The organism is Streptomyces sp. bgisy159 (assembly GCF_057707805.1).
In genome coordinates, this window is sequence record NZ_JBYIQX010000001.1 from 54636 (window position 1) to 111111 (window position 56476).

48 protein-coding genes, 1 tRNA gene and 2 pseudogenes (2 of these 51 only partly in view) are annotated in these 56476 nt (G+C 72.3%); 26 read left to right on the forward strand and 25 right to left on the reverse strand.

The features are described from left to right. On the forward strand, positions 1–1927 hold the 3' portion of the coding sequence (locus AC3ET3_RS00285; protein ID WP_435611407.1) for an FUSC family protein. Its footprint begins 62 nt before the window's first position; 1927 of the gene's 1989 nt are visible here — the last part of the coding sequence; the start codon falls outside the window, past its left edge; its stop codon occupies positions 1925–1927. A gap of 51 nt (positions 1928–1978) precedes the next feature. Here the strand turns inward: AC3ET3_RS00285 and AC3ET3_RS00290 are convergent, their stop codons facing one another. Next, positions 1979–2365, reverse strand: coding sequence for a winged helix-turn-helix transcriptional regulator (locus AC3ET3_RS00290; protein ID WP_435611408.1), 387 nt, complete (start codon positions 2363–2365; stop codon positions 1979–1981). 111 nt (positions 2366–2476) lie between these two features. Between AC3ET3_RS00290 and AC3ET3_RS00295 the strand changes: the two genes are divergently transcribed. Continuing rightward, the gene (locus AC3ET3_RS00295) at positions 2477–2884 is read left to right on the forward strand and encodes a RidA family protein (protein WP_432133630.1); all 408 of its coding nucleotides are present in this window, start codon (positions 2477–2479) and stop codon (positions 2882–2884) included. Between the two features lie 21 nt (positions 2885–2905). Here the strand turns inward: AC3ET3_RS00295 and AC3ET3_RS00300 are convergent, their stop codons facing one another. Further along, positions 2906–3598: a GntR family transcriptional regulator gene (locus AC3ET3_RS00300; RefSeq protein ID WP_432133629.1), complete on the reverse strand. Its 693-nt coding sequence runs from the start codon at positions 3596–3598 to the stop codon at positions 2906–2908. Between the two features lie 153 nt (positions 3599–3751). On the opposite strand from AC3ET3_RS00300, the gene AC3ET3_RS00305 reads away from it, so the two are divergent. Together AC3ET3_RS00305 and AC3ET3_RS00310 are read left to right on the forward strand one after the other, a co-directional pair. Beyond that, complete coding sequence (locus AC3ET3_RS00305) at positions 3752–4309, forward strand: YbhB/YbcL family Raf kinase inhibitor-like protein (RefSeq protein WP_435611409.1); 558 nt, start codon at positions 3752–3754, stop codon at positions 4307–4309. Positions 4310–4317: 8 nt separating this feature from the next. Next, positions 4318–4572, forward strand: a pseudogene (locus AC3ET3_RS00310) (helix-turn-helix domain-containing protein); the annotation flags it as partial. A gap of 71 nt (positions 4573–4643) precedes the next feature. Here AC3ET3_RS00310 and AC3ET3_RS00315 read toward each other — a convergent pair. Further along, a complete protein-coding gene (locus tag AC3ET3_RS00315; protein WP_435611410.1) occupies positions 4644–6722 on the reverse strand; it encodes a PhoX family protein in 2079 nt (692 codons plus the stop codon). Between the two features lie 253 nt (positions 6723–6975). On the opposite strand from AC3ET3_RS00315, the gene AC3ET3_RS00320 reads away from it, so the two are divergent. Next, on the forward strand, positions 6976–8598 hold the full coding sequence (locus tag AC3ET3_RS00320) for a VWA domain-containing protein (RefSeq protein WP_435611411.1): 1623 nt from the start codon (positions 6976–6978) through the stop codon (positions 8596–8598). A gap of 163 nt (positions 8599–8761) precedes the next feature. Beyond that, positions 8762–10477 carry a methionine--tRNA ligase gene (metG, locus tag AC3ET3_RS00325; protein WP_435611412.1) on the forward strand — a complete coding sequence of 572 codons (1716 nt, stop codon included), beginning with the start codon at positions 8762–8764 and terminating at the stop codon, positions 10475–10477. A gap of 15 nt (positions 10478–10492) precedes the next feature. Here metG and AC3ET3_RS00330 read toward each other — a convergent pair whose 3' ends face one another. Together AC3ET3_RS00330 and AC3ET3_RS00335 are read right to left on the reverse strand one after the other, a co-directional pair. Beyond that, on the reverse strand, positions 10493–10705 hold the full coding sequence (locus tag AC3ET3_RS00330) for a DUF397 domain-containing protein (RefSeq protein ID WP_432133730.1): 213 nt from the start codon (positions 10703–10705) through the stop codon (positions 10493–10495). Next, a complete protein-coding gene (locus tag AC3ET3_RS00335) occupies positions 10702–11577 on the reverse strand; it encodes a helix-turn-helix domain-containing protein (RefSeq protein WP_432157185.1) in 876 nt (291 codons plus the stop codon). Before AC3ET3_RS00335 ends, AC3ET3_RS00330 begins: the two co-directional genes overlap by 4 nt. 156 nt (positions 11578–11733) lie before the next feature. Here AC3ET3_RS00335 and AC3ET3_RS00340 point away from each other — a divergent pair, with 156 nt between their 5' ends. The 3 genes from AC3ET3_RS00340 (at position 11734) to AC3ET3_RS00350 (ending at position 13987) form a co-directional block, all read left to right on the forward strand. Continuing rightward, entirely contained in the window at positions 11734–12279 is a 546-nt protein-coding gene (locus AC3ET3_RS00340) for an ATP-binding protein (RefSeq protein ID WP_432157186.1), read from the forward strand. A 158-nt stretch (positions 12280–12437) separates the two neighbouring features. Next, positions 12438–13316, forward strand: coding sequence for a helix-turn-helix domain-containing protein (locus tag AC3ET3_RS00345; RefSeq protein WP_435611413.1), 879 nt, complete (start codon positions 12438–12440; stop codon positions 13314–13316). A 47-nt stretch (positions 13317–13363) separates the two neighbouring features. Beyond that, positions 13364–13987: a Uma2 family endonuclease gene (locus tag AC3ET3_RS00350; protein ID WP_435611414.1), complete on the forward strand. Its 624-nt coding sequence runs from the start codon at positions 13364–13366 to the stop codon at positions 13985–13987. Positions 13988–14050: 63 nt separating this feature from the next. Here AC3ET3_RS00350 and AC3ET3_RS00355 read toward each other — a convergent pair whose 3' ends face one another. Next, positions 14051–15019 (reverse strand): intradiol ring-cleavage dioxygenase, encoded by a 969-nt coding sequence (locus AC3ET3_RS00355; protein WP_435611415.1) that lies wholly within the window; start codon positions 15017–15019, stop codon positions 14051–14053. A gap of 149 nt (positions 15020–15168) precedes the next feature. Further along, a complete protein-coding gene (gene aspS / locus AC3ET3_RS00360) occupies positions 15169–16932 on the reverse strand; it encodes an aspartate--tRNA ligase (RefSeq protein ID WP_432133620.1) in 1764 nt (587 codons plus the stop codon). Between the two features lie 226 nt (positions 16933–17158). Here aspS and AC3ET3_RS00365 point away from each other — a divergent pair, with 226 nt between their 5' ends. Further along, positions 17159–19348, forward strand: a complete 2190-nt coding sequence (locus AC3ET3_RS00365) for an ATP-binding SpoIIE family protein phosphatase (protein WP_432133619.1) — start codon at positions 17159–17161, stop codon at positions 19346–19348. A 213-nt stretch (positions 19349–19561) separates the two neighbouring features. On the opposite strand, the gene AC3ET3_RS00370 is transcribed toward AC3ET3_RS00365, so the two are convergent. The 4 genes from AC3ET3_RS00370 to AC3ET3_RS00385 all read right to left on the reverse strand — a co-directional run bounded on the left by AC3ET3_RS00370 (position 19562) and on the right by AC3ET3_RS00385 (position 23633). Continuing rightward, positions 19562–21076, reverse strand: coding sequence for a sensor histidine kinase (locus tag AC3ET3_RS00370; RefSeq protein WP_435611416.1), 1515 nt, complete (start codon positions 21074–21076; stop codon positions 19562–19564). Then, positions 21064–21759, reverse strand: a complete 696-nt coding sequence (locus AC3ET3_RS00375) for a response regulator transcription factor (RefSeq protein WP_432133617.1) — start codon at positions 21757–21759, stop codon at positions 21064–21066. The genes AC3ET3_RS00370 and AC3ET3_RS00375 overlap by 13 nt, the downstream gene beginning before the upstream one ends. Before the next feature lie 248 nt (positions 21760–22007). Then, positions 22008–22985, reverse strand: a complete 978-nt coding sequence (locus AC3ET3_RS00380; protein ID WP_435611417.1) for a pirin family protein — start codon at positions 22983–22985, stop codon at positions 22008–22010. Between the two features lie 183 nt (positions 22986–23168). Further along, entirely contained in the window at positions 23169–23633 is a 465-nt protein-coding gene (locus AC3ET3_RS00385) for an SseB family protein (protein ID WP_432133615.1), read from the reverse strand. 121 nt (positions 23634–23754) lie between these two features. On the opposite strand from AC3ET3_RS00385, the gene AC3ET3_RS00390 reads away from it, so the two are divergent. The 4 genes from AC3ET3_RS00390 to AC3ET3_RS00405 all read left to right on the forward strand — a co-directional run bounded on the left by AC3ET3_RS00390 (position 23755) and on the right by AC3ET3_RS00405 (position 28268). Next, the gene (locus AC3ET3_RS00390) at positions 23755–24525 is read left to right on the forward strand and encodes an alpha/beta fold hydrolase (RefSeq protein WP_435611418.1); all 771 of its coding nucleotides are present in this window, start codon (positions 23755–23757) and stop codon (positions 24523–24525) included. Positions 24526–24663: 138 nt separating this feature from the next. After that, positions 24664–26490 (forward strand): acyl-CoA dehydrogenase, encoded by a 1827-nt coding sequence (locus AC3ET3_RS00395; RefSeq protein WP_432133613.1) that lies wholly within the window; start codon positions 24664–24666, stop codon positions 26488–26490. 165 nt (positions 26491–26655) lie between these two features. After that, the gene (locus AC3ET3_RS00400; protein WP_432133612.1) at positions 26656–27954 is read left to right on the forward strand and encodes a M18 family aminopeptidase; all 1299 of its coding nucleotides are present in this window, start codon (positions 26656–26658) and stop codon (positions 27952–27954) included. A gap of 65 nt (positions 27955–28019) precedes the next feature. Beyond that, positions 28020–28268: a DUF6458 family protein gene (locus AC3ET3_RS00405; protein WP_432133611.1), complete on the forward strand. Its 249-nt coding sequence runs from the start codon at positions 28020–28022 to the stop codon at positions 28266–28268. Between the two features lie 178 nt (positions 28269–28446). On the opposite strand, the gene AC3ET3_RS00410 is transcribed toward AC3ET3_RS00405, so the two are convergent. Both AC3ET3_RS00410 and AC3ET3_RS00415 read right to left on the reverse strand, forming a co-directional pair. After that, the gene (locus AC3ET3_RS00410) at positions 28447–28587 is read right to left on the reverse strand and encodes a hypothetical protein (RefSeq protein ID WP_432133610.1); all 141 of its coding nucleotides are present in this window, start codon (positions 28585–28587) and stop codon (positions 28447–28449) included. Positions 28588–28771: 184 nt separating this feature from the next. Beyond that, on the reverse strand, positions 28772–29164 hold the full coding sequence (locus AC3ET3_RS00415) for a cupin domain-containing protein (protein WP_435611419.1): 393 nt from the start codon (positions 29162–29164) through the stop codon (positions 28772–28774). 52 nt (positions 29165–29216) lie between these two features. Here AC3ET3_RS00415 and AC3ET3_RS00420 point away from each other — a divergent pair, with 52 nt between their 5' ends. Both AC3ET3_RS00420 and AC3ET3_RS00425 read left to right on the forward strand, forming a co-directional pair. Next, complete coding sequence (locus AC3ET3_RS00420) at positions 29217–30221, forward strand: helix-turn-helix domain-containing protein (RefSeq protein WP_435611420.1); 1005 nt, start codon at positions 29217–29219, stop codon at positions 30219–30221. Continuing rightward, a complete protein-coding gene (locus AC3ET3_RS00425; protein WP_432133607.1) occupies positions 30218–30712 on the forward strand; it encodes an LURP-one-related/scramblase family protein in 495 nt (164 codons plus the stop codon). Before AC3ET3_RS00420 ends, AC3ET3_RS00425 begins: the two co-directional genes overlap by 4 nt. Positions 30713–30834: 122 nt before the next feature. On the opposite strand, the gene AC3ET3_RS00430 is transcribed toward AC3ET3_RS00425, so the two are convergent. After that, complete coding sequence (locus tag AC3ET3_RS00430; RefSeq protein WP_432133606.1) at positions 30835–31632, reverse strand: carbon-nitrogen family hydrolase; 798 nt, start codon at positions 31630–31632, stop codon at positions 30835–30837. Positions 31633–31851: 219 nt separating this feature from the next. Between AC3ET3_RS00430 and AC3ET3_RS00435 the strand changes: the two genes are divergently transcribed. Further along, a complete protein-coding gene (locus tag AC3ET3_RS00435) occupies positions 31852–32676 on the forward strand; it encodes a maleylpyruvate isomerase family mycothiol-dependent enzyme (protein WP_432133605.1) in 825 nt (274 codons plus the stop codon). Positions 32677–33140: 464 nt separating this feature from the next. On the opposite strand, the gene AC3ET3_RS00440 is transcribed toward AC3ET3_RS00435, so the two are convergent. Next, the gene (locus tag AC3ET3_RS00440) at positions 33141–34445 is read right to left on the reverse strand and encodes an MFS transporter (RefSeq protein ID WP_432133604.1); all 1305 of its coding nucleotides are present in this window, start codon (positions 34443–34445) and stop codon (positions 33141–33143) included. Next, positions 34442–35092 carry a GntR family transcriptional regulator gene (locus AC3ET3_RS00445; RefSeq protein WP_432133603.1) on the reverse strand — a complete coding sequence of 217 codons (651 nt, stop codon included), beginning with the start codon at positions 35090–35092 and terminating at the stop codon, positions 34442–34444. Before AC3ET3_RS00445 ends, AC3ET3_RS00440 begins: the two co-directional genes overlap by 4 nt. A 282-nt stretch (positions 35093–35374) precedes the next feature. On the opposite strand from AC3ET3_RS00445, the gene AC3ET3_RS00450 reads away from it, so the two are divergent. The 3 genes from AC3ET3_RS00450 to AC3ET3_RS00460 all read left to right on the forward strand — a co-directional run bounded on the left by AC3ET3_RS00450 (position 35375) and on the right by AC3ET3_RS00460 (position 38798). Further along, complete coding sequence (locus AC3ET3_RS00450; protein WP_435611421.1) at positions 35375–36319, forward strand: D-alanyl-D-alanine carboxypeptidase family protein; 945 nt, start codon at positions 35375–35377, stop codon at positions 36317–36319. Between the two features lie 50 nt (positions 36320–36369). Next, positions 36370–36441, forward strand: a tRNA-Ser gene (locus AC3ET3_RS00455). A 2-nt stretch (positions 36442–36443) separates the two neighbouring features. Beyond that, positions 36444–38798, forward strand: a complete 2355-nt coding sequence (locus AC3ET3_RS00460; RefSeq protein WP_432133601.1) for a hypothetical protein — start codon at positions 36444–36446, stop codon at positions 38796–38798. On the opposite strand, the gene AC3ET3_RS00465 is transcribed toward AC3ET3_RS00460, so the two are convergent. From AC3ET3_RS00465 to pdhA, 3 genes are read right to left on the reverse strand one after another with little or no spacing between them, the layout of a single operon-like run. Next, positions 38785–40263 (reverse strand): dihydrolipoamide acetyltransferase family protein, encoded by a 1479-nt coding sequence (locus AC3ET3_RS00465; RefSeq protein WP_432133600.1) that lies wholly within the window; start codon positions 40261–40263, stop codon positions 38785–38787. The two genes, AC3ET3_RS00460 and AC3ET3_RS00465, sit on opposite strands and share 14 nt — an antisense overlap. A 10-nt stretch (positions 40264–40273) precedes the next feature. Continuing rightward, positions 40274–41251, reverse strand: coding sequence for an alpha-ketoacid dehydrogenase subunit beta (locus AC3ET3_RS00470; protein WP_432133599.1), 978 nt, complete (start codon positions 41249–41251; stop codon positions 40274–40276). A 1-nt stretch (position 41252) separates the two neighbouring features. Then, the gene (pdhA, locus tag AC3ET3_RS00475; protein ID WP_432133598.1) at positions 41253–42521 is read right to left on the reverse strand and encodes a pyruvate dehydrogenase (acetyl-transferring) E1 component subunit alpha; all 1269 of its coding nucleotides are present in this window, start codon (positions 42519–42521) and stop codon (positions 41253–41255) included. Positions 42522–43419: 898 nt separating this feature from the next. On the opposite strand from pdhA, the gene AC3ET3_RS00480 reads away from it, so the two are divergent. Continuing rightward, positions 43420–44811, forward strand: coding sequence for a phosphotransferase (locus tag AC3ET3_RS00480; protein WP_435611422.1), 1392 nt, complete (start codon positions 43420–43422; stop codon positions 44809–44811). 123 nt (positions 44812–44934) lie between these two features. Here AC3ET3_RS00480 and AC3ET3_RS00485 read toward each other — a convergent pair whose 3' ends face one another. Further along, positions 44935–46518, reverse strand: coding sequence for a protein kinase domain-containing protein (locus AC3ET3_RS00485; RefSeq protein ID WP_432133596.1), 1584 nt, complete (start codon positions 46516–46518; stop codon positions 44935–44937). 337 nt (positions 46519–46855) lie between these two features. Here AC3ET3_RS00485 and AC3ET3_RS00490 point away from each other — a divergent pair, with 337 nt between their 5' ends. Continuing rightward, positions 46856–48511 (forward strand): Stk1 family PASTA domain-containing Ser/Thr kinase, encoded by a 1656-nt coding sequence (locus AC3ET3_RS00490; protein WP_435611423.1) that lies wholly within the window; start codon positions 46856–46858, stop codon positions 48509–48511. A 123-nt stretch (positions 48512–48634) separates the two neighbouring features. Here the strand turns inward: AC3ET3_RS00490 and AC3ET3_RS00495 are convergent, their stop codons facing one another. Next, the gene (locus AC3ET3_RS00495; RefSeq protein WP_432133594.1) at positions 48635–49183 is read right to left on the reverse strand and encodes a bacterial proteasome activator family protein; all 549 of its coding nucleotides are present in this window, start codon (positions 49181–49183) and stop codon (positions 48635–48637) included. A gap of 138 nt (positions 49184–49321) precedes the next feature. On the opposite strand from AC3ET3_RS00495, the gene AC3ET3_RS00500 reads away from it, so the two are divergent. After that, positions 49322–49951 carry a hypothetical protein gene (locus AC3ET3_RS00500; RefSeq protein WP_432133593.1) on the forward strand — a complete coding sequence of 210 codons (630 nt, stop codon included), beginning with the start codon at positions 49322–49324 and terminating at the stop codon, positions 49949–49951. Positions 49952–49971: 20 nt separating this feature from the next. On the opposite strand, the gene AC3ET3_RS00505 is transcribed toward AC3ET3_RS00500, so the two are convergent. After that, on the reverse strand, positions 49972–50952 hold the full coding sequence (locus AC3ET3_RS00505) for an NAD(P)H-quinone oxidoreductase (protein ID WP_432157202.1): 981 nt from the start codon (positions 50950–50952) through the stop codon (positions 49972–49974). A 112-nt stretch (positions 50953–51064) separates the two neighbouring features. Between AC3ET3_RS00505 and AC3ET3_RS00510 the strand changes: the two genes are divergently transcribed. Together AC3ET3_RS00510 and AC3ET3_RS00515 are read left to right on the forward strand one after the other, a co-directional pair. Beyond that, entirely contained in the window at positions 51065–52153 is a 1089-nt protein-coding gene (locus tag AC3ET3_RS00510) for an ATP-binding cassette domain-containing protein (RefSeq protein WP_432133591.1), read from the forward strand. After that, complete coding sequence (locus AC3ET3_RS00515) at positions 52150–52998, forward strand: ABC transporter permease (RefSeq protein ID WP_432133590.1); 849 nt, start codon at positions 52150–52152, stop codon at positions 52996–52998. Before AC3ET3_RS00510 ends, AC3ET3_RS00515 begins: the two co-directional genes overlap by 4 nt. 3 nt (positions 52999–53001) lie before the next feature. On the opposite strand, the pseudogene AC3ET3_RS00520 reads toward AC3ET3_RS00515, so the two are convergent. Further along, positions 53002–53667, reverse strand: a pseudogene (locus AC3ET3_RS00520) (potassium channel family protein); the annotation flags it as partial. Between the two features lie 111 nt (positions 53668–53778). On the opposite strand from AC3ET3_RS00520, the gene AC3ET3_RS00525 reads away from it, so the two are divergent. Next, on the forward strand, positions 53779–54891 hold the full coding sequence (locus tag AC3ET3_RS00525) for a potassium channel family protein (RefSeq protein ID WP_432133589.1): 1113 nt from the start codon (positions 53779–53781) through the stop codon (positions 54889–54891). 96 nt (positions 54892–54987) lie between these two features. Here the strand turns inward: AC3ET3_RS00525 and AC3ET3_RS00530 are convergent, their stop codons facing one another. Next, on the reverse strand, positions 54988–56367 hold the full coding sequence (locus tag AC3ET3_RS00530; RefSeq protein WP_435611424.1) for a molybdopterin molybdotransferase MoeA: 1380 nt from the start codon (positions 56365–56367) through the stop codon (positions 54988–54990). After that, positions 56364–56476, reverse strand: partial view of an NTP transferase domain-containing protein gene (locus tag AC3ET3_RS00535; protein ID WP_435611425.1) — the 3' end only. Its footprint extends 829 nt past the window's final position; 113 of the gene's 942 nt are visible here — the last part of the coding sequence; its start codon lies off the right edge, out of view; its stop codon occupies positions 56364–56366. The genes AC3ET3_RS00530 and AC3ET3_RS00535 overlap by 4 nt, the downstream gene beginning before the upstream one ends.

The following is a 56476-nucleotide window of genomic DNA, read 5'->3' on the forward strand; positions in this document are numbered from 1 at the left end:
CCAGCAGGCACCCGTCAACCGGCCCGCCGTCGCCCGCGCCGCCGTCGCGATGACGCTGCCCCTGGCCGTCGGCCTCGCCGTCGGCCGTCCCGCCTACGGCGCGCTCGCCTCGATGGGCGCCCTGTCCGGAGTCATCGGCGACACCGCCGACGCCTACCGGATGCGGCTGCTGAACATCGCGGTCCCGCAGTTCTTCGGCGCCGTCGGCATCACCGTCGGCTCCGCCGTCCACGGCCACGGCTGGTGGGCGGTGGCCGCGGTCACCGGAGTCGCCCTGGTCTCCGGGATGATGTCCACGATCGGCGCGGTGGCGTCCGTCTCCGGGCTGTTGCTCCTGCTCAACTCGGTCATCGGCGCCGGCCTGCCGTTGCCCGGCCCTTGGTGGCTGGCCCCGCTGCTGATGACCGGCGGCGGCGCGCTCGTCCTCGTACTCGCCCTGCTGGCATGGCCGCTGCGCGGCGGCGTCCCCGAACGGACGGCGGTCGCCGACACCTACCGCACGGTGGCCGAACTGCTCGCCGCCTGCGGCAGCGAGATCCCCGGCGAGTACGAGGACGCCCGCCGCGCCGTCACCCAGGCGCTGAACCAGTCGTACGACGTCGTCCTCGCCCGGCGCGCCCTGCACCACGGCCGCAGCCCCGACCTGACCCGGCTGCTCGCCCAGCTGAACGCGATCACCCCGGTCGTGGAGGCGGCTCCGGCCGCGCAGCTCGCCGGCGTCCGGCTGCCGCCGGAGGTCCCGCAGGCCGTGCGCCACCTCGCGCAGGCCGTGGAGACCGGCTACACCGGTCCGATAGGGCTCGCCCTGCCGGATCCGGCCGGTGAGACCGCCCGCGCCGTCGACCACGCCCTGCGCCACGCGGCGGACGTGGTCACCTCGCCCGACATCGACCTGCGGGGCGTCGACGACCGCCTCGGCCGCCCGGCCGCCCTGCCGGTGCGCGCCGCCCGCGCGGCCCGGGACGTCACCCTGTCCGCCGGTTCCTGGCGGTACGGGCTGCGGCTGGCGCTCTGCATCGGGCTGGCGCAGGTCCTGGTGTCGATCATCCCGGTCCCGCGCTCCTACTGGGTCGCCCTCACCGTCACCTTCGTCCTCAAGCCGGACTTCGGGTCGGTGTTCTCGCGGGCGCTGCTGCGGGCGCTGGGCACCGTGGCCGGACTGGTGGTGGCCGCCGCCGTGCTCGCGGAGGTGCCGCGCGGCTGGTGGGACGTACCGGTGATGCTGCTGCTGGCGCCCCTGATCCCGGTGCTGACCCCGCGCGGCTACGGCTACCAGACCGCCGCCATCACCCCGGTGATCCTGCTCCTCTCCGACTTCCTCAACCAGCAGGGCACGGCGCTGCTGCTGCCCCGCCTGGTCGACTCGCTGATCGGCTGCCTGATCGCGCTGGTCGTCGGCTACCTGCTGTGGCCGGAGAGCTGGCACACCCGGGTCGGCGCCCGTCTGGCCGACGCGGTGGCCGAGACGGCCCGCTACGTGGAAGCCGCCTTCGGCACGGGCACCGCAGCCGCCGGTGCCGGTGCCGGTGCCGGTCCGGGCACCGCCGTCGAGCCCGCCGCCCGCGCCCGCATGCGGCGCCGCCTCTACCGCGACCTGTCGGTCATCCGCACGGAGTTCCAGCGCGCCCTGACCGAACCGCCCCCCACCGGCCGTCGCGCGGCGGCCTGGTGGCCGCTGGTGGTCGCCGTGGAACGCATCGTCGACGCCACGACGGCGGCCCGGGTCCGCGTCCGGCACGGAGCCGAGCCGCCGTCCGCGGCCGAGGTCTCCCAAGTGGCGTTCCAGCTGCGGGAGCTGGCGGAGGGTCTGCGCGACACGGAGGTCCTGCACCCGGTCCGCACCGACCTCCCGGGCCCTGCGGGCAGCGTGCTGGAGCCGCTGCGCCAGGAGGTCGCGGCGGCCCGGGCGATCACGTCGCCGCGCTGAGAGCGCCGCCGGGGTCCCGGTCGCCGGCGAGTCCCCGGCCGTGCCCCGCCGTCAGGCCGAGTCGAAGCGGTGCCGGGCCGTCTCGATGGCGCCCAGATGGCGGTGGGTCCAGTCGCACATCGCGTCGACCGTCGACCGCAGGGCCCGGCCCGGCTCCGTGAGGGTGTACTCGACGCGCGGCGGCACGGTCGGGTGCACCATGCGTTCGACCAGGCCGTTGCGCTCCAGCATGCGCAGGTTCTGCGTGAGCATCTTGTGGCTGATGCCCTCGATCTCGCCCCGCAGCTCGGTGAAGCGCAGGGTGCGGTCGCCCACCGCCTCGATGATCAGCAGCGCCCATTTGTTGGCGATGTCCGTGAAGATCTCCCGGGCGAGGGAATCCGCCCGGGTCACATCTGCCTCGTCCGGCGCCGAGCCGTTGACCTGCTTGGTCACCATGAGGTTCCCCCGTCACCGAAAAGTGCGTTCTTCCACGTCAGCGCACACTCTCCTACGGTTTCCGAGTCACTGCAAGAGAGCACACGAGACAGCGCGAGGAGTCGGAGAGCCATGGCCGTCACACTGCTGAACCCCGAAGGACTGCCCGAGATCGACGTCTACCGGCAGGTGGCGGTCGCGTCCGGTACGAGGACGGTCTTCGTCGCCGGACAGGTCGCCTGGGGCGCCGACGGCGTCACGGTCGGCGAGGGCGACCTGGCCGCCCAGGTCGAGCGGTGCTACCTCAACGTCGGCACCGCCCTGGCCGGCGCGGGCGGTTCGTTCGACGACGCGGTCCGGCTGACCGTCTACGTCGTCGACTGGACGCCCGACAAGATGCCCCTGCTGCTGGACGGCATCTCCCGGGCGGCCGCGAAGCTCGGGGGCACCCCCATGCCACCGGCCACGCTGATCGGCGTGGCGGCGCTGGACGTGCCCGAGCATCTGGTCGAGATCGAGGCCACCGCGGTCCTCGACTGAACCGGCGCCACCGCGCCGGCGTCACGGCCTCCCGGGGGCGGGGGCCGTCAGCGCGTCCGCGGTCCAGGTGAGGTGCCGGGTCAGTAGGCGGACCGCGGTGTCGGCGTCACGGGCCAGCGCCGCCTCCTCCAGCCGACGGTGCTCGCCGGCGTGGTCCCGGCCGGGGTTGCGGTGCGCCGACCAGCGGCGGGCCAGCTCGCTCGCGGTCCACATCCGGTCGAAGGTCTCCAGCAGGACCGGGTTGCCGCAGCCCTCCAGCAGGGCGCGGTGGAAGCGGCGGTGCGCCTCGGACCAGGCGGCGCTGTAGTACTCGCCCTCCCGCGGCTCGTACGCCGGGGTGCGGGCCAGCCGGTGGTGGGCGGCTCGTACGCGGGCCTCCCAGTCGACGTCGCCGCGCTCGACGGACAGGCGCAGCACGACCGGTTCGATGGTCCGGCGGGCCTCCGCGGTCTCCTGCCAGCGGCGGTCGGAGAAGGACGGCACGGCGAAGCCGCGGTTGGGCAGCCGGTCGGCGAGGCCCTCGCCGACCACCCGGACCAGCGCCTCGCGCACGACGGCCAGGCTCACGCCCTGCTCCCTGGCGAGGTCCTGCGGCTTGAGGGCGTCACCGGGGGCGTAGTCACCGCGCATGATCGCGTCCCGCAGGAGCGCGTAGACCTGCTCGGAGAGCATCTGCTTTCCCGGGGCGGACGAGGAGCGGGCCGTCTGGGTCATGCCCTGCAGCATAGACGATCCCGAAGATAATCGATTATCGGTGCTACAGTCGATTGTGCGGTCGACGAGGTCGGCGGCGACACCTCCGCGTGCGCCGCCGTCCCTCCGTCGGCCGCGCCCCCACTCCCAGCACGGCGCGAAAGGAACGACACGATGAGCACCCACGACACGGTGAGCACCGAGGACCTGTTCGCCCGCCTCCCCGAGGCGGCCTCCTTCACCGTCACCAGCACCACCGTCGCCGACGGCGCCGCCTGGCCGGCCGAGCAGTTCTCCGGCCTCTTCGGCGTGCCCGGCGGCAAGGACGTCTCCCCGCAGCTGTCCTGGACCGGCGCCCCGGAAGGCACCAGGAGCTACGCCGTCACCGTCTACGACCCCGACGCCCCCACCGGCTCCGGGTTCTGGCACTGGGCGGTCGCCGACATCCCCGCCACCACCACCGGGCTGCCCGAGGGCGCCGGCGACGACACCGGTTCCGGCCTGCCCGAGGGCGCCTTCCAACTGCCCAACGACGCGCGCATGGCCCGCTTCGTCGGCGCCGCCCCGCCGGCCGGTCACGGCCCGCACCGCTACGTCGTCGTGGTGCACGCCCTCGACGTCGAGTCCACCGGCGTCGCGGCCGACGCCACCCCGGCCGTCCTCGGCTTCACCATGGCCGGGCACGTCCTCGGCCGCGCGGTCCTGACCGCCACCGCCGAAATCCCCGCCTGACGGGCAGCATGCCCCGCCTCTTCGACACCACGGAGATGTATCCGCGCACCGTCCTGGAGCTCGGCGAGGAAGGCGTGGTCCCGCTGCGCGCCCGCGTCGCCGAGCGGCTCGGCCGGAGCGGGCCGACGGTCAGCCGGACGGTGGCGCGCAGGGAACGGGACGGTCTGCCGCGCGTCGCCGGTGACCGCCGGCTGGAGCTGACGGAGACGGGCCGGCGGATCGCGAGAGCTTCCCGCGCGCAGCGCCGCGCACGTCTTCGTGACCACCGGCCCCTGAAACCACGGGGGTGTCCGGCCGCCGTGCGGCCGGACACCCGGGCGGTGTGCGGGTGGGGTCAGGCCCCGATGTGGCAGCCGTCGGTGCGCCAGACCGCCACCACCGACGGGCGGACGATCTTGCCCGGGCCGTCGGGCCAGGTGCTGGCCGGGTGGTCGACGTCGGCGCCGTCGACCTCGCCGGGGTGCTGGACGGCGACCAGGACCCGCCGGTCCTGCACGATCGGGCCGCAGGTCTCGGCACCGGTCGGCACGGTCAGGAACTGCTTGAGCTCACCCCGGCGCGAGCCGCGCGTGGCGACGGCGAAGAGGCCGTCGTGCGAGCCGAGCCGGTTGCCGTCGGTGGAGATCCACAGGTTGCCGTACGGGTCGAACGCCACGTTGTCCGGGCAGGAGATCGGGCTGACCCGGTCCTTCGGGAAACCGGCGAAGTAGGTCGCCGGGTCGTCGGGGTCACCGGCGACCAGGAACAGCGACCAGCAGAACCGGGTGCTGTCGGCGCGGTTCCAGCGCTCGGTCAGCTCCAGCACGTGGCCGTGCTTGTTGCCGATGCGCGGGTTGGCCTCGTCGGGGCCGGCGTAACCACTGGTACCGCGCCGGGAGTTGTTGGTGAGGGCCACGTACACCTTGCCGGTGACCGGGTTGGGCTCGATGTCCTCGGGCCGGTCCATCTTCGTCGCGCCGACCTTGTCACCGGCGAGGCGGGTGAAGACGAAGACCTCCTCGGCGGTCATGCCCTCGACGTGCGAGACGGCGCCGTCGGCGGTGGCGGTCGCCAGCGGGATCCACTGCCCGCTGCCGTCGAACTCGCCGTCACTCGGCAGCGTGCCGGTGCCGTCGATCTCCATGGCCGGGGAGTCGCCGGTCAGCTTGGCGACGTAGAGGGTGCCCTCGTCGAGGAGGGAGAGGTTGTGCTCGCGGACGGCGCGGGAGTGCCCGTGCCGCATCCGCTTGCTGCCGACGAACTTGTAGAAGTAGTCGAAGCGCTCGTCGTCGCCCGTGTACACGACCGGCCGGCCGTCGTGGGTGAGCCGCACGGTCGCCGCCTCGTGCTTGAAGCGGCCCAGCGCGGTGTGCTTGCGGGGCGTGGAGTGCGGGTCGTACGGGTCGAACTCCACCACGTACCCGAAGCGGTGCACCTCGTTGGGCTCCTGGGCGACGTCGAACCGCTTGTCGAACCGTTCCCACTTGCGCTCGGTGGCGCCGGTGCCGATGCCGTACCGCTTGTCGGTGGGCCGGGAGGAGTTGGCGAAGTACTGGTTGAAGTTCTCCTCGCCGTGCAGCGTGGTGCCCCACGGGGTGGTGCCACCGGAGCAGTTGTTGAGGGTGCCGAGCACCTTGGTGCCGGTCGGGTCGGCGGACGTCCGCAGCAGCTCGGAGCCGGCGGCCGGCCCGGTGAGGCGGAACTCGGTGGTGGCGGTGACCCGGCGGTTCAGGTGGTGCCGGGTCACGGGGGTGAGCTTGCCCGTCCGACGGTCCTCGGCCACGACGACGGCGCTCAGACCGTGCGCGGCCCAGGCGATCTCGACCTGCTCGCGGGTCGGGTTCTCGGGGTCGTAGCCCCGGAACATCAGGACCTCGTCGGTGTACTCGTGGTTGGCGACGAGGAGCTGGTGGCCGCGCTCACCGGGCAGCGGCAGCAGCGACAGGAAGTCGTTGTTGTAGCCGAACTGGCCGGCCTGCGCGGCGGCGCTCTGGTTCTCCGGGTCGAAGGCGGGGGCGCCGCGCAGGATGGGCTCACCCCAGCGGATGACGACGTTCTGGCCGTATCCCTCGGGGATCGTGACGGCGTCGGCGGTGTTGGGCGCGACCGGGCTGAACCGCAGGCCGCGCGCACCGTCGTGGGCCGGCCTGCCCCCGCCGTGCGTGTGCGCCTGCGGGGCGGCGGCGGCCGGTCGGGCGCCCGCGACTCCGGCAGCCGTGCCGGAGGCGGCCGCGACGGTCACCACGGCGGCGGCGCGCACCATGGAGCGGCGGCTGAGCGCACCGGCGATGACGTCACCGGCGTACTCGTTGTCGCTGGTGTTGGGCACCTCGTGGAAGCAGGCGTCACCACACCGGAAACGACAGGTCAGGGCGGACCGGCCGCCCGGGTGGGCCGCGGACGGCGTTCCGATGATCGGCAGCAGTTTGCGCACCTTGCTCTCCCCTTGTGTGCCCTTGGTGTCAGCGTGACGGTAGGGCGACGTCCGTGCGGATGCGCTGCGCCACGGTGAACGAGGGGTGAATCCGAGACAGCGGGGGGGGCGCGCGGCCGACCGGAGGCGCCCTTGACACAGCGGGGCTCCCGCCCCTCACCCCTCCCCAAGATCGCCCCGCGGGGCGGCTAACCTTACGTGTCCGTCCTGGCCAGGGATTGACGGGCATCAACTCACGCGAAGGGTTGCGCGCATGGGCATTCTCACTCTCCTGCGGAACGCGTTCGGCAGGTCTCGCAAGTCGCGGGCCGACTTGGCAGAGGGTGCGGACCAGATTCCTTCGCAGCAGACGGAGTCCTCCACACCCACCCCGACCTCCGACACCGCACCGGCCTCCACCACGGCCCCGGCCACCTCGTCGGACCCGACGGACTCCACGTCGGCGACCGACCCGGCACCGGCGGCAGCCGCCACGCCTACGGCAGCCTCCACGCCGACGGCAGACCTCGGCTCGACGAAGCCGGTCCCCAAGCCCCGCCACTCCACCGACCCGGCCCACGACCTGGTGGCAGCCGCCTTCGACAAGGTCACGAGCCCTGAGCCGAAGCCGACGGCTGAGGAGGAGCGGAGCGCTTCGGCCGATCGGGTGAATTCGGCCGAGCCGAAGCCCGAACCCGAGCCGAAGCCCGAACCCGAGCCGAAGGCCGAGCCCGCGCCGGAGGCCGAGCCCGCGCCGGAGGCCGAGTCGAAGCCGGGGGCCGAGTCAAAGCCCGAGCCGGAGGCCGAGCCCGAGCCGAAGCCCGCGCCGGAGGCCGAGTCGAAGCCGGAGGCCGAGTCAAAGCCCGAGCCCGAGCCCGAGCCGGAGGCCGAAACCGAGCCCGAGTCTGAGCCCGAGCCGGCGCCGGTGGCGGTGACCGAGCCTGAGGCCGACACCGAGCCGAAGCCCGAGCCGGTAGCGGAGACCGAACCGGACCCCGCTCCCGAACCCGAGCCTGCCGCGGAGCCCGAGCCGAAGCCCGAACCCGTGGCGGAGGACACCCCGGCAGCCGAAACCGAGCCCGAGCCCGAGGCGGAAGCCGCCGAGGAGGCACCGGAGCCCGCGCCCGCCCCGACCGCCCCGGCGGCCGCCGACGGCGAAGACGCCCCACTGGCGGCCCCCGCAGACGACGACGCATCCCGCACGGGTGGTGCGGGTGGGAACACGACGGACGAAGGCGAAGCCGAGTCCATCCCCGCACCGCCGGAGGCCCCCGTCGCGAACGCCCTCCTCAAGGCCGGCCTCACCGGCACCCACGCCCCCGTCTACCTGGTCCTCGACCGCTCCGCCTCCATGCGCCCGTACTACAAGGACGGCTCCGCACAGGCCCTCGCCGACCAGACCCTCGCCCTCGCCACCGAGCTCACTCCGCCGGGCACCGAGCCGAGCGTCCACGTCGTGTTCTTCTCCACGGAGGTGGACGGCACCGCCGACCTCACCCCCTCCGACCCCGACACCACCATCGACTCCCTGCACGCGGGCCTCGGCCGCATGGGCCGTACCAGCTACCACGCCGCCGTGGAAGCGGTCCTCGCCCACTACACGAAGCACCACAAGAAGCAGAGCAAGAAGTCGGCCCCTCCCGCCCTGGTGGTGTTCCAGACGGACGGCGCCCCGGACGCGAAGACCCCGGCGACGCAGTCCCTCACCGAGGCCGCGGAGAAGCACCCGTCGGTCTTCTTCTCCTTCGTCGCCTTCGGTGAGCACGACAACAAGGCCTTCGACTACCTCCGCAAGCTGAAGACCCCGAACACCGGCTTCTTCCACGCGGGCCCCACCCCGAAGGAGCTCACGGACGAGGAGCTCTACGCCGGCGTACTGGCCGACTGGCGCCCGTAACACCGCGTAACCCCCGTAACCGCACAACCCGCGTAATTCGCGGAACCGCAGCACCCGGCCCGGCCGCCCCTTCCCACCCCATAAAACGGGAAGCGGGCGGCCGCCCCCTGTCGGCTACGATTTCAAGACTCATCAAAACGACCGACTCGGGAGCAGCCACACCATGGCTCGACACCTCATCACCAGCGCCCTTCCCTACATCAACGGGATCAAGCACCTGGGCAACATGGTGGGGTCCATGCTCCCGGCGGACGTGTACGCCCGCTACCTCCGCCAGCGCGGCCACGACGTCCTCTACATCTGCGCGACGGACGAGCACGGCACCCCGGCCGAACTGGCCGCCAAGGAGCGCGGGCTCCCGGTCGACGAGTTCTGCGCCCAGGCGCACGACGCACAGAAGGCCGTCTACGACGGTTTCGCGCTGGCCTTCGACTACTTCGGCCGCAGCTCCAGCGCCCAGAACGTCGAGATCACCCAGCACTTCGCCCGCAAGCTCCACGAGAACGGCTTCATCGAAGAGCGCGCCATCCGCCAGGTCTACAGCCCGGCCGACGGCCGCTTCCTCCCGGACCGCTACGTCGAGGGCACCTGTCCGCACTGCGGCTACGACAAGGCGCGCGGCGACCAGTGCGAGAACTGCACGCGGGTCCTCGACCCCACCGACCTGATCGACCCGCGCTCGGCGATCTCCGGCTCCACCGACCTGGAGGTCCGCGAGACCAAGCACCTGTTCCTCCTCCAGTCGAAGCTGGAGAACCAGGTCCGCGAGTGGGTGGCCCGCCATGACGACGACTGGCCGCAGCTCGCCTCCTCCATCGCCCACAAGTGGCTGACGGAGGGCCTGCACGACCGCGCGATCACCCGCGACCTGGACTGGGGCGTCCCGGTCCCGGCGGACACCTGGCCGGAGCTGGCCGCCGAGGGCAAGGTGTTCTACGTCTGGTTCGACGCCCCGATCGAGTACATCGGCGCGACGAAGGAGTGGGCGGACGCCACCGGCGGCGACTGGCGCTCCTGGTGGTACGGCCCGGACGGCGCCGACGACGTCCGCTACACCGAGTTCATGGCGAAGGACAACGTCCCGTTCCACACGGTGATGTTCCCGGCCACCGAGCTGGGCGTGCGCGAGCCGTGGAAGATGGTCGACTACGTCAAGGCGTTCAACTGGCTGACGTACTACGGCGGCAAGTTCTCCACGTCCCAGAAGCGCGGCGTCTTCACCGACCAGGCGCTGGACATCCTCCCCGCCGACTACTGGCGCTACTTCCTGATCGCCAACGCCCCCGAGTCGGACGACGCGTCCTTCACCTGGGAGCACTTCACCGCCACGGTCAACAAGGACCTGGCCGACACCCTCGGCAACTTCGTCAACCGCGTCCTGTCCTTCTCCCGCAAGCGGTTCGGGGACGACGTGCCCGCGGGCGGCGAGCCCGGCGAGGCGGAGACGCGGCTCGGCGAGGAGATCGCGCGGCTGCTCACCGAGTACGAGCAGCACATGGAGTCCCTCCAGTTCCGCAAGGCCGCGGCCGCGCTGCGCGCGCTGTGGTCGGCAGGCAACTCCTACCTGGAGGAGAAGGCCCCGTGGCTCCAGATCAAGACGGACAAGGACGCCGCGGCCCTGACCCTGCGCACGGCCATGAACCTGATCCACCTGTACGCGGTCGTCTCCGAGCCGTTCATCCCGGCGTCCTCGAAGACCATGCGTGAGGCGTTCGCCCTGACCGACGACACCGCGACCTGGGTCACCGAGGCCGAGGCGAAGGCCCTGACCTCGGTACCGGCCGGCACCGCCTTCACGGTCCCGCCGGTCCTGTTCGCCAAGCTCACGGACGACGACCTGGCCACCTACAAGGAGCGCTTCGGCGGCCAGGAGGCATAGGCCCCGGACCGCGCATCAGCCCCCTGCCGCATACGCCACGAACTCGGCCCACGCCCGAGTCGGCAGCGCGAGCAGGGGGCTGTCGTCGCGGTACTTGGAGTCGCGGACGTGGATGGTGGCGGGGGTGGCGGCGACCTCGACGCAGGAGTCGCCCTCGGGGCCATCGCTGTAGCTGCTCTTGAACCACGCCAGTTCTGAGGCGTCCCCGGCGAAGGCCTTGCGGATCATGTTTCTCCCAGCAGTCGCTCGATGAAGGCCGATGACTCCCGTGGAGTAAGAGCCTGGGCCCGGATGGTGCTGTACCTCAGCTCAAGGATGCGGAGCTGTTTCGGGTCAGAGGTCGGGCGGCCGTTGTACGCGCCGTCGGAGCGCCCCATGGCCGTGCCGTCCTCGAACTTCAGCACCTCGATCTTGCCACTCAGCCCAGGGTGGGCCCCAGAGTCCGTCGGCATCACCTGAAGAGTGACGTTGCGCAACTGCGCGACTTCGAGCAGGTGCTCGAGCTGCTGACGCCACACCATTGTGCCTCCCACCTGTCGGCGCAGCGTCACCTCTTCTTGGACAAAGCTGAGAGCTGGGCGCGGAGACCGGTCGAAGATCGACTTACGCCCCATGCGCGCGGCCACCAGCCTTTCCAACTCCGCTTCCGTGTAAGCGGACTGGGACACCTCGAACAGAGCTCGCGCGTGCTCCGGCGTCTGCAACAGGCCATGGAGACTGAGCCCGACGTACACGCCCATCTCCACCGCCTTGGCCTCCATCTCCGCCAAGGCACGCACCTTCTTCGGGTATCGGACCTTGTTGACGTCCTCCTTCATCGCCGAGAGCAACCCACCCGCCCCCAACACCTCGTCCGCCCTGTCCAGGAACTCCGGCCGAGGAATCCGCTTCCCGCCCTCGATCTTGTAGACGAGGTCCTCGCCGTACCCCACCGCTTTGCCGAACTCGCCGGCCCGCATCCCCACCGCCTCCCGCCGCAGCTTCAACTGCCGCCCCACGGTGGCGACGACGGCCACACCCCACTCGTCGTCCGGGTCCACCTCCCACCCCGGCTCGTCAGCCTCGGTCCTGAGCTGCCGAACCTCGCCGTCCACCGACATGCGCGCCCCTCCGTCGTACCGCCTCGTGCCAGCCACGCCTTACCCGTGCGCACCGCCCTGACAAGCCCGGACACCACCGGACAAGCGACGGACAGTCACCGTACGCAACGATGGCGTCACTCCCCACGGTAGGCACATCCGGCCACGCTGAGTGACGTGAATCCGAAACTCCCCCAACCCGGCGGTCCCGTCCGTAACTTCAGCGTCCTGCTGTCCCCCACCCCCCGGGGCGCCCGGCTCGCCCGCCTGCTCGCCGTGGAACAACTCGGCACCTGGGGCATCCCGTTGGATCCGGCGCAGCTCCTGGTCGCCGAACTCGCGAACAACGCCGCAGCCCACGGCCGGGTCCCCGGCCGGAACTTCCAGCTCCTGCTCTACGTGGTCGGCCGGACCCTCCGTATCGAGGTGACGGACACGCGCGGTGACCGGCTCCCACAGCGCCACCCCGCCGACCCGGCCGCCGGTTCCGGCCGCGGCCTGACCCTCGTGGCCGCCCTGGCCGACCGCTGGGGAGTCACTCACGGCCTGCCACCCCGTAAGACGGTATGGGCCGAACTCATGCTCCCGTCAGGCGAGTCACCGGCACCCGACGGCCCACACCACGGTCCGCCCTGCGCTCCCTATGCACTACCCACCGGGGACAAAGAACCCCACCAAGCCCCACCCCTCCCTCCCGCCGGGCAAACTCACTCCCGCGAGTGAATATGCCCGACTGAGCTGGATTCGGGCCCGGTTGCCTGCCTTACGCTCAGCGGCAGCAGCACGCGAACAACCCCGAACCACCCCAGACATGCGACGGCCCTCGCCGGGACTGGCATCCCAGTGCGAGGGCCTGACCACCGAGGAAGTAGGGCTTCCCGATGGACACCGAAAACCCTAGCGCGCCCTCGCGCGCCCGGTCCCGTATCGCGGGCAAAAACCACCCCGACGGGCGCCGGACCGCCGGCGTCGTCCACGACCACGTCCGCCACACCGAGAACTTCACGGTGATCGGCAACGACCTGACGCAGCACCCGGAGCTGTCCCTGCTCGCCATCGGACTGGCCTGCCACATCCAGTCGGTCCGACCGGGCACCGCCGTGGACATCAAGACCCTCGCCGCCCGCTTCCCCGAGGGCCCCACCCGCATCGCCGCCGCCCTGCGGGAGCTGGAGAGCCACGGCTACCTGCGCCGCAGCCGCGAGCGCACCTCCACCGGCCGGATCATCACCCGCACGGTGTCCTGCAACCGGCCCGGCCACGGCGCCGCCCGCGAGACGGCCGCCCCCAGGTCCGCCACCCGGCGCACGACCCCCGACCGGCCCGCGCCGCGCAAGCGGCTCCCCGCCGTACCCCAGCCCGCGTTCCCCGCCCCCGCCCTCCTCCAGACCGCCTTGGACGTCCTCTCCGGCCTCCGCCGTCACGACCCCCGCCTCCTCCTCTCCGCCACCGACGCCGAACACCTCGCCCCGGGCGTCGCCGCCTGGCTGGAACGCGACCTGGCCCCCACCGCCGTACGCCACGCCCTGACCGACGGCCTGCCGGACGAACCCCTGATCCGCCCGGCCGCCTTCCTCGCCCACCGCCTGGCCGCCCAGCTACCGCCCCCGCCGCCGTTCCGGCCCCCGGCCCCACCGGCCCCCGAACCCCGCCACCCCCTCCAGAACTGCGACGGCTGCGACCACGCCTTCCGCGCGCCTCGACCGGGCAGGTGCCGGAACTGCCGGTCCGGCTCCTCGGGGGAGCGCCGCCTAGCATGAGAGCGACGATCCTTGCCCCTGGGCACGGCAGACGAGGAGCGAGCGCCATGACCATCGCACCGGACAGCGCGCGACAGGGTGCCTCTCACCGCTATCAGGCCATGCGGGACTTCGTTCAGTCCGCGGACGACACCCTTCCCGGCAAGTTCGAGATCACCAAGGAAGGGATCGTCCACGACATGATGTCGCCCGTCGGCCCGCACGAGCTGACCACTGTGCATCTGCGGAGGCGACTCGAGAAGGTGATGCCGGAGGAGATCGTGGCTCACACGGGCGAGCCGGACGTCGAGGACAAGGCCGAGGGGCTCCTGCGCCGCCCCGACGTCATGGTGATCACCATGGAGGACATGGACGTCCCGGACTCCTTCGATCCCCGCAGTCTCATCGCCGCCGTCGAGGTCGTCTCCCGCTCCAACCCGGACAACGACTGGGTCACGAAGATGCGCGATTACCCCCTGATGGGCATTCCCGTCTACGCCGTCTTCGACCCCCGCACCGGCACCGGCGCCATCCTCACCGACATCCACCCCACGCCCGACGGGCCGCGCTACGCCACCCGCAAGGACTTCGTCTACGGCGAGGACGTCACCATCGGCGACTGGACGATCTCGACGGAGAACCTGCCGCGCTACCGGAGCAAGGACGACGAACCGGACCGAAGCGCTACTTGAGGACGCCCGCTGCCGACCCGGCGGTTCTTCCGCCGGACCGGCGGCGTCGGCCCACCGGCCCGGTCAGCCGGTGCCGTCGTGGGTCTCGTCCGGGTCGACGCCCATGGTGATCAAGGCGACGACCCCCTTGGAGATCTTGTTCTTGTTGTACTTCAGCTTGAGCAGCCCGCCCGTGGTGCCGCTCTGGTCGTAGATGGTGTCCTCGGTGAGCTTGGTGCGTGTGGTGGTGCTGGTGGAGTAGGGGGCCACGTCCTCGGTGAGCAGCACGGCCTCCTCGGCGAAGAAGAACTGCCCGGTGTGGCAGGTGTGGCCGCCCTCGTACCCGGTGTCGGTCCACTCGCCGCCCACGTGGACCTTGGTGTGGATGTGGACGCAGCGGCCCTGGTACCAGCCCGGGAAGACGGTCGTGAAGGTGACCCGGCCCTGTTTGTCGGTCTTCCAGGTGCCGCGCAGGTAGCGGGTGTCGCTGGTGGGCTCCTCGTGCCCCCCGCCGCCCCCGCCCCCGCCCCCGGTCGGCGGCTCGCCGGTGGGAGGCGCGCCGGACGGCAGGTCGGTGGGGGTGCCGGTGGGGGCACCCGTGGGCGGGGTGCCACCGCCGCCGGCTCCTCCGCCGCCCTGCGAGAGGCTCTCGTAGCCCGAGTAGTCGCCCAGCGCGTCGCAGTGCCAGACGTCGACGGCCGCGTTCGCGACCGGTTCGCAGGTCTCCGCGTCGACGACCTTGAGCTGGAGGGTGAGGGGTATGCCCTCCTTGCCCTCCGTGATGTCCTGGCGGATCTTGTCCGCGTCGATGTAGTAGGGGCCCTCGGTGGTCTCCGAGGTGAGCCGGTAACAGGCCTCGGCACCCGTACCGGCCGCTGCCGCCGAGCCGGTGCCGGTCGACGACCCGGTGCCCGTCGCCGTGTCCGCCGTCTCGTCGGCCGACGCGCTCATCGCCAGCGCGCCGCCCACGCCCACCGCGGCCACGGCCGCGCCGCCCGCCACTACGACCTTGCGTCGCGTGACGCTCTTCTTGTGTGCAGGAGTTCCCGTCATGGACGAGGACGCTAGGCAGCCCCGCTGTCACGGCGATGGGCGCGAGCTGTGCTTTCCCGAGCACCGCGAAGGGGGCCGGAAACCGACGTCGGTTTCCGGCCCCCTTCGGCAGGTCCTGTTCAGTGCACCACCGCGGTGGACGTGGACTACTACTTCGGCTGCGGCTTGCGCACCGACAGGTGCAGCTCCTTCAGCCGCGCCTCGTCCAGCTCGGTCGGGGCGCCCATCATCAGGTCCTGGGCGTTGCCGTTGAGCGGGAAGGCGATGGTCTCGCGGATGTTGGGCTCGTCGGCCAGCAGCATGACGATGCGGTCGACACCGGGGGCGATGCCGCCGTGCGGCGGAGCGCCGAAGCGGAACGCGCGCAGCATGCCCGCGAACTTGTCCTCGACGGTCTCCCGGTCGTAGCCCGCGATCTCGAAGGCCTTCAGCATGATCTCGGGCTCGTGGTTCCGGATCGCTCCGGAGGACAGCTCGACGCCGTTGCAGACGATGTCGTACTGCCAGCCCAGGATGTCCAGCGGGTCCTGGGTCTCCAGGGCCTCCAGGCCGCCCTGCGGCATGGAGAAGGGGTTGTGCGAGAAGTCGATGGCGCCGGTGTCCTCGTCCTTCTCGTACATCGGGAAGTCGACGATCCAGCAGAAGCGGAAGACGTCCTCCTCGAAGTGGCCGGCCCGCTTGGCGGCCTCGACGCGGACCGCGCCCATGATCTTGGAGACCTCGTCGAACTCGCCCGCGCCGAAGAACACCGCGTGGCCGGCGGCCAGGGAGAGGCGCTTGGTCAGTTCGGCGACGTTCTCCTCGGTGAGGAACTTGGCGATCGGGCCGGTGAGCGAGCCGTCCTCGGCCACCCGCACCCAGGCCAGGCCCTTCGCGCCGAGCGAGATCGCGAACTCGCCGAGCTGGTCGAAGAACTTGCGCGGCTGGTCCTGGACGGCCGGTACGGGCAGCGCCCGGACGTGCTTGCCGGCGAACGCCTTGAACTCCGAGCCCTCGAAGACATCGGTGATGTCCACCAGCTCCAGCTGGGCGCGCAGGTCCGGCTTGTCGGAGCCGTACTTCAGCATCGCCTCGCGGAACGGGATCCGCGGGAAGGGGGACGTCACGTGACGGCCGCGCCCGAACTCCTCGAACAGCTCGGTCATCAGCTTCTCGACCGGCTGGAAGACGTCCTCCTGCTCGACGAAGGACATCTCGATGTCGAGCTGGTAGAACTCGCCCGGCGAGCGGTCCGCGCGGGCGTCCTCGTCGCGGAAGCAGGGGGCGATCTGGAAGTAACGGTCGAAGCCGGAGATCATCAGCAGCTGCTTGAACTGCTGCGGCGCCTGCGGGAGGGCGTAGAACTTGCCCGGGTTCAGACGGGACGGGACGACGAAGTCACGGGCGCCCTCGGGGGAGGTCGCGGACAGGATCGGCGTCGCCATTTCGTTGAAGCCGAGCGCGGTCATCTTGTGGCGGATGGCCGAGATGACGGCCGTACGCAGCATGATGTTCTTGTGCATGCGCTCGCGGCGCAGGTCCAGGAAGCGGTACTCCAGGCGCCGCTCCTCGTTGACCCCGTCCTCGGCGTTGATCGTGAACGGCAGCGGGGCGGCCGCGCCGAGCAGCTCGACCTCGCCCACCTCGACCTCGATCTCGCCGGTGGGCAGCTCGGGGTTGACGTTCTCGGCGCCTCGGGAGACGACCTTGCCGTCGACCCGGACGGTGGACTCCTTGGAGACCTTGTCCAGTGCCTCGTAGGCCGGCGTGCCGGGACGGGCGACGAGCTGCGTGATGCCGTAGTGGTCGCGCAGATCGATGAAGAGGATGCCGCCCAGGTCGCGCCGATTGTGCAGCCAGCCACTCAGCCGGACGTCGGTACCGACGTCAGAGGCGCGGAGCTCGCCGCAGGTGTGGGACCTGTACCGATGCATCGTCGTTCATCCAGCCTTCGCGGATCGGGGGCACGTTTCACGTGAAACAACCCCCAGCGTACCGGGCGGCCGGAGACCGCCTCCCCCCATTACCCGCCGACGATCGACGGCGGGTACGGCGGTGGCTTCGGTGGGTGCTTCGGTGGCGGCTCGGCGGTGGCTCCGGCGGTGGCCCCGGCGATGGCTTCGGTGGCGGCTTTCGAACGGGTCTTCTTAAAGTGGGGCAATGCGCACTGGTGAGCCCCTGCCCGCGGCGGGAAACCCCCTGCCCGCCGTGGGAGAGGTCCTCGCCTCCCTCGCGACCGGACTGTGGCACTGGTCCACGGCCACCGGCCTGGTCACCGTCGACGCCGAGGCGGCCCGCCTGCTCGGGCTGCCCGCCGAGGAGACCGTCCTGACCGAGGCACAGACCCGGGCCCGGCTGCACCCGGTCGACTGGAACGAGATCACCGGGGTGGTCCAGCTCGCCGTCGCCGAGGGCACGCTCGCCGAAGTGCGGATCCGGGTCATGGACGACCGAGGACGGGTGGTCCGGGTGGTCCGCAGCCGGTCCAAGCCGTCCTTCGACCCGGTGAAGAAGGCGTACGAGCTGATCGGGACCATCCAGGAGGTCACCGAACCCTCGCCGGGCACCCCGGCCGCCCGCAGCGCGGTCACCGGCGACTGGCGGCGCTCCCGGGAGGCGTTCCTGCTGGACGCGGGCCGGGCGCTGGCCGAGGCACGCTCCACCGAGGAGGTGCTGCGGGTCGCGGCCGGACTGTCGATGCCGGGGTTCTCGCCGGACGGGCTGGCGGTCTTCGGCGTGGAGGGCGACCGGCTGACGATCATCGGTCACCACGGGCAGCGGCCCGGCGACGACGGCCCGTTCTCCTACATGTCCCTGGACACGGACTATCCCGCGGCCGAGGTGGTGCGCTCGGGACGGGCGGTCTACCTGTCCTCCCCCGAGCAGTACCGCGAGCGCTACCCGCTGACCTGGCCGCTGGCCCAGCAGTTCGGCCGGCGCTCCTGGGCGTTCCTGCCGCTGACGGTGGCCGGGCGCACCATGGGCGCCTGGATGGCGGCCTTCACGTACCCGGTGGCGTTCACCCCGGACGAGCGCTCGGTGCTGACCACGGTCGCCCGGATGCTCGCACAGGCGCTGACCCGGGCGGGCGTGGCCGAGACCCAGCGCGAGCTGACGGACGGACTGCAGCGCTCGATGCTGCCGACGCTCGGCCCGGAGATACCGGGCATGACCCTGACCGCCCGCTACATACCCACCGGCGGCGGCTTGCAGGTGGGCGGCGACTGGTACGACATGATCCCGCTGCCCAGGGGGCGGTTCGCGCTGGTCATCGGGGACGTGCAGGGGCATGACGTGCGGGCGGCGGGTCTGATGGGGCAACTGCGGATCGCGCTGCGGGCGTACGCCTCGGAGGGCCACCGCCCCGACGCGGTCCTCTCCCGCGCCTCCCGCTTCTTCCACGACATCACCCATTCGGACGACGAACTGTCCGATCTGCGCTTCGCGACCTGTCTGTACATCGAGGTCGATCCGGCGACGGGGGTGCTGGAGGCCGCCCGGGCCGGGCACATGGACCCGACGATCCGCATGGTGGACGGCACGGTCATGGTGCGGGCCACCGCGGGCGGACTGCCCCTGGGGATCGACCCCGACTCCGACTACCCGACCACCCGGCTGCTGCTGGACACGGGCGAGGCCCTGATGCTGTGCACGGACGGGTTGCTGGAGACGGGCGGGCACGACCTGGACAGCGGCTGGCGGCGGATCCGGAAGATCATGGAGGAGCACCAGGGGGACCTGGAGGGTCTGGCCGACGCCCTCGTCCAGGGGGTGCACGGGCCCTCCTCGCACCACACGACCGGCAAGCTCACCGACCGCCGCGAGGACGACATCGCCGTCCTGCTGCTGTGCCGGCCGGGGCCGGGCGGCGGGCTGGACGCCGTGCCCGCGCGGCCGGCGACACGGCGGACGATGCTCACGATCGCGCAGGCGGAACCGGAGCGGATCGCCGAGGCCCGCCAGCATCTGCGCGAGCTGCTGCACGACTGGACGTCCGAGGACCAGCGCGACTCGGCGGTCCTGCTGGTCTCGGAGATGCTGACCAACGTCCTGGTGCACACGGACGCCGACGCGCTGCTGGTCGCCGAGGTGGGGAACGGGTCCGGCGGGCGCCGGCTGCGGGTGGAGGTCACCGACACCAGCGACGACCTGCCCCACAAACGGCGCCCCGGAGAGATGGCGTCGTCGGGCCGCGGCCTCGTCCTGATCGAACTGCTGGCGGACGCGTGGGGGGTCGCGCCGCGCGGCGAGGGCAAGAGCATCTGGTTCGAGATCCGCGAGGCCGTCCACGAGTCCGTCCGGGAGCCCGTGCGCGAACCCGTCCGCGAATCCGTCCGCGAATCCGGGTAGGCCGCTCACGAGGGCCCGCGCGCCGTCGGCGTCGGTCCATGAGACCGCCACGCAGGCCCCGCGGGTCCGGGTCAGCCGTCCTCACGGGTCCGAGCCAGCCTGCCGTCCCGTCCCCGCGGGTCCGCGCGTCTCAGCAGCGGTCGCCGCTGTTCACCGCGGGGTCGCGGGCCACGATCTGACCCTTCGGCGTGCGGGCTCCTGCGAGCCATGTGGTCAGGAAGCCGCCGGAAGACGGATGCGGAACCAGGCGCCACGGCCGTGCGGCTGCGGCTGGAGCGTCGCCGTGCCCCCGTGCGCGGCGGCGACGGCCCTGACGACACCGAGCCCCAGCCCGCTGCCGGCGACCGTGGTCCCCTCGCCCCGGACGAAGCGGTCGAAGATGCGCTCCCGTAGTTCCGCCGGCACGCCGGGGCCGTCGTCCACGACCTCGATGACCCGGTTTCCGTCCTCCGTGCCCAGCCCGAGCGTGGTGGTCGTACCGGGCGGGGTGTGCAGACGGGCGTTGGCCAGGAGATTCGCGACGGCCTGGCGCAGCCGCTCCGGATCGCCGTGGACGGTGTGCTCACCCGGGCCGATGAGCAGCCGAATCGGCTGCTCCGGGTGGCAGTCGCGCTCCGCGCCGCACACGTCCCGGCACAGCCGGGCCAGATCGATCCGCTGCCATTGCAGGGGCTGCCCCAGGTCGAGCCGGGACAGCAGGACCAGTTCGTCGATGAGGGAGGTCATCCGCCGGATCTCGGTCCCGGCCCGTCGCAGCGCACCGTCCCGCACCGGGAGCCGCCGCGTCCGTCCCCCCGCCCGGACCGGACCTCCGGCACCGTCGGCCTCGCCCACGGCCTCCGCTCCGGCACCGGCACCGGCCTGTGCTCCGGTTTCGGCCTGTGCTCCGGCCCCGGCCCGTGTTCCAGCCCCGCCCAGGGTCGCCGCTCCGGCCGCAGGTGCCCCGACTTCCACTCCGGCCCCACCTGCCCCCGCGCCCACTGCGGCCCCGGCTCCGGCTCCGGCCTGTGCGTCCTCTTCCGCTTCCTTCTCGCCCCCGGCTTCGGTGCCGCCCGCGGCGATCTGGGTGTATCCCGCGATGGTCGTGAGCTGGTTGCGCAGTTCGTGCCCGGCCGTGGCCAGGAACTCGCGCAGTTGCCGCTCGCGCTCCCGCCGGTCCCTCACCTCCCACCGGTGCACCCCCCAGGCCCCGGCCATGACCGCCGTGAGCAGGACGCCGCCGACCGCCAGCTGAAGGCGGACCAGCCGGTTCACGGTCCGCCGGGTGTCAGCCGTGGCGCGGGCGATGATGCGGTAGCCGCCCTGCCCGGGGTCGCGCACCACCAGCGCCCGGTACTCGCCCGACGACCCGACGGTCACCGGATGGACGCGGCCGGCGTAGGCGTCGAGCCGGTCGGCCGTGAGCCGGGGAAAGGGCGGCAGGTCCGGGGAGCCGGTGCGGCGCTGCACGACCCGGCCCCGCCGGTCGACGACCAGTGCCGTCCACGCCGGGTCCAGGGGCACGGCGCTCGCGTACGGCGCGGCGGTCAGCGGCACTCCGCGCAGCCGCTCGATCTCCCGGTCGGCCCGTGCGGCGACGGACCGGCCGAGCAGACCGGCGGATACCGTCAGGAGACCGCTCAGCCCGAGCAGCGTGGCGACCACGCAGTACACGACGACCCGGGAGGCACGCCGGTCCCGCCCGCCCGGCGTCCCGCCGGGTGCCCTGGCCTCCGTCAGTCCACGCACAGCAGGTAACCCACCCCCCGCACGGTACGGATCAGCGACTGGTCCTGGTCGCCCAGTTTGCGGCGCAGATAGTAGATGTACGTGTCGACGCTGCCCGAGCAGTCCGCCGCGTGGTTCCAGACCCGCTCCTGGATCTGCGCGCGCGTCACTACCCGCCCCGCGTTCTCCATCAGGTACCGCAGCAGTGTGAACTCGGTGCTGGTCAGATGCACCGGCGTCTCGGACGCCCACACCTGGTGGCTGTCGGCGTCCAGCCGGATGTCCCCGGCGACGAGCCGGCGCCCGGACGCGTTCCGTTCGCTGCCGTGGTAGCGCCGCAGGAACGCCCGGACGCGCGCCACGATCTCCTTCAGCTCGAACGGCTTGGTGATGAAGTCGTCGCCGCCCAGATCGAGTCCGCGCACCCGGTCGTCGAGCCCCGAGCGGGCGGTCAGGAACAGCACCGGCATGGTCATGCCCCGCTCCCGCAGCAGCCGGCAGACCTCGAACCCGTCCATGTCAGGGAGCCCGACGTCGAGGATCAGCAGGTCGGGGACGCGCCGGGAGACGGACTGCAGCGCCTGCCGCCCCGTGGCCGCGCTCTTCACCTCGAACTCCAGGAGGTCCAGCGCCATGGTCAGCATCGAGCGCACACCCACGTCGTCGTCCACGACGAGCAGGTACGGGGAGACAGGGGTGGTCAATGTCCTGTTCCTTACGAACACGTACGCTTCCTCACGGATCCGTACGAACGGTCTGCTGGTCCGGAACGGTCTGCGCCTCAGTCCGCCGCCTGTCCGGGCATCCTGGCATGTACCGGCGAGTACGTCCGGGTTACTGCAAACTTCAATCAATCAGCGCGGTCCGGAAGACCGAAAACGCCCGCTCCACCCAACCGAAAACCCCCGCTCCCAAGGGAGCGGGGGTTCACCGGAGCCGACGGCGCGGGGGCTCAGACCTCCGGACCCGCCTCGGTCATCCCGTGCACGGCCGGGATGGTCCCCAGACGCCCCTTCTGGAAGTCCTCGAACGCCTGCATGAGCTCGTCCTTGGTGTTCATGACGAACGGGCCGTAGTGGACCATGGGCTCCCGGATCGGCTGTCCGCCGAGGAGGACGACCTCCAGGTCCGGCGTGTGGGAGTCCTGCTTCTCGTCCGCGCGGACGGTCAGCGAGGACCCGGCGCCGAACACGGCGGTCTGGCCCAGGTGGATCGGACGGCGCTCGGCGCCGACACTTCCCCGGCCCGCGAGGACGTACGCGAGGGCGTTGAAGTCCTCCCGCCAGGGCAGGGTGATCTCCGCGCCCGGCGCCAGCGTCGCGTGGATCATGCTGATCGGGGTGTGCGTGATGCCGGGGCCGGCGTGCCCGTCCAGCTCACCCGCGATGACGCGCATCAGCGCGCCGCCGTCGGGGGAGGTGAGCAGCTGGACCTGACCGCCGCGGATGTCCTGGTACCGGGGGGCCATCATCTTGTCCCTGGCCGGGAGGTTCACCCACAGCTGCAGGCCGTGGAAGAGGCCGCCGGACATGACCAGGTGCTCCGGGGGCGCCTCGATGTGCAGCAGGCCCGAGCCCGCCGTCATCCACTGGGTGTCGCCGTTGGTGATGGTTCCGCCGCCACCGTTGGAGTCCTGGTGGTCGAAGATCCCGTCGATGATGTAGGTGACGGTCTCGAAGCCGCGGTGGGGGTGCCAGGGGGTGCCCTTCGGCTCGCCCGGCGCGTAGTCCACCTCTCCCATCTGGTCCATCATGATGAACGGGTCGAGGTGGCGGTAGTGGATCCCCGCGAACGCCCGGCGCACCGGGAAGCCCTCGCCCTCGAATCCGCTCGGCGCGGTGGTGACGCCGAGCACGGGACGGGCCGCCGCGTCGGCGGGAGCGGTCACACGGGGCAGCGTCAACGGGTTCTCGACGGTCACTGCAGGCATGTCGGTTCCTCCTTGTACGCCCACTTTAGTTGAGCGTTGAACTTCCTGTCACCCCCAACGACAGAAGCCCGGAGGGCATTCCCTCCGGGCTCCGCACCACCGAGCGGCCCGCCACGCCGAGCGGCCGGCCGCCTCGCCGTACATGCGGCCGGGCGCACATCCGATTACCAGGCGTACATCCGGCTAGCCGTACATGCGCCGCATCGCGAAGTCCACCATCTGCTCGACCGCCTTGGCGTCGAAGACCATCCGGTGCTCGCCCTCCATGTCGAGGACGAAGCCGTAGCCGGTGGGCAGGAGGTCGATCACCTCGGCACCGGTGATGACGAAGTACTTGGACTCCTTGCCCGCGTACCGTCGCAGTTCCTTCAGCGAGGTGAACATGGGGATCACCGGCTGCTGGGTGTTGTGCAGCGCCAGGAAGCCGGGGGTGTCACCGCGCGGGCAGTAGACCTTCGAGGTGGCGAAGATCTGCTGGAAGTCCTCGGCGGGCATCTGCCCGGTGGTGAACGCCCGCACCGCGTCGGCGAGCGACGGAGGCGACGGCTCGGGGTACAGCGGCGGCTGCTGCCCGTACCCGCCGCCCATCGGCTGCTGGGGCTGGGCGTACTGCTGCTGGGCCCCCACGTTCTGGTCATAGCCGTACATGAGGCCGAAGCCTACCGAGGCGAGGGCCGCCGCAGGGGCGTCGCCGATTTATGTAGCGGTCGATAGAGAAAGCGGGTAGTTTTTATCGAGCGATCGATACAGATATCTCGGGAGGTTGCGCATGTCCGACGCGAACGGCGGCCTGGTGCTGGCCCACGGCGCGGGAGGGTCCGTGGCGGCCAACTACGGGCCGGTGATGGACACGCTGACGGCCGACCGCACGGTCGTCGGCGCCGACTACCCGGGCACCGGCGGAACGCCGCGCAGCGACCGCCCGCTCGAACTGGACGCGCTGGCCGACGGACTCGTGGCCGCCGCCGACGCGGCGGGGCTGGACCGGTTCGCGGTGTCGGGGTACTCACTGGGCGCACCGGTGGCGGTCCGGCTGGCCACCCGCCACCCGGACCGGGTGACCGCCCTGGTACTGACCGCCCCCTTCGCCCACGCCGACGCGGAACTGCGGCTGAACGCGCGCGTGTGGCAGGCACTGTGCGGCACCGGCGACCCGGACACCCTCGGCCGGTTCCTGCTGGCGCGCTGCCTGAGCCCGGCCGCGCTGGACGCGATGACCCCGCACGAGCTGGAGGCCGCCGCGAAGGAGACGGGGGCGACGGCCCCGGAGGGCGCCGCCGACCACGTGGACCTGGTGATCCGCGCGGACGTACGGGCCGACCTGGACCGCATCGACGTACCGGCGCTGGTGGTCTCCCCGGTGGACGACGGCCTGGTACCGCCACGGCTGCACCGGGCGGTGGCGGCGGGCATCCCGGGCGCGCGGCTGGTGGAGGTGCCCGGCGGGCACCTGCCCTTCGTCGAGTGCCCCGCCGAATGGGGGGCACTGATCAGCGAGTTCTCGACGACGGCTCGGGTTGCTCGGCCCGGCGCCGAATAGACCCTCCTCACACTTGGCCGAGTAGGGGTTGCGACTTATTACCGACGGGTAGCATCATCGGAGCTACTTGTTGGTACGTGAACTAGCGCGAGGATCCAGTGCCTCGCCGATCTCTCTACGGAGCCGGGAGCCGTCGCCATGGGGCACTACAAGTCGAATCTCCGCGACATCGAGTTCAACCTCTTCGAAGTACTCGGCCGCGACAAGCTGTACGGCAGCGGCCCGTTCGAGGAGATGGACACGGAGACCGCCAAGAGCATCCTGGAGGAGCTGACCCGCCTCTCGGAGAACGAGCTGGCCGAGTCCTTCGTCGACGCCGACCGCAACCCGCCGGTCTTCGACCCCGAGACCAACACCGCGCCCGTCCCGGCGTCCTTCAAGAAGAGCTACCAGGCCTTCATGGACTCCGAGTACTGGCGCCTGGGCCTGCCCGAGGAGATCGGCGGCACCACCGCTCCCCCGTCGCTGATCTGGGCGTACGCGGAGCTGATCCTGGGCGCCAACCCGGCCGTGTGGATGTACTCCTCCGGCCCGGCCTTCGCCGGCATCCTCTTCGACGAGGGCAACGACGTCCAGAAGAAGATCGCCAAGATCGCCGTCGACAAGCAGTGGGGCTCCACCATGGTCCTCACCGAGCCGGACGCCGGCTCGGACGTCGGCGCCGGCCGCACCAAGGCGGTCCAGCAGGAGGACGGCTCCTGGCACATCGAGGGCGTGAAGCGGTTCATCACCTCCGGTGAGCACGACATGTCGGAGAACATCCTCCACTACGTGCTGGCCCGCCCCGAGGGCGCCGGCCCCGGCACCAAGGGCCTGTCCCTCTTCATGGTCCCGAAGTACCTCTTCGACTTCGAGACCGGCGAGCTGGGCGAGCGCAACGGCGTCTACGCCACCAACGTCGAGCACAAGATGGGGCTGAAGGCCTCCAACACCTGCGAGATGACCTTCGGCGACCAGAACCCCGCCAAGGGCTGGCTGATCGGCGACAGGCACGACGGCATCCGCCAGATGTTCCGCATCATCGAGTTCGCCCGCATGATGGTCGGCACGAAGGCGATCTCCACCCTCTCCACGGGCTACCTCAACGCCCTGGAGTACGCCAAGGAGCGCGTCCAGGGCCCCGACCTGGCGAACTTCATGGACAAGACCGCGCCCAAGGTCACCATCACCCACCACCCCGACGTGCGCCGCTCGCTGATGACGCAGAAGGCGTACGCGGAGGGCATGCGCGCCCTCGTCCTCTACACCGCCTCCGTCCAGGACGCGATCGCGCTCAAGGAGGCCGCCGGCGAGGACGCCAAGTCCGAGCACGCCCTGAACGACCTGCTCCTGCCGATCGTCAAGGGCTACGGCTCCGAGAAGGGCTACGAGCAGCTCGCCCAGTCGCTGCAGACCTTCGGCGGCTCCGGCTTCCTGCAGGAGTACCCGATCGAGCAGTACATCCGGGACTCCAAGATCGACACCCTCTACGAGGGCACCACCGCCATCCAGGGCCAGGACTTCTTCTTCCGGAAGATCGTCCGCAACCAGGGCGCGGCGCTGAACTCGCTGGCCGAGGACATCAAGAAGTTCCTCGCCCTCGGCACCGGCGGCGAGGAGCTGGCCGGCGCCCGCGAGCACCTCGCCAAGGCGGCCGTCGAGCTGGAGGCCATCGTCGGTCTGATGCTCACCGACCTCGCGGCCACCGAGCAGGACGTCAAGAACATCTACAAGGTGGGCCTGAACACCACCCGCCTGCTGATGGCCTCCGGTGACGTGATCGTCGGCTACCTGCTGCTCAAGGGTGCCGCCATCGCCGCCGAGAAGCTGGAGACGGCGTCCGGCAAGGACAAGGCCTTCTACACCGGCAAGATCGCCGCGGCCAAGTTCTTCGCGGGCAGCGTGCTGCCCGGCGTCACGCTGGCCCGCAAGGTCGCGCAGGGCGTCGAGCTGGACCTCATGGAGCTGGACGAGGCCGCGTTCTAGTCGGCCCGTGCCCGCTCGCCGAGGGCCCGCTCCTGATGAGGGGAGCGGGCCCTCGCCGCGCACGAGCCCCGGCCTGCCCCGGCCTGCCCCGGTGAGCGCCGGAGACAGGCGTCGGTGGCCTTCGGGCGTCGGCGCGGTGAACCCGCCCGTCGTTAAGGTGAACCCATGAGCGCACCCTCCCGATTCGACCGCGGCCACACAGACGACCTGATGTCCTTCCTGGCGGCCGGCCCGTCGCCGTACCACGCCGTGGCCACCGCGGCCGAACGGCTGGAGAAGGCCGGCTTCCGGCAGGTCGCCGAGACCGACGCCTGGGACGGGACGAGCGGCGGCCGGTACGTGCTCCGCGGGGGCGCGATCGTGGCCTGGTACGTCCCCGAAGGCGCCGCCCCCCACACGCCGTTCCGCATCGTCGGCGCCCACACCGACTCCCCGAACCTGCGCGTCAAGCCGCTGCCCGACACCGGAGCGCACGGCTGGCGCCAGATCGCCGTGGAGATCTACGGCGGGCCCCTGCTGAACTCCTGGCTCGACCGCGACCTGGGCCTGGCCGGCCGGCTGACCCTGCGCGACGGCTCGACCCGGCTGGTCAACGTCGACCGCCCCCTGCTGCGCGTCCCCCAACTCGCCATCCACCTGGACCGTTCGGTGTCCGCGGAGGGTCTCAAGCTCGACAAGCAGCGGCACCTGCAGCCGGTGTGGGGACTCGGCGACAGCGTGCGCGACGGAGACCTGATCGCCTTCCTGGAGCAGGAGGCCGGGCTGCCGGCCGGCGAGGTCGCCGGCTGGGACCTGATGACCCACTCCGTGGAACCGCCCGCCTACCTGGGCCGCGACCGGGAACTGCTGGCCGGGCCGCGCATGGACAACCTGCTGTCCGTGCACTCCGCCACCGCCGCCCTGGCCGCCGTGGCCGGCGCCGACGGCGACCTGCCGTTCATCCCGGTGCTCGCCGCCTTCGACCACGAGGAGAACGGATCCCAGTCGGACACCGGTGCCGACGGCCCGCTGCTCGGCACGGTCCTGGAGCGCTCGGTGTTCGCGCGCGGCGGCTCCTTCGAAGACCGGGCACGCGCCTTCGCGGGCACCGTCTGCCTGTCGTCGGACACCGGCCACGCCGTCCACCCCAACTACGCGGAACGGCACGACCCGACGCACCACCCGCGCGTCAACGGCGGGCCGATCCTCAAGGTCAACGTCAACAACCGCTACGCCACCGACGGTTCGGGCCGCGCGGTGTTCGCCGCCGCGTGCGAGAAGGCCGGGGTGCCCTTCCAGTCCTTCGTCTCCAACAACGCGATGCCCTGCGGCACCACCATCGGGCCCATCACCGCCGCCCGCCACGGCATCCGCACCGTCGACATCGGCGTCGCCATCCTCTCCATGCACAGCGCCCGCGAACTCTGCGGCGCGGACGACCCGTTCCTGCTGGCCAACGCGCTCATGGCCTTCCTGCAGGGGTAGTTCGCGCGGCCCGGGGTACCCGTCCGCGACCGGAACCACCGGACCGGACAGGGAGGCGAACACCCATGGGCCTCGGCGGATGCATCATCCTCATCGCCGGAGGAGCCATCCTCACCTTCGCGACCGACTGGCACGTGGAGGCGGTCAACCTCCAGCTGGTCGGCGTCATTCTGATGATCGTCGGCCTGATCGGCACCGCGACGTTCAGCAGCATCTACCGGCGCAGGCGGGTGGTGATGCCGCCGACGACCCCGGTCGTGACCGAGGAACCGCACCACCACCACGACGGATACCGCGACGGGTACGGGCTGTGACCGACCGTCGGCTACACCGTCCTGCGGACCTGCGGCGACCCGTGGGCCGTACCTGCGGCGGCGGACCTGTCGGCGGGGCTACAGCGGCGGGACCACGGCGGACCCGTCGGGGCGGCCGGGCCTGCGGTGGACCCCTTGGCCGGATTCCACAGCGGACCCGTCGGCGGGCCGGGTCGGCTCAGCCGTCCGTGCCCGCCGGCACCGGTGACAGCCGGTCCGCGCCGCCCTCGGTGACGCCGACCGGTACGCCCCGGCCCTGCTGCTGCACAGGGCAGGCGGGGTAGGCGGCGGCGGGGCCGTCGTCGCGGGACGCGGCCATCACCGACACGGGCGGGCCCCCCGGGCGCCACTGGGGCCGGCCGCGGCGTGCGGAAGCGCGGGAGAGCGCGGTGTCCGCGCCCTCGCCCGACAGAGGCAGCCCTCGCCCGCCGGGAGCCGCTCGGGCCGGCAGCAACCGCCCGGGCCCGACGCGAGCAGCTTGAGGTGCCGTCCGGCGCCGCCAGTCAGGTCAGCGCATGGCCCGTCGTCGCGTCCACGTGCGCCGGGACCTCTTCGTGGCGGTCGCCGACCGTGGAGGTGCCGGTGGGTTCGAGGAGCAGGATCTCGGTCGGCACGGGCGCGTACGGCTTGTGCTCGGTGCCTCGGGGGACGGTGAAGACGGAACCCTTCGGGAGGACGACCGTGCGCTCTCCCGCGGCCTCCCGCAGGGCGATGTGCAGCTCGCCGTCGAGGACGAGGAAGAACTCGTCGGTGTCGTCGTGGACGTGCCACAGGTGCTCGCCCTCGGCCTTGGCGACGCGCACGTCGTAGTCGTTGACGGTGGTGACGATGCGAGGGCTCCAGCGCTGGGCGAAGGAGGCCAGGGCGGCGGGCAGGGAGACGGGTTCGTGGCTCATGCCGGTCATCCTGCGGGTTGGCGGACCGCCCGGCGAGTGCTAGGAATCGCATATGCCGCAAGGATCCTCTCAGCACCGCCCGCACAGGGTCGCCGTGATCGTCGACGAGGGCATCAACCCGTTCGAGGTCGGCGTCGCCACCGAACTGTTCGGCCTGCCCCGGCCCGAGCTGGGGACCCCGGGGCCGCTGTACGAAGTGGCGCTGTGCACGCCCACGCGCGCGGTGCGCATGAACCACGGCTTCTTCACGATGACCGGCACCGCCGGACTGGACGCCGTGGACACCGCCGACACCCTCGTGGTGCCGGGCCGGCCGGACAACGTCGTACCGCGCGGCACCGACGTCCTGGACGCCATCCGCCGCACCCACGCGCGCGGGGCACGCCTGCTGAGCTTCTGCACGGGCACCTTCGCCCTCGCCGAGGCCGGGCTGCTGGACGGGCGCCGGGCCACCACGCACTGGATGTGGGCCGACGCCTTCCGCGCACTGCACCCCGAGGTGCGGCTCGAACCGGACGTGCTGTTCGTCGACGCGGGCGACGGCATCCTCACCGCGGCGGGCAGCGCCGCCGCGCTCGACCTCGGGCTGCACGTCATCCGGCAGGACCACGGCGCCGAGGTCGCCAACGCCGTGTCCCGCCGCCTCGTCTTCGCCGCGCACCGCGACGGCGGACAGCGCCAGTTCGTGGAACGGCCGGTGCCCGAGATCCGCGACGAGTCGCTCGCGCCCCTGCTCGCCTGGGCGCAGGAGCGGCTGGGCGAGCCGCTCACGGTGGCCGGCCTGGCGGCCCGCGCGGCGGTCTCACCGGCCACCCTCCACCGGCGGTTCCGCTCCCAGCTGGGAACCACGCCGCTCGCCTGGCTGACCGGCGAACGGGTGGCGCTCGCCTGCCGGCTGATCGAGCGCGGGGAGGAACGGCTGGACGTGGTGGCCGCCAGGAGCGGCCTGGGCACGGCCGCCAACCTGCGCACACTCGTGCGGCGCGAGACCGGGCTCAGCCCGTCGGCCTACCGGCGGCGTTTCGGAGGCGGCGACGGGGAACCGGTCACCGCATGAGATTCCTCGTACGCGACCGGATCCTGGGCTTCGGCGACGACTACTGGATCGAGGACGACCGCGGCGACAAGGTCTTCCTCGTCGACGGCAAGGCGATGCGGCTGCGGGACACCTTCGAGCTGAAGGACGCCCGTGGGCGGGTCCTGATCGAGATCCGCCAGAAGATGTTCGCCCTGCGCGACACGATGCTCATCGAGCGCGAGGAGGAGCCCCTCGCCCGCATCCGCCGCAAACGCCTCTCCCTGCTGCGCAACCACTACCGGGTGACCCTGGTCGACGGCACCGAACTCGACGTCAGCGGCAAGATCGCCGACCGCGAGTTCGCCGTCGAGTACGACGGGGAACTGCTCGCCGTGATCTCCCGCCGCTGGCTCCACATCCGCGACACCTACGGCGTCGACGTGGTCCGCGACGACACGGATCCCGCCCTGCTGATCGCGGTGGCGGTATGCGTGATCCACCTCGCGGAGAAGGAACGCGAGGACGACTGAGGCGGGGCGCCGGACGGGGGTCCCTCGGTGGGCCGCCCCAGCCGCCGTACGAGCCACCGCCCGAACCGCCGTGCCGGCCGCCCCCGAACCACCGCCCCGAACCGCCGTGCGGGACCGGAACGTCAGTGGCGTGGTGGCTGCAGGCCCAGGACCCGGTCCTTCAGGGCCGGGAACTGCTCCCGGGTGGCCCGGACCTTCGCCGGGTCGAAGTCCACGGTGAGGACCTCTTCGTCCGGCCCCGCCTGCGCCAGCACCTCGCCCCACGGATCCACCACGATCGAGTGACCGGCCTGTGGAACTCCCGCGTGTGTGCCGGCCGTTCCACAGGCGAGCACGAACGCCTGGTTCTCCACCGCCCGCGCCTGAGCCAGCAGCGTCCAGTGCGCCCGGCGGCGCTCCGGCCAGCCCGCCGGAATCACCAGGGTCTCGGCGCCGGCGTCGACGAGACCGCGGAAGAGTTCGGGGAAGCGGAGGTCGTAGCACGTGGCCACACCAAGGGTCGTCCAGGGCAGACGGGCCGTCACCAGATCACGCCCGGCTCCCATCAACACCGCCTCACCCTGATCGAAACCGAAGCGGTGGATCTTGCGGTAGGCGGCGGCCAGATCACCCGAGGGGGAGAGGACCAGAGACGTGTTGTAGAGGGAACCCCCGGGGTCGCGCTCGGGGATCGACCCGGCGTGCAGCCACACGCCCGCGTCGCTCGCCGCCTTGGCCATCAGTTCGTACGTCGGGCCGTCGAGCGGCTCGGCCTCGCGCTCGAAACCCTCGTAGGCGAAGGCCCCCGTGGTCCACAGCTCCGGCAGCACCACGAGGTCGGCGACGCCCGCCTGCGCGCGGACCAGTGAGGCGACGCGAAGGCGCCGCGAAGCGACCGATTCGCCCTCGTCTACAGCGATCTGGATCAGCGAGGCGCGCACACTACCACCGTCCTGGCATGGGAATCGTCCGTACCGGCCTACGATCGTCACACGAAAGCACTGCCGGGGTGCCTCACAGCAGCGTAACTTTGGGGCTCCCCCGTGTTCGAGCGCAGCCGAGAACCCGGGGGGTCCGAGACACCCGCCGAGTGCAGCCACCTCCCGCTGGCAACGCCGCCATCACCCGCCCGTGTACCGACCGCCGAGGGGTCCCGTTCCGTGAGTCTGCATCCCACCCTCCAGCCCTACGCCGACGCCTGGACCCACTCCATCGAAGCGATATCCGAGCTGGTGCAGCCCCTGGCGGAGGCGGACTGGAACCGCCGGACGCCGTGCCCCGGCTGGTCGGTGCGCGACATCGTGTCTCATGTCATCGGGCTGGACTGCGAGATGTACGGCGACCCGCGCCCCATCCACTCCCTGCCGCGCGACCTGTACCACGTCACCAACGACCTCCAGCGCTACATGGAGATACAGGTCGACGTCCGCCGTCACCACACCGCACCGGAGATGACGGCCGAGCTGGAGTACACGATCATCCGCCGCAACCGGCAGCTGCGGAACGAGACGCGCGCACCCGGCGCGACGGTACGGGGGCCGCTCGGCACCGAGCTGACCCTGGAGGAGTCCATGCGCGCGCACGCCTTCAACATCTGGGTGCACGAGCAGGATCTGCGCGCCGCTCTCGGCGTCCCCGGCAACCTGGACTCACCCGGCGCGCACATCGCCCGCGACGTGCTCCTCGACGAACTGCCCACCGTCGTCGCGGAGAAGTCCGACGCGCCGCGCAGCTCGGCGATCGTCTTCGACGTGAACGGACCGATCGAGTTCCTGCGCACCGTGCGCGTGGACATCCAGGGCCGGGGCACGGTGGAGACCGCCCCCGCCCTCGGGCCGGCCGCCTCCTTCGCCCTCGACTGGGAGACGTACGTACGGCTGGCCTGCGGCCGCGTGAGCCCGGAGTCCGCCGCCGACCGCATCAAGGCGGAGGGCGACCCGGAGCTGACGGCGGCGATCCTGCACAACTTCACGGTGACCAAGTAGCGGGACGGGTGAGGCGGGACGCCTCACCCCACCTCACTCCACCGGAGCCGGTGTGCACCCCGCGCGGACCGGTATGCGCCCGCGCGAGCCTCCGCGGACGTGCGAGCCTCCGCGGACGTGCGGACCGAGCCGGTAAGCGTCGGCACCGAACCGGTGGGCGTCCCCGCGGCCCCGCTCGCCACGGGGCCGTGCCCGCCCGGGTGAGCGCGGCGCCCAGCGGAGCCGGGCGCGCCGCCCGCCCCGACCGCGCGCGCCCGCTGCGCACCGCGATCAGCCGGCCCGCGCGCTCCGTCACGCGTCCCTGCCCAGGCCGCCGGGGCGCGGCCCCGACCAAGCCGGTGCCCGGCCGGTCCGGGTGGGCCGCTCGCGGCGGGCCGACTCCGGTGCGCGCAGTCGGGTCGCGCCCGGCGTCACGCGCCCGGCTCCCGGCTCCCGGCTCTCGGTTCACGCGCCCGGCCCCCGGCTCACGCCGGCACGTGCACGGTTTCCACCCGGCTGGCGACCAGCCGTTCCCGCTCGCGGCGGGCCGCCCGCCCGCGCAGGCGCAGGATCTGGCCGATTCCCAGCGCCTGCAGCACGAACACCGCCGAGAAGGCGGCCGAGTAGTTGTCGCCGGTCGCGTCCAGCAGCACGCCGACCGCGAGCAGCGTCGTCATCGACGCCACGAATCCACCCATGTTGGTGATCCCGGAGGCGGTGCCCTGACGCTCCGGCGGGTTCGCCGGGCGGGCGAAGTCGAAGCCGATCATCGATGCCGGGCCGCACGCGCCGAGCACCGCGCACAGCGTGATCAGCAGCCACATCGGCGCGTGCTGCCCCGGGTAGGCCAGCGTGGCCGCCCACAGCAGGGCCGTCGCGCCGACCGTGCCCAGGGCCAGCGGGAGCCGCGCGCCGTGGTGCCGGGCGACGATCTGGCCGTAGACCAGGCCGATCACCATGTTGGACAGCACGACGAGGGTGAGCAGCTCACCGGCCGTGGCCCGGGTCAGCCCCTGGGCCTCCACGAGGAACGGCAGACCCCACAGCAGCAGGAACACCATGGCCGGGAACTGCGTGGTGAAGTGCACCCACAGGCCGAGCCGGGTCCCCGGCTCCCGCCAGGAAGCGGCGATCTGCCGGCGCACGTAGGCGGCGCCCCGGTGCGCGGAGGGCTCCGGTTCGAAGCCCTCCGGGTGGTCCTTCAGGAACAGCAGGAGCAGCACGAGGACCACCACACCGGCGCCCGCGCTGCCCGCGAAGGCCTGCGTCCAGCCCACGCCGTGCAGCAGCCGGGCCAGGACGAGGGTGGAGACCAGGTTGCCCGCCATGCCCGCCAGGCCGGCCAGCTGCGCCACCAGCGGCCCGCGCCGGGCCGGGAACCAGCGGGTGCCCAGCCGCAGCACGCTGATGAACGTCATCGCGTCGCCGCAGCCCAGCAGCGCGCGCGAGGCGAGCGCCGTGCCGTAGGACGGGGACAGCGCGAAGCCGAGCTGCCCGGCCGTGAACAGCACGACGCCGATGGTCAGCACCCGCTTGGTGCCGAGCCGGTCCACCAGGAGGCCGACGGGTATCTGCATGCCCGCGTAGACCAGCAGCTGCAGGATCGAGAACGTCGACAGGGCGGAGGCGTTCACGTGGAAGCGGTCGGCGGCGTCGAGACCGGCCACGCCCAGCGACGTGCGGAAGATGACCGCGACGAAGTACACCGAGACGCCGATGCACCACACGGCGACGGCGCGTCGGCCGCCCGGAGGGTCACCCGGAAGGGTGGTACCGCGAGCGGGGCTCACCGGACCTCACCGCGTGCCAGGTGGGAGAACCAGCCGATGTGCCGGTGGACGAGGTCGACGGCGCCCTGCGCGTCCCCCTCGCGCAGGGCTTCGAGGATCTCCTCGTGCTCGCCCAGCGTCTTGGCGACGCGGTCGGGGTGGGAGTGCATGACCGCGACACCCATGCGCAGCTGGCGGTCGCGCAGCTGGTCGTAGAGGCGGGAGAGGATCTCGTTGCCGCCGCTGCGGACGATCTCGGCGTGGAAACAGCGGTCGGTGACGGCGGCCGCGGCCAGGTCGCCCGCGGCGGCCTCCCGCTTCTGCCGGGCCAGCAGCTCCTCCAGGCGGTCGATCAGGCCGGGCGGGGCGGGCACCGCCTTGCGGGCCGCGTGCTCCTCCACCAGCAGCCGGGTCTCGACGACATCCGCGATCTCCTGCGCGGAGACCGGCAGGACCAGGGCGCCCTTCTTCGGGTAGAGCCTGATCAGCCCCTCGGCCTCCAGGCGCAGCAGCGCCTCGCGCACGGGCGTCCGCGACACCCCGACGGCCTCGGCCAGCTCGCCCTCGGTGAGGAGGGTGCCGCCCTCGTAGCGGCGGCCGAGGACGCCCTGCTTGACGTGGGTGTAGACGCGGTCGGCTGCGGGAGGTTGCTTCACGGCCATGGTCATGGCGACAGGATAGATACAACACGCACGCAGGAGAGATGCGCGTCCACCATCCGGACCTGGCCCGGGACCTGGACCGGGCCCCGGCCCGGGGCCCGGTCTCGGCACGGACCCGGCCCCCGCCCCAACCTCCGCCTCAACCCCCTGCGCGGCCGACGCTTTTCCGAAGTGCCCCGGCGGCCGCACAACCATCTGTGCTAGTTACGTGTCTCACACGTGCGGCACGACCAGCTTCCCCAACTCCGCCGCGCATCAGGGGACTACGACGCAATCGGGGTAACTCTGTTGATAACTGCCATTCAGGGCGTCCGGGTTCGCCGAGCCGCCGCCGTCGCCGTCACCACCGGCGCGGTGCTCACGGCCGGCGCCGTCACCGCGGCACCCGCCCAGGCCGTCGCCGCGCCGACGATCGCCGCCCAGGCGGGCTATGTGATGAACGGCTCCAACAGCTCCCAGCTGTACGCCAAGGGAGCCGACACCAAACTGCCGACCGGCTCGACGACGAAGATCATGACCGCCAAGGTCGTGCTCTCCCAGTCGAATCTGAACCTCGACGCCAAGGTCACCATCCAGAAGGCCTACAGCGACTACATCGTGTCGCGCGGCGCCTCGTCCGCCCATCTGATCGTGGGCGACAAGGTCACCGTCCGCCAGCTGCTGTACGGCCTGATGCTGCCCTCCGGCTGCGACGCCGCCTACGCGCTCGCCGACAAGTTCGGCACCGGCACGACCCGGGACGCGCGCGTGAAGAGCTTCATCTCCAAGATGAACACCACGGCCCGGTCGCTGGGCATGACCAACACCCACTTCGACTCCTTCGACGGCATCAGCAACGGCGCCAACTACTCCACGGCGAAGGACCTGACGAAGCTGGCGGCCAACGCGCTCAAGAACTCGACGTTCCGCACGATCGTCAAGACCAAGTCGTACACGGCGAGGACCACCACCAGCACCGGCTCCACCCGCACCATGGCGACCTGGTACAACACCAACGGGCTGCTGAGCAGCTACAGCGGCACCATCGGTGTGAAGACCGGCTCGGGCACCGAGGCCAAGTACTGCCTGGTGTTCGCTGCCACCCGCAACGGCAGGACCATCATCGGCACGGTCCTGGCCTCGACCAACGTCACCACCCGCACCTCCGACGCGACCAAGCTCCTCGACTACGGCTTCGCCAGGAGCAGCCAGCCCCAGGGCACCATGCGGTTCGTCCGCCCCACCCACCGGTAATCGGAAATCCGTTTGTACGGCTCCCCCTCGCCCTCTAGCGTCACTCCCATCGACGTGTAGCTCAGCAGCAGAGCGCCGGGCTCGAGACCCGGAGGGCGCGGGGGCGGCACCCGCCACGTCGGCTATGAACGACCACGCTGACCAGCAGCACCCCGCCCACGTGAACCCCGGATACGCGGCCGGCCGGCTGGCCGCGGCGCTCCGGACGGCGGCCGGCCACGACGATGCCGGCACCCGGCGCCGCGCCGAGCAGCGCGGCCATGCCTGGCGGGCCGTCCTCGCGGGCATCGCGAACGGCACGCTGACCGTCGGCTCGCGCACCCCGGTCGCCGGACTGCCCGCCTGGGTGACCCCCGAGGTGCTGCGCGGCGGCTTCGCCACCGGCGAGCCCTGCGCGGGCGGACCGCTGCTCGCCCACGAGACCGCCGCCGCCCGGAGCGCCGGCGTGCCCGAGGACCGGCAGGCGCTGTTCGAGTACTTCCTCACCGAGGACGGGCTCACGCGGCTGTACCGCCTGCTCGACAGCGAGCGGTACGAGATCGCCGTACCGGAGGAGGCCGCGCTGCTCACCGTCGCGTGGCTGGTCCGGGCGGGGGAGAGGGACGCCGCGCTGGACCTGGTGGCCGAGCTGGCGCCGTTCGCGGCGCGGCTGCGGTTCACACCCCGGCCGACGGCCCGGCCCGCGCCGGACGCCGCCTGCGTCCACCGCCGCACCGTCGCCGACGCCCGCGACACCCTGGCCGCGCGGCGGCCCGGCCGGGCCGTGGAGACCCAGCGGGAGGCGCTCAGCGTGTGGCAGCCCTTCGGCGACGAACTCCTCGCCCACTGGCTGGAGGTCACGGCCGACAACGGCTGGATCGACCTGCCCGAGCACACCCCGGGCGACCCCTGGCACGCGCGCGGCGCCGAACTGCTGGCCCGCTACCGCGAACTGGCCCGGCGTCACACCCTGTGCACCAAGCACCGCAGGCCGAAGGAGAACCTCGCGGTGCTGCGCGGCACCCTGGAGGACGTCGTCGCCGGGCGACGGCCCGCCGCGCGTCGGCTGGGGCTGCTGTCGGCCGCCGTCACCGCCATGGTGCGCCGGCGCGGCCGGCCCGGCTCCGAGCGGCACACGGCCCTGCGCCGGCAGCAGGCCGCCCAGGCCGCGCTGCCCTCCCACCACGCTCTCGCCCAGCTGGTGCTGACCCGGCTCGACGACCTGCCGGCGGACGGCGGGGTGCCGGACGTGGAGCCGTTGACCGCCGACGTCACCGAATGGGAGGCGGCCGGTACCGGGCTGCCGCTGGGCGCCGCCGTGCCTCCCGCCGTGCGTCGGCCCGTCGAGGCCGCGCTCAGCGCGCCCCTCGGCACCCTCGTGGCACGCGGGGTGATCCCGTCGGCCGAGGTGCTGGCCGAGCTCGTGCCGCAGCTCGTGGCCGCCACCACCGCCCAGGCACACCCCGACCCGGCGCTGCGCACCCTGGCCGCCGCCAACTACCGCGCGTTCCGGGGCCGCCGCTCCCTGCTGCTGCTCAACCTGGAGCGGCAGGTGCGGGTGGCGGAGCTGCCCTGGGTGCGTGCCGTCGCCGCCCACCGGGCCGACGCCGGCGCCGATGCGGTCGCCGCCGCCGCGCTGCGGCAGCTGGGCGAGCTGGCCGTCGGGGCGTTCCCGGGCACGATCCTGCCCAACCCGCTGGTCCGCGAGCTGTCCGAGCTCGCCGGGCAGGCCGACCTCGGCGCGCCCTTCGTGGAAGAACTCGCCGCGGACATCTTCATGGGCGCCTTCACGCCCAAGTTCCTGACGGCGGCCCGGGTGGCCGCCGAACTGCTGGGCGGCGGTTCCCTGTACGAGCGGTACTACGCCGTCGACTACCGGGCCGTGCGCAACCTCGCCGTGGTGGAGGCCGGGCAGGCGGCCCGGCGGTCCTACGGCGCCCGCACCTCCCCCGGGTTCGCCGAGCTGTGCGCTCGACGGGCCGCGGACCTCGCTCCCGGCTCCGGCCAGGGCTCCGAGGTCGCCCGGAACGGCACGGTGATCGAGCAGGCGCAGATCCTGACCACCCACAACCTGGCCACGCTGGTCCACCGGGCCGGGGTCGCCCCCGAGACGGGGTGGGACGACCTGGCCCGCCGGTCCTTCACCACGGTGTGCCGGCTGACCGCGCGCCTGCAGCACCACCCGCGCCCGCTGGGCACGATCAAGGACGTCGCGTACGCCTGGCGGCAGATGGTGTTCCACCTGTCGCTGTGCACGCCGGGCGCACGGGTCCGCACCCTGGCCCGGCTGCCGGAGGAGGCCGCCCGCCATCCCTGGCACGTCGCCGCCCGGCTCGCCCCCGCGCTCACCGGACTGTGTCAGGTCGCGGAGGGCGGCTCGGCGCGGGAGGGCGCGGGACGGATGCTGCTGGGCTGGAGCACCGGCGGCCACTGGCTGCGGCCCGACCCGGTGTCCTCCGACCCGGCAGCGTCCCCTCGGGGGCCGCTCACGCCCAGGTGATCAGGCGCTTCGGCTCCTCCAGGACGGCCGCGACGTCCGCCAGCACCTTCGAGCCGAGTTCGCCGTCGACCAGACGGTGGTCGAAGCTGAGCGCCAGCGTGGTGACCTGACGCGGCTTCACCTTGCCCTTGTGGACCCACGGCTGGAGCTTGATCGCGCCGACCGCGAGGATCGCCGACTCGCCGGGGTTGAGGATCGGCGTGCCGGTGTCGACGCCGAAGACGCCGACGTTGGTGATGGTGACCGTGCCGCCCTGCATCGCCGCGGGGGAGGTCCGGCCCTCCTTGGCCGTGGCGACCAGCTCGGCGAGCGCCTCGGCGAGCTGGGGCAGGGTCTTGTCGTGCGCGTCCTTGATGTTCGGCACGATCAGACCGCGCGGGGTGGCCGCCGCGATGCCGAGGTTGACGTAGTGCTTCAGGACGATCTCCTGGGCCGCCTCGTCCCAGGACGCGTTGACCCCCGGGTTGCGCTTGATGGCGACCAGGAGGGCCTTGGCGATCAGCAGCAGCGGGTTGATCCGCAGCCCCTGCAGGCCGTACTTCCCGGCGTCCTGCTTGAGTTCCTCGACCAGCTTCATCGTGCGCGTGACGTCGACCGTCACGAACTCGGTGACGTGCGGGGCGGTGAACGCCGAGCCGACCATCGCCGCCGCCGTCGCCTTCCGCACACCCTTGATCGGGACCCGGGTCTCCCGGGCCGTGTCGTACGACACGGCCGCGGGTGCCGGTGCGGCGGCCGGGGCGTGCGCGTGGGCGGCCTCGGCCGGTGCCTGGGCCGCCGACGGGGCCGCGACCGCCTCGGACGCCCGGGCGGCGGCCGCGTGGACGTCCTCGCGCGTGACGATGCCGTCCGGGCCGGTCGGGGTGACCGTCGCCAGGTCGACGCCGAGGTCCTTGGCCAGCTTGCGCACCGGCGGCTTGGCCAGCGGCCGGGACCGGTCGGCACCGGCCGGGGCCGGGGCCGGGGCCTCGGAGACCTGGACGCCGCCGCCGTGGCCGTTCAGTTCGGCCTGGACCGCCTGCGCCGCCGGTTCCACCGGTCCGCCCGGGGCCTTGCGGGGGCGGCGCTTGGTGGAGGACGCGGCGACGCCGTAGCCCACCAGGACGGGCTGGCGGCCCTCCGGCTGGGCCTCCTCCGGCTGCGGGGCGGGCGCCTCGGCAGCGGGCGCGGGGGCGGCCGACTCGGCGGCGGGCGCCGGGGCTCCCCCGTTCACGTCCACCGCGATGATCGAGGTGCCCACGTCGACCGTGGTGCCCTCCTCGAAGTGCAGGGCGCGGACCACGCCGTCGTAGGGGATGGGCAGCTCGACGGCCGCCTTGGCGGTCTCGACCTCGCACACCACCTGCCCGTCGGTGACGGTGTCACCGGGCTGGACGTACCACTTGAGGATCTCGGCCTCGGTGAGTCCCTCGCCCACGTCGGGCATCTTGAACTCGCGCACGGACGCGTCAGTCATCGTCGTCACGACCCTCTCCTCAGTACGCCAGGGCACGGTCGACGGCGTCGAGCACCCGGTCCAGGCCCGGCAGGTACTCCTCCTCCAGACGCGCCGGCGGGTACGGGGCGTGGTAGCCGCCGACCCGGAGCACCGGGGCCTCCAGGTGGTAGAAGCAGCGCTCGGTGATGCGCGCGGCGATCTCCGCGCCCGAGCCGAAGAACACCGGGGCCTCGTGGACCACGACCAGGCGGCGGGTCTTCTCGACCGACGCCTGGACGGAGTCGAAGTCGAGCGGGGACACCGAGCGCAGGTCCAGGACCTCCAGGTTCCGGCCCTCCTCGGCGGCCGCGGCGGCGACCTCCAGGCACGTCTTCACCATCGGGCCGTACGCGGCCAGGGTCAGGTCGGTGCCCTCGCGCACCACCCGCGCCTTGTGCAGCGGGCCGGGGATCGCCTCGGTGTTGACCTCGGCCTTGTCCCAGTAGCGCCGCTTCGGCTCGAAGAAGATCACCGGGTCGTCGCTCTGGATGGCCTGCTGCATCATCCAGTACGCGTCCGACGCGTTGGACGGGGACACGATCTTCAGGCCGGCCACGTGCGCGAAGAGCGCCTCCGGCGACTCGGAGTGGTGCTCGACCGCGCCGATACCGCCGCCGTAGGGGATGCGTACGACGACCGGCAGCTTGACCTTGCCGAGCGAGCGGGCGTGCATCTTCGCCAGCTGGGTGACGATCTGGTCGTACGCCGGGAAGACGAAGCCGTCGAACTGGATCTCCACCACCGGGCGGTAGCCGCGCAGCGCGAGGCCGATCGCGGTGCCGACGATGCCGGACTCCGCGAGCGGGGTGTCGATGACGCGGCTCTCGCCGAAGTCCTTCTGCAGGCCGTCCGTCACCCGGAAGACGCCGCCGAGCTTGCCGACGTCCTCACCCATGATCAGGACCTTGGGGTCCGCCTCCAGGGCGTGCCGCAGCGACTCGTTGATCGCCTTGGCCAGAGCCATCTTCTCCGCCATGTCAGACCCCCTCCACGTCCGCGAACGACGCCTGGTAGGCGGCGAACTGGGCGCGCTCCTCGTCGACGAGCGCGTGCCCGTCCGCGTACACGTTCTCGAAGATGGCGAACCGGTCCGGGTCCGGCATCGCACGGACCGCTTCGCGCACTCGCCTGCCCAACGCCTCGGACTCGGCCTCCAGTTCCGCGAAGAATCCCTCGTCCGCGTGGTTTGCGGACTCCAGGTAGCGGCGGAGGCGCAGGATCGGGTCCTTCGCCTCCCAGGCCAGCCGCTCCTCGTCACCCCGGTAGCGGGTGGGGTCGTCGGAGGTGGTGTGGGCGCCCATGCGGTAGGTGAACGCCTCGACCAGCGTCGGGCCCTCGCCACGGCGCGCCCGCTCCAGGGCGGACCTGGTGACCGCGAGGCAGGCCAGGACGTCGTTGCCGTCGACGCGGACACCGGGGAAGCCGTAGCCCTGCGCGCGCTGGTAGAGCGGGACGCGGGTCTGCTTCTCGGTGGGCTCGGAGATCGCCCACTGGTTGTTCTGGCAGAAGAACACCACGGGGGCGTTGTAGACGGCGGAGAAGGTGAACGATTCCGCCACGTCGCCCTGGCTCGACGCGCCGTCGCCGAAGTAGGCGATGACCGCGCCGTCCGTGCCGTCCTTGGCGACGCCCATGGCGTAGCCGGTGGCGTGCAGCGTCTGGGAACCGATGACGATCGTGTACAGGTGGAAGTTGTTGCCGTTGGGGTCCCAGCCGCCGTTGTTCACGCCGCGGAACATGCCCAGCAGGTTGGTCGGGTCGACACCGCGGCACCAGGCGACGCCGTGTTCCCGGTAGGTCGGGAAGACGTAGTCGTCGTCGCGCAGCGCCCGGCCGGAGCCGATCTGCGCGGCCTCCTGGCCGAGCAGCGACGCCCACAGGCCCAGTTCGCCCTGGCGCTGCAGGGAGGTGGCCTCGGCGTCGAAGCGGCGGGTGAGCACCATGTCGCGGTACAGGCCGCGCAGCTCGTCCGCGGTGATACCGGCGACGTACTGGTCGTACTCGGCGTCGGCGACCCGCTCGCCCTCGGGGGTGAGCAGCTGCACGAGTTCCGGCTCGGCGCCCTTGGCGGCGCGCTGGGCGGCCGTCTTGGCAGGGGCCTTCGTGGCGGCCGTCTTCGCGGCGGCCTTCTTGGCAGTGGCGCGCTTGGTGCCGGTGGTGCCGGCCGCCTTCGCGCCGGTGGTGGTTCCGGCCTTGCTTCCGGCGCTGCGTCGCGGCTGGCGCGCGGCAGTGCTCTCCACGGTCACGTGTGCTCCTCCGTCGGTCCGGCCCCCGGGGTTGCCGGTCGGCCAGTGCGGCTCACCTGATTTCCGACATCCGGGCACGGGGTGGGTGCCACTCGGCCGGGAACAGGCGTGACAGGTGCCCCGGCGAGCGCCCTGCAACCTTCACGTTACCCAGTGCGCCACATTTCTGTGAAACCCCACCTGACCTGCGTTTTTGCTTGGATTTCCAAGTAAATCCGCAGAGCCGGGAAGGACCCAGGTCACAGCCTTGCAGGAGGCCGGAGCAACGGCACGTTATCCCGCGCACCCAGGCCACGGGAAGACTTCCATGTGAGACTGCCCTCGCGCCCGAAGACGGATAAGTCAGGGTATTTCCGGGCGACAGCCGAGAAGCGGTACGCCGCGGCGTCCCTGAAATGTCCGCCTCCAGGACCGACGATGCCGTCGTCGGCCCGGCCGGCACCGCAGCCGGGGCTCCGGCACGCATTTCAGCCACTCGACCGGCGGCCCGGGAGCCGGCTCACCCGCCCGACCGATCAGGAAAAGCGCATTCTCGATCCGGTCGGCCAAGAACTCGCCCGCCCACGAATCGGCGAACTCCCACCGCGCCGCAAAAACGATCAAGAATTGTGCGCCCGGACCGGCCTGCGGCCGAACCCGGAATTCGAGACCCGCGAGGCCCTGCCCGTCATGTCGTCGCCTGCGGCACGTACGCCGTCACCCCGACGGCACGTATGCGTCACCCCGGGCGCGCACGCCGTCACCCCGGGCGCGGACGACCCGGCCGGGCAGGCCCGTGCGCCGGGTCGCGGTCGCTCCGGGGCGCCGACGACACTTCCCGCACACCCTGCGACCGGAACCGACTGTCTGTGACAACGCGCAGCTCAAGGGCCTCGCGGGGTGCCCTAGCATCTGCCGCGTGCCGCGATCCTGTGTACCACCCCTCGTGCCCCACGCGCCCCCGCTGAGCGCACTGCTCCACCGGTATTCCGCAGGCACGGCGCTCGCCTGCGACCCCGTCGAACAGGGCCTCCTCAACCGCGGCTACCGACTGCGCACGACCCGCGGTCACTACTTCCTCAAGCACCACTTCGACCCCGACACCGCCGACCCCGCGGACATCGCCCGCCAGCACCTGGCCACCCGCCGCCTCGCCGATCTCGGCGTGCCCGTCGCGCCCCCGCTCCCCGGCCGCGACGGCCGCACGGTCGCCGTCGTCGGGGGTCACGCCTACGCCCTCCACCCCTGGGTCGACGGCCGCCACCGCCACGGCACCCAGCTCAGTCCGTCGCAGTGCGCCCGCCTCGGCGCCCTTCTGGGAGCGGTACACGCGGGCTTGGAGCGCGTGATGGCGCCGGAGGGCGCTGGGGAGGGGGACGGGGAGCCACACACCGGGGGGCGCGAACGGCGCACTCAGGGGCGCACGTCAGGGGGCGCACGGCGCACGGAGGAGCGCCTGACGCGGAGAGAGCGCCCCGTCGAGCAGCGCCTCGCGCAGGGCGCGGGCCGGCCTGCGCGGCGCGCGGATCAGGGCGCGCGCCTCCCCGAGGGGCCTGCGACCCAGGGCGCACGCTTCTCACCACTCCGGCCGCCCCAGGGCGCGAGCCACGCCGAACAGCGCCCGGCCGAGAGCACGAGCCTTCCGGCGCGGCACGGAGACAGGGGCTTGCGCCGCTCGGAGGAGCGCGCGAACGGAGAAGCGCAACGGGGCGAGGAGCGCGCGCCCCGGGGCGCGCACCCCGTGGAGAGCGCCGACCCCGCCGACACCTTCGAGGTGATCGACGACCTCCTCGCCCGCGTACGCCGGCGCCGCCCGGCCGACGCGTTCGACGAACTGGCCCGGCACCGGCTCGTGGAGCGCCGCACGCTGCTGGCGCGTCACGCGGACCGCCGGCCACCGCCCGGCGGCTCGATCGGCTGGGTGCACGGCGACTTCCACCCGTTCAACCTGCTCTACCGGGGGGACGCGCCCGCCGCGATCGTCGACTGGGACCGGCTCTGTGTGCAGCCACGCGCCGAGGAGGCCGTACGCGCCGCCGTGATCTTCTTCGTCCGTCCCGACGGCACCCTGGACCTGGCCCGGACCCGGGCGTACGCGCGCGCGTACCGGCGCGCGGCCGGGGCCACCGCCGCACAGCTCGCGGCGGCCGTGCACCGCGTGTGGTGGGAGCGCCTGAACGACTTCTGGATGCTGCGCTGGCACTACGAGCGCGGCGACACCCGCGCCGACGCGCAGTTCCCCGCGTCGTCCGCGCTCGTCGTGTGGTGGACCCGCGAGTACGAGACGGTACGCGCCGCCTTCAGCCGGTGACGCACACCGGCGGCACGACGCACACCGGCGGCACGACGCACACCGGCGGCACAGCGCCCCGCCGCCCGGCTCAGGCGTGCCGGGACAGCCGAACGCGCCCGCTCGGCGCAGGAACGCGCCCGCTCAGCCGCCCAGGACACCCGTGGGCCCGCCGCCCGTGTCCGCGGAACCGGACGGCCCGGGGTCCGTCGGCTCGTTGTCGCTCGGGTCGGTCTGCGTGTCGGTCGGCTGGTCCGACGGCTGGGTGTCGGTGGGCTCCCCGGACGGCGACTCGGTCGGCTCGGTCGAGGTGCTCTCGGTCGGCGTGTAGGAGGGCGTGTCGGGCGGCGTCCAGTCCGACCCGGAGTCGGAGCCGGTGCCGGTGTCGGAGGTGTCCTCGGTGGGCTCCTCGCCGGCCGTGTCGCTCGGCGACGGGCTCGACGAGTCCTGGGTGGAGCTCGGCGAGGAGGTCGGCGACTGCTTCGTGGTGCCCGTTCCGCCGTCCTTGTTGGCGTTGTTGAGCGCGAGGGCGACACCGGCGGCGATCGCGATGACCGCGAGAACGGCGAGCACCCACAGCTTGCCGCGCCCGCTGCCCTTGTTGCCGTGCCCCTCGAAGCCGCTGTCGTCACCGCCGCCGTAGCCGGTGGGCAGGATCGGCTGCGGGATCTGGGAGGTACCGGGGCCGCCACCGGCCTGCGGCATCACCGCGGTACCGGCGAACGCCGGGGACGGCGCGTGCCCGCCCGCGGGCGCGTCGACCGGGCCGGTGTTCCAGGTGCCGGTGTGGGCGCCCTGGTCGTAGAGCATCTGAAGCCCGTACTGGACGAGTCCGCGCATCTCCTCGGCCGTCTGGAACCGGTCGTCGGGGTCCTTGGCGAGGGAGCGCATGACGAGCCCGTCGAGTTCCGGCGGGCAGCCGCCGTCGGACTGCCGCGACGGCGGGACCGGGATGTCCTGGACGTGCTGGTAGACCACCGACAGCGGCGTCTCACCGGTGAACGGGGGCCGCAGGGCGAGCAGTTCGTACAGCAGACAGCCGGTGGCGTACAGGTCGGAGCGGTGGTCGACGGCCTTGCCGAGGGCCTGCTCGGGCGACAGGTACTGGGGGGTGCCCATCACCATGCCGGTCTGCGTCATCGTCGTGGACGCGCCGTGCAGGGCGCGGGCGATGCCGAAGTCCATCACCTTCACGGCGCCGTTGTGGGTGATGATGACGTTCGCCGGCTTGATGTCGCGGTGGACGATGCCGTGCTGGTGCGAGTAGGCGAGCGCCTCCAGCACCCCGGAGACGATGATCAGGGCCTGTTCGGGGCCGGGCGCCTCCGCGTTCAGCAGCAGATCCCGGATGGTGCGGCCCTCGACGAGCTCCATCACGATGTAGGGCACGGACTGGCCGCCCGCCGTGTCCTCGCCGGAGTCGTACACGGCGACGATGGCGTGGTGGTTGAGACCGGCCACCGACTGGGCCTCACGCGTGAACCGGGCCTTGGACACCGGGTCCTCGGCGAGGTCGGCGCGCAGCAGCTTGACCGCGACGGTGCGGCCGAGCCGTACGTCCTCGGCCGCGAACACCTCGGCCATGCCGCCCCGGCCGAGCCTGCGGGTCAGCCGGTACCGGCCGTCGCCGACGAGCCCGCCGTTGCCCCAGTTCTCCGGCGCGTCTGACATTCCGCCGCCAGTCGCCTCGGGGTCGGACGGGCCCTGAGAGCGCTGCTGCTGTGCCATCAGTCCTCGCCGTCGTTTCTGCCCGCGGTGCGCGCGGTGTTGTTACGGTCTCCGTCGGCCACGCTACAGCCTCCACGGGGGCCTCCGGACCGGGACGACCCCGGTGACCGGGCGGAGACCGGCCGGTCGTCACACTCGTACCACGGCCTCCGGTGCACATTCTGTGCGTCGGCCGTACGCCTGCTGTAACGCTTCCGCGACGCTTCTTTCGCGTACGGTCACGGAACGGGCACCGCGCTTGACGTGTCAGTGCCCTGGGGCAGACTTGGCCGAGAATGAGACATTCGATCATCGACAGCCGAGCCGGCGCCAGTGGGCCGATGGGGGACGGGGAGACATGAGCCAGGACGGCGCACACGGCCGGTACGCGGGGCGTTCGCTCGCCGGCGGCCGCTACCAGCTGCGCGACTTGCTCGGCGAGGGCGGCATGGCCTCGGTGCACCTGGCGTACGACGCCGTGCTCGACCGTCAGGTCGCGATCAAGACGCTGCACACCGAACTCGGCCGTGAGCAGGCGTTCCGCGAGCGCTTCCGCCGTGAGGCACAGGCGGTGGCCAAGCTCAGCCACACCAACATCGTCTCCGTCTTCGACACCGGCGAGGACGCTGTGCTCGAAGGCGGCTCCGCCGCGGGCGACGGCGCGCCCACGCCGTACATCGTCATGGAGTACGTCGAGGGCAAGCCGCTCGGCTCGGTCCTCGACGCGGACGTGCGGCAGTTCGGCGCGATGCCCGCCGACAAGGCGCTGAAGGTCACCGCCGACGTGCTGGCGGCCCTGGAGATCAGCCATGAGATGGGCCTGGTCCACCGGGACATCAAGCCGGGCAACGTGATGGTGACCAAGCGCGGTGTCGTCAAGGTGATGGACTTCGGCATCGCGCGCGCCATGCAGTCGGGTGTCACGTCGATGACGCAGACCGGCATGGTCGTCGGCACCCCGCAGTACCTGTCGCCCGAGCAGGCGCTGGGCCGGGGCGTCGACGCCCGCTCCGACCTGTACTCGGTCGGCATCATGCTGTTCCAACTGGTCACCGGGCGGCTGCCGTTCGACGCGGACTCGCCGCTGGCGATCGCGTACGCGCATGTGCAGGAGGAGCCGGTCGCCGCCTCCTCGATCAACCGCGCGCTGCCGCCGGCCGTGGACGCGCTGATCGCCCGCGCGCTGAAGAAGAACCCGAACGAGCGCTTCCCCACCGCCGTCGCCATGCGCGACGAGTGCCTGCGGGTCGCCGCGTCCTTCCAGGCGGCCCCGCCGAGCATCGTGCCGGGCTCGTCGGCCCAGAGCGGCGCGGGCGTCGGCTCCGCGGTGTTCCCGCCGGTCGGCCAGACCCCGCAGACGCCGCCGGGCAGCGTGCAGACGCCGTACCAGCCGCCGACCCCCGGCCCGTACGGCACGCCGGCGACACCCGTGCCGGCCCCGTCGTACGGCTATCCGCAGCAGGGCGGCGGCTATCAGACGCCCGCGCCGTACGGCGCGGCGCAGCCGACGTACAACCTCACGCCGCAACCGGCTCCGGCGCCCCCCTCGGGCGGTGGCAGGAGCAACCGGTCGGTGGTCCTCGGCTCGGTCGTCGTCTCCGTGATCGCGGTGGGTGTGCTCGTCGGCGCCCTGGTGATGAACAGCGGCGGCGGCGAGGACCCGCAGGCCGACGAGTCGCCGAGCCCCTCCGTGTCGGAGTCGGTGTCGAAGGCGGCCGGCTACCGCGGGCCCGACACGTCCAAGACGATCGACGCCACCGAGTGCAGCGAGCCGGAAGAGGCCTACAACGACCCGGACAAGATCCGGCTGCCGTCGTTCAAGTTCAAGAACATCACGTCGGTCAAGGAGTGCTTCCAGGCCGCCGGCTGGACGATGAACGTCGTCAAGGTCAACGAGAACACGTACGGCGACGGCACCGTGATGGAGCAGTTCCCGTCCGCCGGCACGGATGTCGACCCCGACGACGTGCCTCAGATCGAGCTGAAGGTGTCCACGGGCAACCCGCCCTACTGACCCGGCGAGCGGCACGCACACAACAGCAGAACAGGGCCCGGCGTTCGTACGCCGGGCCCTGCGTGTGTGGCGGGTCCGTGAGTCGGGCCGGAGGTACCGGCGGTGCTAGAGGTGCCGGCGGTGCTAGAGGTAGGGGCCGCCCGTGCGGCCGCCCGGGTGCTGGTGGTCCTCGGAGCCGTCGTGTCCGACGCCCGGCGGCAGGGCGCGGCGCATCTGCTCCAACTGGGCGCGCGCGGCCATCTGCTGGGCGAACAGGGTGGTCTGGATGCCGTGGAACAGGCCCTCCAGCCAGCCGACCAGCTGGGCCTGGGCGATCCGCAGTTCCGCGTCGGACGGCGTCGCCTCCTCGTTGAACGGCAGGGAGAGCCGCTCCAGCTCCTCGACGAGCTCCGGGGCCAGACCGTCCTCCAGTTCCTTCACCGAGCTGGAATGGATCTCCTTCAGCCGGGCCCGGCTGGCCTCGTCCAGCGGAGCCGCGCGCACCTCCTCCAGGAGCTGCTTGATCATGCTGCCGATCCGCATGACCTTCGCCGGCTGCTCGACCTGTTCCGTCAGCGGGGTCTCACGGGAGTCGTCGTCCGCGTCGATGCCGCCGAGTGCCATGCCGTCCTGGCCTACGACCAGGATCTTCTGGGCGTTCTCCGGCGACCTTTCGTTCCTCGGCATCTCCATGCGGCCATTCTCTCCCACGCGGACATCTCCCCGGAGTGGTGCCCCCGGTGAACGCTGATCCACCGTCGGACCAGGCACGCGTGCACGCTCGGACGCGCGTGACGTGCCGGGCGTCCCACCCGATGTGACGCTGACCGTATGAAGGATCGATGGTTTGTGCGGTGGGCGGTGGGGACCGCGGGGGCGGCCCTGCTGGTCTGCGGCGCGCTGCCCGCGTCCGGCGTCCGGCCCGCCCTGGCGGCACAGTCCCCGGCCGCGTCGGCCTCGGCGTCCCCGCGTCCCTCGGCCCCGGACCGCGCGGGCAGCCGCGCGGGCGAGGGGCGGGTGCGGCCCGGCCGCAGCCCCGCCCGGGAGACGGAGGCGGGGGAGAACCGCGACACGCACGCGGGCGACACCGCCCGCCAGGAGCAGGATGAGTACGAGGAGGAGGAAGGCGCGGCGCAGGAGGAGGGCGCGGCGCAGGCATGGGGCATGCCGGAGGCGGAGCGGAGCGGCGGGGCAGGAAACGCGGACGGCGAACGCCGGACGGGGGAGGGCACCGACGGCGAACGCCGGACGGGCGACGGCAGCGACGGCGTCGCCGATCCGCCGGTCCCGACGGCCGACTCCCCCGCCGCTTCCGACACACCGGGAATCCCGCGGCCCGCCCCGCAGGCGGCCGAGCCCGCCGACCGGATCCTGCGCATCGTGCCGCTGGGCAGCGGGCTCATCCTGATCGGGCTCGGTCTCGGCCTGGCCTTCGTGGCGCTGCGGCTGCGGCGCGTCTGACCACGGCCGGGACCTCGGGGCTACGGGGCGACCAGCAGCACCTTGCCCACGTGACCGCTCTCCTCGACGAGCCGGTGGGCGGCGGACGCCTCGGGCATCGGCAGCTCGCGGTCGACGACGGGGCGGACCCGGCCGGAGTCGAGCAGCGGCCAGACGTGTTCGCGGACGGCCGCGACGATGGCCGCCTTCTCGCCGAGCGGCCGGGCACGCAGTGAGGTCGCGCTGATCGCGGCCCGCTTGTTGAGCAGGGTCGCGATGTTCAGTTCGGCCTTGACACCGCCCTGCATGCCGATGATGGCGAGCCGCCCGTTGACCGCGAGGGCCCGGACGTTGCGGTCGAGGTACTTGGCGCCCATGTTGTCGAGGATCACGTCGGCGCCCGCACCGTCGGTGGCCTTGGCGATCTCCTCGACGAAGTCCTGCTCGCGGTAGTTGACGAGGATGTCGGCGCCCAGCTCGGCGCACCGGTCCAGCTTCTGCCGGGTCCCGGCGGTGACGGCGACCCTCGCGCCGACGGCCTTGGCCAACTGGATGGCCATGGTGCCGATGCCGCTGGAGCCGCCGTGCACGAGCAGGGTCTCGCCCGGGCGCAGGTGGGCGACCATGAACACGTTGGACCAGACGGTGCAGACCACCTCGGGAAGCGCGGCGGCCTCCCTGACGCCGACGCCTTTGGGGACCGGAAGGAGCTGGCCGGCCGGGACGGCCACCTTCTCGGCGTATCCGCCGCCCGACAGCAACGCGCACACCTCGTCGCCGACAGACCAGCCGGAGACACCGGGGCCGAGCGCGGCCACGCGGCCGGAGCACTCCAGACCGGGATACGGGGAGGCGCCGGGCGGCGGGTTGTAGAAGCCCTGCCGCTGCAGGATGTCGGCGCGGTTCACGGCACCGGCCACCACCTCGACCAGGACCTCGCCCTCGCCGGGCACCGGGTCGGGCACCTCGGCCCACACCAGTGCCTCGGGGCCGCCGGATTCGGGAATCGTGATCGCATACATGCGGGGGACGCTACTCCCCGACCGCCGGAAAAAAAGTGTGCGATCACCGATGAGTCGGGGTGATGGTGAGGGTCTGCCCTCGCGTGACCCCAGTACGTGGAAGGACCCCATCATGAGCCAGCACACCTCCGGCCTGGCCATCGAGACCGCAGGGCTGGTGAAGACGTTCGGCGCGACCAGGGCGGTCGACGGTGTCGACCTCGCGGTGCCCGCCGGCACGGTCTACGGCGTCCTCGGCCCCAACGGCGCCGGCAAGACCACCACGGTGAAGATGCTCGCCACGCTGCTGCGCCCCGACGGCGGCGAGGCGCACGTCTTCGGCCATGACATCGTGCGGGAGGCCGACGAGGTGCGGGCCCGGGTGAGTCTCACCGGCCAGTACGCGTCCGTGGACGAGGATCTGACCGGCACGGAGAACCTGGTGCTGCTGGGCCGGCTGCTCGGCCACGGCAGGCGGGCGGCCCGGGAGCGGTCGGTGCGGCTGCTGGAGGCGTTCGGGCTGGCGGAGGCGGCCGGGAAGCAGGTCAAGCACTACTCGGGCGGCATGCGGCGGCGGATCGACATCGCCGCGTCCATCCTCAGCCGGCCCGACCTGCTGTTCCTCGACGAGCCGACGACCGGCCTCGATCCGCGCAGCCGCAACCATGTCTGGGAGATCGTGCGCGCGGTCGTCGCACAGGGCACCACCGTGCTGCTGACCACGCAGTACCTGGACGAGGCCGACCAGTTGGCGTCCCGGATCGCCGTGATCGACCGGGGCAGGGTGATCGCCGAGGGCACCAAGGGCGAGCTGAAGGCGTCCGTGGGAGCCGGCTCGGTCCATCTGCGGCTGCGCGACGCGGCCCAGCGCCCGGCGGCCGAGCGGGTACTGCGGCTGGTGCTGGACGCTCGGGTGCAGCACGATGCCGACCCGGTGGCGCTGACGGCCCGGCTGAACGCCGGGGCCGCGAACGGCCTGGGCGCCGCCGAGCAGGCCGCCCGGGCGCTTGCGGAGCTGGCCGGCTCCGGCATCACGGTGGACAACTTCTCGCTGGGTCAGCCCAGCCTGGACGAGGTGTTCCTCGCGCTGACCGGCCATGACACAGGGCACGGCTCCGGCCATGACACAGGGCAGGGCGCCGGACGGGGCTCCGGCCATGACACCGGACAGGGCGCCGGACTGGAGAGCGACAGCGACGAGCAGAGTGAGGCAGCCGTATGAGTACCGCGACCCGGACCGAGAGCCAGGAACTCACCCCCGTCAGCGCCGAGTCGCTCGCCGCCCTGCTGGTCGCCGGTGAGCGGCCGCCCCGGCCCAGCGCCTGGTCCGCCTGCCTCACCTACGGCTGGCGAGCGGTGCTGAAGATCAAACACGTCCCGGAGCAGCTCTTCGACGTCACCGCGTTCCCGATCATGATGGTGCTGATGTACACGTACCTGTTCGGGGGCGCCCTGGCCGGCTCCCCGGATCAGTACATCCAGTTCCTGCTGCCGGGCATCCTGGTGATGTCGGTCGTCATGATCACGATGTACACGGGTGTCTCGGTGAACACCGACATCGAGAAGGGTGTCTTCGACCGGTTCCGCTCGCTGCCCGTGTGGCGTCCGGCGACCATGGTGGGCTACCTGCTGGGCGACGCCCTGCGGTACGCGATCGCGTCCGTGGTGATGCTGACCGTCGGCCTCGTGCTCGGCTACCGCCCGGACGGCGGGCCCGGCGGGGTGATCGCCGGGATCGCCCTGCTGATCGTCTTCTCGTTCGCGTTCTCGTGGATCTGGACGATGTTCGGACTGCTGCTGCGTACCGAGAAGTCGGTCATGGGCGTCAGCATGATGGTGATCTTCCCGCTGACCTTCCTGTCGAACGTCTTCGTCGACCCGAGCACCATGCCGGGCTGGCTCCAGGCTTTCGTCAACAACAGCCCGATCACCCACCTGGCGTCGGCGGTGCGCGGTCTGATGGCGGGCGACTGGCCGGCCGCCGAGATCGCCTGGTCGCTCGGCTGGGCGGGCCTGTTCGTCCTGGTCTTCGGTCCGGTCACGATGCGCCTGTACAACCGCAAGTAGCGCTCAGTCGCCCGGAGCCCGCCCGGCCCGGGTCCGTACGACGGTGACGACCCGGTCCGTCGGCTCCAGCACGCCGATGTCCGGATGGTCGTAGGCGAGGACCCGGTGGCCGCGGACGACGCTCACCACCAGGTCGGCCGTCTCCCGCGGGGAGCGGCCGGCCTCGGCCTTGGTGACCGGCCGTTCGACGATGTCCAGGCCGGCACCCGGGTGCATCAGGTCCTCGATGACCAGGCCGGCCGCCGGGCTCAGCGCCGCCAGTCCCAGCAGCCGTCCGGCCGCGCCCGCGCTGGTGATGACCTCGTCCGCGCCGGACTGGCGCAGCAGCGGCGCGTTCTCCTCCTCCCGCACGGCGGCCACGATCGTCGCCCCCCGGTTGAGCTGGCGTGCCGTCAGCGTGACCAGGACGGCGGTGTCGTCGCGCTGCGGGGCCACGATGATCTTCCCGGCCCGCTGCACCTCCGCCTGGAGCAGCGTCGCGGACCGGGTGGCGTCCCCGACGACACCCTCGTAGCCCTCGGCGGTGGCCGCCTCGACCGCCTTGGCGCTGGGGTCGATCACCACCACCTGGTTCTTGCGCACCCCGTTCACGCACACAGTCCGGATCGCGGACCGTCCCTTCGTACCGAATCCGACGACGACAATGTGGTCACGCAAGGAAAACCTCCAGGGGCGAGGACCCAAAACATGCGGGCGGCCACGCGTCGCGTGCCGACGTCGGCGGTCCGGCCCGGGACCATGGTGCCCAGTGGACGGATCACCACCCATGGGGGGCACGCGATGAAGGACCGGGGAACACAGACCGGCGGGACCGGGAGACTCTCTCTCCTGAAGTCCCTTTGGCACCGCTCGCGGGGCGAGGCCCGGGACGACGTGGAGGCGGGCCGCTCCGTCACCATGCCCCTGCGCGCCATGGCACCGCTCCAGCAGGTGCTGCGCCGACTCGCGCTCGCCCTGCTGGTGCTCGCCACCACCACTCTGATCGTCTACCTCGACCGCGCCGGGTACAAGGACGCCGACGGCAGCGTCGACCTCCTCGACGCCGCCTACTACGCCACGGTCACCCTCTCCACCACCGGCTACGGCGACATCACCCCGGTCAGTGACGCGGCGCGGCTGGTCAACATCTTCGTCATCACACCGCTGCGCGTGCTGTTCCTGATCATCCTGGTCGGCACCACCCTGGAGGTGCTCACCGAGCGGACTCGCCACCAGGTACGGGTGCACCGCTGGCGCAGCCGCCTGCACGACCACGTGATCGTCGTCGGCTACGGCACCAAGGGCCGGCACGCCGTGGAGACGCTCATCGGACAGGGGGTCCCCAAGGAACGGATCGTCGTGGTCGACGCACAGCGCAAGACGGCCGCGCTGGCGGGGGACGACGGCCTGGTGGCGGTGGCCGGGGACGCCACCCGCTCGGAGACCCTGCTGAAGGCGGAGGTCGGCGGCGCCGCCCGGGTGATCGTCGCCCCCCAGCGCGACGACACGGCCGCCCTGGTCACCCTGACCGCCCGCCAGCTGAACCGGCGCGCCACGATCGTCGTCGCGGCCCGCGAGGACGAGAACATGCCGCTGCTCAAGCAGTCCGGCGCCGACACCGTCGTGACCAGTTCCAGCGCGGCCGGACGACTGCTCGGAGTCTCCATGGTCAGTCCGGTGGTGGCGGGAACGCTGGAGGACCTCATGACCCTGGGAAGCGGACTGGACCTGGCGGAGCGTCCGGTCACCGAGGCGGAGACGGGCCTCGCCCCTCGCGCCTGCGCCGATCTGGTGCTGGCGGTTCTGCGTGGCAGGGAACTGATGGACTACACCGACCCCCGCCTGACGGAACTGCGGTCCGGGGACCGAGTGATCACCATCCGCCGGGCCGTGCCCGCCCCCGACTCGCTGTGACCGATCACACCGAGCCCACCGATCCCGTTGTTTCACGTGAAACACCGCCAACGGACTGTTGCGGTGCTTACGCCCCATACCGGCCCTACCGGTGTTTCACGTGAAACATGCCCCGATGCCGCCCACCGCCCACGGCAGGTCCAGCAGCTCGACCTCCTGACCCACCCGCGCACCACCCGGCGGGACGACGGCCAGGGCATCGGCGGCCGCGATGCCCCGCAGCATCGCCGGCCCGTTGTAGTGCAGCGGCAGCGCGCGGTCGCCGCGTAGCACCACCGGTACGAGCCGGGTGTCGTGCGGGTGTCCGTGCGCTGCGTCACCCAGGGGCAGGGCGTACCGCTCCGGGGCGGGGCGGCCGGCCAGGGTGCGCAGCAGGGGCTCGGCGAGCGTGAGCAGGCCGGAGACGGCCGCCAGGGGGTTGCCGGGCAGGCCGACCAGGTGCTGCTCCTCGCTCAGCCGGGCCAGCAGCATCGGATGGCCCGGGCGCACCTGGACGCCGTCGACCAGAAGCTCGGCGTCGACGCGCCGCAGGACGGGGTGGACGTGGTCGACGGGGCCGGAGGCGGTACCGCCGGTGGTGACGATCAGGTCGGCAGTGGAGGAGGTGATGGCCCGGTGCAGGGCCTCCGCGTCGTCACCGAGCCGCCGGACGGCCACGACGTCGGTGCCCAGCGCCCGCAGCCACGGCGACAGCATCGGGCCGAGGGCGTCCCGGATGAGGCCGTCGTGCGGGCGGCCCTCGGTGAGCAGTTCGTCACCCAGCACCAGGACCTCGGCGCGGGGGCGGGGCACTGCGGCCAGGGTGTCGTATCCGGCGGCAGCGGCCAGGCCCAGCACGGCGGGGGTGACGAACGCTCCGGCGGGCAGCAGGTGGTCGCCGCTGCGGCACTCCTGGCCGCGCGGACGGATGTCCTGGCCGTGCCGCACGTCCCGGGTGGGGTGCAGCCGGCCCTTGTCGTCGGTGCGGGCGTGCTCGCTGCGCAGGACTGCGGTGGTGTCCGGCGGGATGCGGGCGCCGGTGGCGATGCGGACGGCCTCGCCGTCGGCGAGCCGCTCGGGCGCCGCGTGCCCGGCGAGCACACCGTCGTCCCGCACCGCCCAGGGGCCCGGTCCGGCGACCGCCCAGCCGTCCATCGCGGAGGTGTCGAAGGACGGCAGATCGGTGAGTGCGGTCAGCGGGGCGGCCAGGACGAGGCCGAGGGCGTCGTCGAGGGTCACCGAGACGGGGGCGCGGCGGGCGGCGCGAGCGCGGGTGGCGCGGGCCGCCCGCGCGCGGGCCTCGGGCCAGGGGGTGGCCCGAGGCCGGCCTGCTGGGTCGGGGGCGGGCCGGGGTCCGGGAGCGTCGGCCGGTGTGCCGGCGCCGGCCTGCTCGGTGCGCCGGTCGGCGGGGCCGTTGCCGCGCTTGACGAGGGCGAGCACCTCCTCGACGTCGAAGTCGTCGGCGTCCTGGCCGGCCTGGGTGTCCCGGGCGGTCATCCGGCGTCCGGGCGCGCGTCGGGGGTGGCGTCGGGGGCCACGTCGGGCTTGCCGTCGGCGGTGTCCTCGGCCGCCCAGAGCTGGGCCAGCGCGGCGGCCCTGCGGGCGG

Bases quoted from the DNA above. Each gene is read 5' to 3' on its own strand.
- AC3ET3_RS00530 (WP_435611424.1), bottom strand. From the start codon at position 56,367: ATGACCGCCCGGGACACCCAGGCCGGCCAGGACGCCGACGACTTCGAC.
- AC3ET3_RS00490 (WP_435611423.1), top strand. From the start codon at position 46,856: ATGAGCCAGGACGGCGCACACGGCCGGTACGCGGGGCGTTCGCTCGCC.
- AC3ET3_RS00300 (WP_432133629.1), bottom strand. From the start codon at position 3,598: ATGACCCAGACGGCCCGCTCCTCGTCCGCCCCGGGAAAGCAGATGCTC.
- AC3ET3_RS00425 (WP_432133607.1), top strand. From the start codon at position 30,218: ATGAGATTCCTCGTACGCGACCGGATCCTGGGCTTCGGCGACGACTAC.
- AC3ET3_RS00335 (WP_432157185.1), bottom strand. From the start codon at position 11,577: ATGTCGGTGGACGGCGAGGTTCGGCAGCTCAGGACCGAGGCTGACGAG.
- AC3ET3_RS00495 (WP_432133594.1), bottom strand. From the start codon at position 49,183: ATGGAGATGCCGAGGAACGAAAGGTCGCCGGAGAACGCCCAGAAGATC.
- AC3ET3_RS00470 (WP_432133599.1), bottom strand. From the start codon at position 41,251: ATGGCGGAGAAGATGGCTCTGGCCAAGGCGATCAACGAGTCGCTGCGG.
- AC3ET3_RS00380 (WP_435611417.1), bottom strand. From the start codon at position 22,985: ATGCCTGCAGTGACCGTCGAGAACCCGTTGACGCTGCCCCGTGTGACC.
- AC3ET3_RS00515 (WP_432133590.1), top strand. From the start codon at position 52,150: ATGAGTACCGCGACCCGGACCGAGAGCCAGGAACTCACCCCCGTCAGC.
- AC3ET3_RS00410 (WP_432133610.1), bottom strand. From the start codon at position 28,587: ATGGCCGCGTCCCGCGACGACGGCCCCGCCGCCGCCTACCCCGCCTGC.
- AC3ET3_RS00400 (WP_432133612.1), top strand. From the start codon at position 26,656: ATGAGCGCACCCTCCCGATTCGACCGCGGCCACACAGACGACCTGATG.
- AC3ET3_RS00385 (WP_432133615.1), bottom strand. From the start codon at position 23,633: ATGTACGGCTATGACCAGAACGTGGGGGCCCAGCAGCAGTACGCCCAG.
- AC3ET3_RS00500 (WP_432133593.1), top strand. From the start codon at position 49,322: ATGAAGGATCGATGGTTTGTGCGGTGGGCGGTGGGGACCGCGGGGGCG.
- AC3ET3_RS00345 (WP_435611413.1), top strand. From the start codon at position 12,438: ATGGACACCGAAAACCCTAGCGCGCCCTCGCGCGCCCGGTCCCGTATC.
- AC3ET3_RS00350 (WP_435611414.1), top strand. From the start codon at position 13,364: ATGACCATCGCACCGGACAGCGCGCGACAGGGTGCCTCTCACCGCTAT.
- AC3ET3_RS00525 (WP_432133589.1), top strand. From the start codon at position 53,779: ATGAAGGACCGGGGAACACAGACCGGCGGGACCGGGAGACTCTCTCTC.
- AC3ET3_RS00395 (WP_432133613.1), top strand. From the start codon at position 24,664: ATGGGGCACTACAAGTCGAATCTCCGCGACATCGAGTTCAACCTCTTC.
- AC3ET3_RS00390 (WP_435611418.1), top strand. From the start codon at position 23,755: ATGTCCGACGCGAACGGCGGCCTGGTGCTGGCCCACGGCGCGGGAGGG.
- AC3ET3_RS00305 (WP_435611409.1), top strand. From the start codon at position 3,752: ATGAGCACCCACGACACGGTGAGCACCGAGGACCTGTTCGCCCGCCTC.
- AC3ET3_RS00330 (WP_432133730.1), bottom strand. From the start codon at position 10,705: ATGATCCGCAAGGCCTTCGCCGGGGACGCCTCAGAACTGGCGTGGTTC.
- AC3ET3_RS00290 (WP_435611408.1), bottom strand. From the start codon at position 2,365: ATGGTGACCAAGCAGGTCAACGGCTCGGCGCCGGACGAGGCAGATGTG.
- aspS (WP_432133620.1), bottom strand. From the start codon at position 16,932: ATGCATCGGTACAGGTCCCACACCTGCGGCGAGCTCCGCGCCTCTGAC.
- AC3ET3_RS00415 (WP_435611419.1), bottom strand. From the start codon at position 29,164: ATGAGCCACGAACCCGTCTCCCTGCCCGCCGCCCTGGCCTCCTTCGCC.
- AC3ET3_RS00510 (WP_432133591.1), top strand. From the start codon at position 51,065: ATGAGCCAGCACACCTCCGGCCTGGCCATCGAGACCGCAGGGCTGGTG.
- AC3ET3_RS00365 (WP_432133619.1), top strand. From the start codon at position 17,159: ATGCGCACTGGTGAGCCCCTGCCCGCGGCGGGAAACCCCCTGCCCGCC.
- metG (WP_435611412.1), top strand. From the start codon at position 8,762: ATGGCTCGACACCTCATCACCAGCGCCCTTCCCTACATCAACGGGATC.
- AC3ET3_RS00405 (WP_432133611.1), top strand. From the start codon at position 28,020: ATGGGCCTCGGCGGATGCATCATCCTCATCGCCGGAGGAGCCATCCTC.
- AC3ET3_RS00505 (WP_432157202.1), bottom strand. From the start codon at position 50,952: ATGTATGCGATCACGATTCCCGAATCCGGCGGCCCCGAGGCACTGGTG.
- AC3ET3_RS00355 (WP_435611415.1), bottom strand. From the start codon at position 15,019: ATGACGGGAACTCCTGCACACAAGAAGAGCGTCACGCGACGCAAGGTC.
- AC3ET3_RS00460 (WP_432133601.1), top strand. From the start codon at position 36,444: ATGAACGACCACGCTGACCAGCAGCACCCCGCCCACGTGAACCCCGGA.
- AC3ET3_RS00485 (WP_432133596.1), bottom strand. From the start codon at position 46,518: ATGGCACAGCAGCAGCGCTCTCAGGGCCCGTCCGACCCCGAGGCGACT.
- AC3ET3_RS00295 (WP_432133630.1), top strand. From the start codon at position 2,477: ATGGCCGTCACACTGCTGAACCCCGAAGGACTGCCCGAGATCGACGTC.
- AC3ET3_RS00420 (WP_435611420.1), top strand. From the start codon at position 29,217: ATGCCGCAAGGATCCTCTCAGCACCGCCCGCACAGGGTCGCCGTGATC.
- AC3ET3_RS00320 (WP_435611411.1), top strand. From the start codon at position 6,976: ATGGGCATTCTCACTCTCCTGCGGAACGCGTTCGGCAGGTCTCGCAAG.
- AC3ET3_RS00445 (WP_432133603.1), bottom strand. From the start codon at position 35,092: ATGACCATGGCCGTGAAGCAACCTCCCGCAGCCGACCGCGTCTACACC.